Genomic DNA, 57,671 nt, shown 5'->3' on the forward strand with positions numbered 1-57,671 from the left:
CGAGAAGCTGTCGCTCAGCCACCGCAGCGATCTGGCGAAACTCGTGCAGGTGTAGGTGCGGCGTCCAGCTTCCGGGTACACAGCAACCGGAAGGTGACGGCGACGGCCGCGGCGAACACCAGCAGATAGCAGCTCGAGTAGACCGGGACGAGCAACTGCGTCGACCAGTGCTGGTAGTGGCGGGGGAACGTGAACAGGCCGATCCCGATGGGGTGGGCGGTGCCGTGCAGGGGAGCACCGTCGGAGTAGTGCCACCACCACGAGAATGCGGGCACCGCGACCACCGCCGGTGCGAGCCGTCCGATGCGGGTGTCGGACGTGGCCGCGTGGTGCAGGGCGAGCACGAGCAGCGGCACGAACCACACCCAGTGGTGTCCCCACGAGAACGGGGACACGACAGCGGAATTCATGCCGGTCAGGACGACGGCGAGCAGCACGTGCCCGCGGCGGTGGGCGAGGGCCGCCGCGGCCAGGCCGAGCGCGGCCAGGACACCGGCGACGAGGATCCACATCCACGTCGGCGGCGCGAACACGCCGGTCACCGGATCCTGGTAGTCGGTGGCGCCGTAGAAACGCAGGAGTTGGGCGAGCATCCCGTTCGCGGACTGGTTGCCCACCGCGTCGACGGGCCCGACCCGGCCGGCATGCACGACCCGGTCGGTCCAGTACGACCACGCGTCCGACGGCACGACCGCGAACCCGAGCGCGACGGTCGCGGCGAACGTGCACCCGGTGGTGACGGCGGTGCGCCACTGCCGGACCGCCGCCAGATAGGCGAGGAAGAACAGGGGGGTGAGCTTGATACCGGCGGCGATGCCGGTGCCGACGCCGCGCAGCCGGGACCCGGCCGGACGGGTGAGATCCCACACCACCAGCAGCACCAGGAACACGTTGATCTGCCCGAACCAGATGGTGGAGCGGACCGGTTCGAGGGCCGTCGTCGCGACCGCGAGCAGCGTGCTCAGCAGCCACAGGCGCGGGCCGGATCGGTAGCCGAGGCTGCGGAAGGACACCGCGACCAGCGCGATCAGCGCCGCGAACGTCGCCGACCACCACATCAGGTTCGTCACCGTCTGCGACACCAGCGCGAACGGCGCGAACACGATCGCCGCGAACGGGGTGTAGGTGAACTGCATCCCGAACAGGATCGCGTCGTCGTACAGGCCGGTGCGGTGCACGACCGCGTCGCCGCCGGCCCGGTAGATCGCCAGGTCCGCGAAATTCTCGAACAAACCGTAGAACGGGTCGCCGATCGGCAGGGCGTAGACGTGCCACACGACGACGCAGACCGCCATCACCCCCGCCGCGACGAGTGCCGACGTGGCGATCGTCCGGCCCTGTTCGACGGATGGAGAAGTCGTGTGCACGGGCAACGACGCTACGGCACCGTGCGGTCGATTTCCGTCCACGCGATGGGAACGCGAGTTGCTCCGACGGGGTGAATACGTGTTCACTCGGTGGTGAACGCCCGTTCACTCGCGGTGTTCCGGTGATGGCAGCGTGCGATCACCGACCGCGTCCCCAGGTTCGGAGATGATCGCTTGGCTTCCAGGCCGCCCGCCCGCCCCCGCCGCTCCAGTGCCCTCGTCACCGCCGTCCTGTGCCTGTGCGGCACGCTCGTCTCGCTGCAGCAGACCCTGGTGGTGCCGTTGCTGCCCGAGCTGGGGCCGATCCTCGGCGTCGGCACCGACAATGCGTTCTGGCTGGTCACCATCACACTGCTCACCGCGGCCGTCGCGACCCCGATCGTGTCCCGGCTCGCCGACATGGTCGGCAAGAAACGCATGATGATCGTGGCGATGTCGGTGATGGTCAGCGGCTCGCTGCTCGCCGCGATCGGCGGCTCGTTCCTCACGGTCCTGATCGGACGCGGCCTGCAGGGTTTCGCGTCGTCCCTCATCGCCGTCGGGATCGGCATCCTGCGCGACCAGTTGCCGCGGGAGAAGGTGCCCGCCGCCACCGCACTGATGAGCGCGACCCTCGGCCTGGGCAGCGCGACCGGGTTGCCGCTCGCCGGAGTCGTCTACGACCATCTGGGCTGGCACGCGATCTTCTGGACGTCGGCGGGTGCCGGGCTGCTCCTGCTCGTGGCACTCGTGGTGGTCGTTCCGGAATCCGACGTCCGTGCGCCGGGACGTTTCGACATCGTCGGCGCCGTCGTCCTGTCGATCGCGCTCACCGCGCTGCTGCTGGGCATCTCCAAGGGTGGCATGTGGGGGTGGGGGAGCGGCCGCACCCTCGGCTCGTTCGCGCTGGCCGCCGTCGTGATCGCGATCTGGATTCCCTACCAGTTGCGGGTCACCGACCCGATGGTGAACCTGCGGACGTCGGTGCGACGGCCGGTGCTGCTCACCAACATCGCGTCGATGATCGTCGGCTTCGCGATGTTCGCGAATCTGCTCGCCACCACCCAGCAGTTGCAGATGCCGGAGATCACCGGCTACGGACTCGGGCTCAGTGCGATGGTCGCAGGCCTGTGCATGGTGCCGTCGAGCCTGGCGATGGTGGTGTTCTCGCCGCTGTCCGCGAAGATCACCACCCGGTTCGGGGCTCGGGTCACCCTGATCACCGGTGCACTCGTGCTCGCGGCCGCATACGTCGTCCGGGTCAGCTTCAACGACGCGCTCGTGCCGATCATCCTCGGCGCGATGGCCGTCAACGTCGGCACCGCCATCACCTATTCGGCGATGCCGATCCTCATCATGCAGTCGGTGCCGGTCGCCGAGACCGCCGCCTCCAACGGCCTGAACTCACTGGTCCGCTCGATCGGCACGTCCACGTCGAGTGCCGTGGTGACCGCACTGCTCACCGCGATGACCGTCGAGATCGCCGGGCAGCACTTCCCGACACTGGACGCGTTCCGCACCGTGTTCGCGATCGCGTGCGCGATGGCACTGCTCGCGGCCGCCGTCGCCTGGTTCATTCCCCGTACCGCCCGACCGGTGTCCGAGTCGGCGGTCGTCGAGGCGGCCGCCGAGGCACGCGCGGAGACGGTGGCGTGAGCCCGCGCCGATCCACCCGGGACGCGATCGTCGACGCCGCCCGGACACTGTTCGCAGAACGTGGCTACACGGCCACGACCATCAAGGACGTCGCCGAACTCGCCGGATATTCGCCGGCGATGGTGATGAAGACGACCGGCAGCAAAGCCGAACTGTACGCGGCCGCGGCGCCCACGTTGCCGTCCGCGGCGGACGATTCGCACGTGTGCGAGGACGAAACCGTCGGCTACCGCCTGGTGCGCAACATCGTCGAACGCCGCGACTCCGGCGAATCGGAACCGTGGGTGATGATGCCGCTCCTCATCCACGAGGCGCCGGACCGGGATGCGGCCTCGGCCGACGCGCGCGAGCGATACGTGCGGGGGATCGCCGCCAAGATCGGCGACGAGACGGAGAGGAAACTGCCGACGCAGATGGTCGTCTCGGTGCTCCTCGGCCTGGCCGGCGGCCTGCGCACGGTCGGACTCCTGACACCGGACGACCTCGACGCCGACGACCTCGTCCGCCGCTACGGCGCCGTCGTGCAGTCCATCGTCGACGGAATCGGCGCGCGCTGAACAGGTTCCACTCAGTGGACATTTCCGTCGTCGTACAGACCAATCGGTGCGAACGAGTCGCCGGAACGTCCCGACGTTGCTACCGTCCGATCCGGATCGATACACCGTCGAGAAGGGTGCACGAATGGGTAACGCGAAGCTGCGGTCGAGTGTTCAGCGTGTGATCGCGAGTGCAGTAGCAGCGGCGGGCATGACCGCCGGCCTCGTGATCGGAACCGGTTCGACCGCCGCTGCGGCGCCCGCGCTGCCACCACTGCCACCGATCGGATCCGCCGAGATCGCCGGCGCACTCGACCAGGTGTCGGGGGTGCTCACCACCGTCGGCGGGGCACTGGATTCCCTGCAGAACCTGGGGGCCGGCTCGAGTTCGGGCCTGCCGTTCGGCGGCCTCGGAAGCCTGGGCAGCCTCGGCCTCGGCGGCGTCGTCCGGCCCGCGTCGGGACCGATCACCACGTACTTCGGGGGCGGCCACATGGGCATCGACATCGCGGCCCCGATGGGCGCGCCGATCCTCGCCGCCGGTAACGGCACCGTCATCAACTCCGGGCCCGCGTCCGGCTTCGGGCTGTGGATCCGCATCCGGCACGACGACGGCACCGTCACCACGTACGGCCACAACGACCGGAACCTCGTCTCGGTCGGGCAGCGGGTGACCGCCGGCCAGCGTATCGCCGACGTCGGCAGCCGCGGCAACTCGACCGGCCCGCACCTGCACTTCGAGGTGGACCTGCCCGGCGGCATCAAGACCGACCCCATCGCGTGGCTCGTGACGCACGGGGTGCTGATGTTCTGACCGGGCAGGTCCGGATGCGGGGGAGTCGGAGGCTCAGTCGGAGAGCACGGCGTCGGCCTCGATCTCGATCAGCAGGTCGGCGTCGATGAGCGCGCTCACCTCGAGAATCGTGGTGGCCGGGCGGATCTCGCCGAACACCTCACCGTGCGCGCGGGCCGCCTCCTCCCATGTGGACATGTCCCGCAGGTACATCCGGGTGCGGATGACGTCGGTCAGCGACGCCCCCGCCTCGGTGAGGGACGCGGCGATCGTGGCGAGCGCCCCGCGGGTCTGCTCCTCGAGCGTCGCGCCGGGAGAGGTGGTGCCGGACACCGCGACCTGGTTGCCGATCCGCACCGCGCGCGAATAGCCGATCTTCGGCTCCCACTCGGAGCCGGACGAGATGTTCTGTCGAGTCATGGGCGAGATTGTCTCAGGCGCACGGGGAACGGCTTCGGCGGCGGTCGGTGGTGGGACACCTGTTGACACGGATTCGCACACGTGTTCGACTGTGGGCATGAGGTGGCAGGGGCAGGCACTCGGGGTCGACGACGGCACGCTCCCGGAGCCGGCGCGGGCCGGGCTCATGCGCAGTGTCCGGATGCCGGAGTTCGTCGGCGTCACGTTCCACGAGGTGCTGTGCACGAGTGCTCTCGAGCGGGTGCCGGAGGGGTCGGCGCTGCCGTTCCGCTTCGGCGTCACCACGTTTCGCGACTGCCCGGGCGATGCCGCCGGTCAGCTCGTGGTCGCAGCGAACGTGGCCGCGGTCCTGCAGCGGGAGCTGGCCCGCCGGTCGTGGAATCGGGAGCACGTCGTGCTGGGCGCCGACACCGACCCGTACCAGCGGGCCGAGGGCCACTACCGGTTGATGCCGGCGATCATCGGCGCCCTCACCGAGTCGCGCACCCCGTTCACGATCCTGACGAAAAGCGCACTGCTGCAGCGGGATCTGCCGCTGCTCCGGCAGGCGGCCGAGACGGTCCCGGTCGGGATCGGGGCGTCTCCCAGTACGGTCCGCGCAGCAACCGCTTGCTGATCTTGCCCATCGTGCTGCGCCCCAACGACTCCCGGAACTCCACGGTCCGCGGCACCTTGTATCCGGCCAGCACGGTGCGGCAGTGCGCGATCAGCTCACCGGCGTCGGGGAGGGCCCCGGGATCGGCGGGCACGACGAGCGCGTGCACCGACTCGCCCATGTCGGTGTCCGGCACCCCGATCACCGCGACGTCCACGACGTGCGGGTGCGCGGCGAGGACGTGTTCGATCTCGGCGGGATAGATGTTGACGCCGCCCGAGATGATCAGGTCGGTCTCCCGGTCGGTGATGAACACGAACCCGTCGTCGTCGACGTAGCCGACGTCGCCGAGCGTGAACAGGCCCGGCCGGATCAACGCGTCCGACGTCTTCTGCGCCGCACCGAGATACGCGACGCAGCGGCCGTCACGCTCCTCGAACGCGAGCCGGCCCTCCGCTCCGGGCGGCAGTTCGGTGCCGGACGCGTCGACCGCGACCGCCCGCACGTACGGGGGCCGCACCCGGCCCACACTGCCCGGACGGTCCAGCCATTCCGCGCTGGTGATGCCGCACAGCGGACCGGATTCGCTGCCGCCGTACGAGTCGTACAGGATCGGACCGAACCAGTCGATCATCGCCCGCTTCACGTCCGGCGGGCAGGCGGCGCCGGTGTGCGTCACCCACTCGAGCGAGCCGACGTCGTAGCGGGAGCGGGCGGCCTCCGGCAGGGCCAGCAGCCGGCGGAAATGCGTCGGCACCATCAGGGTCGTGGAGATGCGGTGCCGCTCGATCGTCGCCAGGACGGTCTCGGCGTCGAACTTCTCGAGGACGGTGACGGGCCGCCCGCACGCGATCAGCCGCACCCCCGCGAGCGGGCCGGTGTGGTGCAGCGGGCCCACCACCAGATGCCCGCCACCGTGGGCCAGGGGCAACTCCTGCATCGAGCGCACGTACTGCTCGACGCTCGTCCCCGGCACGGGGCTGCCGGCGAGCGCGTGCACACCCTTCGGGGTGCCCGTCGTCCCGGACGTGTACGACAGGAACGGTTGCGCCGCAGCGCCACCCGGCGGATCGTCGGCCGATGCCCCGGCGAGCCACGCATCCCATCCGGTGACGTCGTCGCGCCCGCCGCGCCAGCCGACGACGAGTGACACCCCCGCCAGCCGGGCCGCCTCGGCGCCGACGGCGGCGTTCTCCGGGCCGACCAGCAGCACCCGCGCCCGCGAGTCCTCGAGGAGGTACGCCAGTTCGGGGGCGGTCAGGTGGAAGCTCGCGGGAACGGGGGAACAGCCGGCGTGGATGATCCCGGCGTGCGCGAGGACCGTCTCGGCGGCGTTGCGGGCGAACACCGCGACCCGGCGGTCCGGGCCGACGTCGGTGGCCCGCAGCGCGTTCGCGACCCGGTTCACGGCGTCGCCCACGTCGGTCCAGGACAGTGCGACGCGGCTGTCGCGCAACGCGACCTCGCCGGGTGCGTCGAGGGCACGTTCACGGTGCACGATCGCCACGGGGCCTCCGGAACTCGTCGAGCGAATCTGTTCCGGACCAGGTTAGGTGGCGCCGGTCAGCGCAGCGCAGGGGGAGCGTCGAGGGTGCGCGCCGAGTACGTGTCGCATGCGCGCACCTGCCCGGTCGTGTACCCGGCGAGGAACCACTTCTGCCGCTGCTCCGACGACCCGTGCGTCCAGCCCTCCGGGTTCACCCGGGCACCGGCGGACCGCTGGATCCGGTCGTCGCCGACCGCGGACGCCGCCGACAGCGCGTCCCGGATGTCGGTGTCGGTGAGCGGCTTCAGGATCGGGACACCACCGCCCGGGGCGGGCTGGGTCGCCGCATGGTTCGCCCAGATCCCGGCGTAGCAGTCGGCCTGCAGTTCGGTCCGCACCGCCTGCGACGTCGCCCCCTGCGGATCCCGCTGCGCCCGGCCGATGTCCCCGAGCTGGTTCTGGATGTGGTGCCCGAACTCGTGCGCGACGACGTACTCCTGCGCGAGTGCGCCGTCGTTGGCGCCGAACCGGTCGGTGAGCAACTGGAAGAAGCTGGTGTCGAAGTAGGCGGTCGAATCGGCGGGGCAGTAGAACGGGCCGACGTCGGACGTGGCGTTGCCGCAGCCGGTGTTCACCGCACCCGAGAACAGCCGCACCGACGGCGCCTCGTACGCCACCCCGGTCTGTGCGGGCAGCTCGGCGTCCCACACGTGGTCGAGGCTGCCGACGGTGTAGACGACACGGCAGTCGACGTCGGCGTTGGCGTCGGCGCCGCTGCGGCACTTCTCGGCGAGAGCACCGGCCACGGAACTGGTTCCCGCGTCGAGCGTCTGCGTCGTCGACCCGGACAGGCCGCCGAGCAGCGATCCCGGATCACCGCCGAGGAGCAGGGCCAGCACCAGCACGATCAGGCCGCCGGCGCCGCCACCGAGCGCGATCTTGCCGCCGCGGCCGCCGCCACCGCCGCTCGTGGACACCCGCCCCACATCGACGTGCGCGTTGTCGTTGAAGGTCATCTCTGTCCGCTCCCTGTCCGAAACCGCTGTGCCGGTCGTAACAGCATTCCAGTAATCCGGGCGTGCGTTTCCGATAACCCGCGGCCCCTCCGTAGGATCGCAGCAACAGAAAGTCCGTGCCCGAGGTGCGGATCGATCGCTGTGCCGAACGTTTGTGAAAGGAATCCCGTGCTGCGCACTCACCTGGCCGGCTCGCTACGACCCGAGCACGCCGAGCAGACCGTCACCCTCACCGGTTGGGTGGCCCGGCGGCGCGATCACGGCGGGGTGATCTTCATCGATCTCCGTGACGCGTCCGGCGTGTCCCAGGTCGTGTTCCGTGCGGGTGACGTGCTCGAGCAGGCGCACCGGCTGCGCGCCGAGTACTGCGTCAAGGTCACCGGCACGGTCGAGGTGCGTCCCGAGGGCAACCAGAACTTCGAGATCCCGACCGGTGCCATCGAGGTGAACGCCACCGCGCTCGAGGTCCTCAACGAGAGCGCGCCGCTGCCGTTCCAGCTCGACGACCAGCCCGGTGAGGAAGCCCGCCTCAAGCACCGCTACCTCGATCTGCGCCGCGAGGGTCCGGGCCGGGCCATCCGGCTGCGCTCGAAGGTCAACGCCGCCGCGCGGGCGGTGCTCGCGCACCACGAGTTCGTCGAGGTCGAGACCCCGACCCTGACCCGGTCCACCCCGGAAGGCGCCCGCGACTTCCTGGTGCCGGCCCGCCTGCAGCCGGGCAGCTTCTACGCGCTGCCGCAGTCGCCGCAGCTGTTCAAGCAGCTGCTCATGGTCGGCGGCATCGAACGCTACTTCCAGATCGCCCGCTGCTACCGCGACGAGGACTTCCGCGCCGACCGGCAGCCCGAGTTCACGCAGCTCGACCTCGAGATGAGCTTCGTCGAGCAGGAGGACGTGATCCTGCTGGCCGAGGAGATCCTGCACGCGGTGTGGAAGCTCATCGGCCACGAGATCGTCACCCCGATCCCGCGGATGACGTACGCCGAGGCGATGCGCCGCTTCGGCTCCGACAAGCCCGACCTGCGGTTCGGTGTCGAACTCGTCGAGTGCACCGAGTTCTTCTCCGACACCACGTTCCGCGTGTTCCAGGCCCCGTACGTCGGCGCCGTCGTCATGCCGGGCGGCGCGAGCCAGCCGCGCAAGCAGCTCGACGCGTGGCAGGAATGGGCCAAGCAGCGCGGCGCCAAGGGTCTCGCGTACGTGCTGGTCGGCGAGGACGGCACCCTCGGCGGTCCCGTCGCCAAGAACCTCACCGACACCGAGCGGGACGGCCTGGCCGCGCACGTCGGCGCACAGCCCGGCGACTGCATCTTCTTCGCGGCCGGCGGCGTCAAGTCGTCGCGGGCCCTGCTCGGTGCCGCGCGCGGCGAGATCGCCCGCAAGCAGGACCTCATCGATCCCGACGCGTGGGCGTTCGTGTGGGTCGTCGACGCGCCGCTGTTCGAGCCGGCCGACGAGGCCACCGCGGCCGGTGACGTCGCCCTCGGCTACAGCGCCTGGACCGCCGTGCACCACGCGTTCACGTCGCCCAAGCCGGAGTCGATCGACACGTTCGACACCGATCCCGGTTCGGCGCTCGCCTACGCCTACGACATCGTCTGCAACGGCAACGAGATCGGCGGCGGCTCCATCCGTATCCACCGCAAGGACGTCCAGGAACGCGTCTTCGCGGTGATGGGCATCTCCGAGGAGGAGGCGCAGGAGAAGTTCGGCTTCCTGCTCGACGCCTTCGCGTTCGGTGCCCCGCCGCACGGCGGTCTCGCGTTCGGCTGGGACCGGATCACCGCGCTGCTCGCGGGCCTCGACTCGATCCGTGAGGTCATCGCGTTCCCGAAGTCCGGTGGCGGTGTCGACCCGCTGACCGATGCGCCCGCCCCGATCACGGAGCTGCAGCGCAAGGAGTCGGGTATCGACGCGAAGCCGGAGCCGGCCGCCGCAGCCGAATAGGGCACGTCCGGACCCTGGTTCCCGATCACGGCCCCGCCCACGACACACCGTGGTGCGGGGCCGTGATCGATCTGTGACCCTGAATTCGTGCAGGTCAGGGGCGTTCGACGGGTCGGGCCGGTCGTGATTGCCGGGCCGGAAACCGTTCCGACGGGTAGGTTGAGGAGCGATGACCGCGATATTGGCGGACCCCCTCTCCGAGGTGGTAGCCGCAGCAGAGAAGTTGCTCACCCGCCGGACCGGTGCCACCGTCCGGCTCGTCGACCCGGTCGACCTCGGGGGGAGTGGACGGACGATCGTGCTCCGGGTCCGGGTCGCCGAGAACCCGTTCTCGCTGCCGCGGACGCTCGTACTCAAGCAGGTACTCGTCGACCGGACACCCGGCGCCGAGTCGGTGGACACGGCCGACTCGGTGGATGTGGCCTTCCTGCGCGAGGCCGTCTCCTACCAGTTCGCGACCGCCCTCGCGACGGAGAGCCGGCCCGGCGCCGAACTGCTCGCGTACGACTTCGACGAACGCCTCCTCGTGCTCGGCGACCTGGGGGATTCCACGCCGTTCGCGTCGCTGCTCGACAGCACCGACCCGGACACCGTCACCAACTCGCTGATGGCGATGGCGCAGGCGCTGGGCCGCATGCACGCGGCCACCGTCGGCCGCGAAGAGGACTTCACCGCGCTGCTGCGTCGCGCCGAGGTCGCGCACTGCGGTGACGTCGTCGCCGAGCAGGCTGCGGCCGCGCTCGCCACGGTCCCGGCACTGCTCACCGACGATCTCGGTGTCGCCGTGTCCGACGATGTCCTCGCGGTCGCGGACCGGGCCGCGAAACTGTTCGGGGGCGGCCGGTTCCGGGCGTTCAGCCCGTCGGACCTGTGCCCCGACAACATCATCGTCAACGACGCCGGTGTCCGGTTCCTCGACTACGAGTGGGGCGGCTTCCGGGACGCCACCCTCGACCTCGCGTATGCGCTGGTGTCGTTCCCGGCGTGCCTGTGCAGCATCGACCTGTCGTACGACCGGGCCCGGGCCATGACCGAGGCGTGGCGGGCCGAGGTGGTCGGCATGTGGCCGGCTCTCGCGGACGACGCCCTGCTCACCGAACGGGTCCTCGACGCGCAACTGGTGTGGGTGTGGCTGTCCACGTATCTGTTCCTGCCCGAGGACTATGCGCGGATCGCCGCGGTCCGGGACCATCAGTTGTCCGCGCCGCGGGCCGACGCGCTCATCGCCCGCTGGGACAGCTTCGCCGAGTTCGCCGACCGGTCCGGGCACACCGGTCTCACCGAGCACGCGACCACCGTCGCGGCGCGACTGCGCGACACCCTCGTCTGATCGCTAGTTCTCCGCGGTGGGCGCCGCACCGCGCAGCAGCAGGTCGACGGCGCGGTACAGGTTGTCGCGGGCCGCGTCGGCCAGTCCGGGGGAGTCGACGGTCGTCCGGGCAGCCGCCGCGGTCAGCGTGAACACCGCCGACGCGATCGCCGCCACGTCGCGGCGGTCGAGACCGCCCGGCAGCAGGATCGCCAGCAGGGCGTCGAGCACCGCCTGCTGATGCGGTCCGACGCCGGGCCGCCCGTGCACCAGATCGAGCATCCACGGGTGGGCGACGTAGCGGTCGAGCAGTCGGCCGGCCCACTCCGTCACCGACATCGGCGGCGGTGCCGCCAGCCCGTCGTGGGCGGCGTCGAACATGACCGCGAGCAGGTCGTCCTTGCCTGTGACGTACGTGTACAGCGCCATCGCGGTGCAGCCGAGTCGGTCCCCGACGGCGCGCAGTGGCACCGCAGCGGTGCCGCGCTCGTCGGCCAGTGCCGTCGCGGCATCCACGATCGCGTCCAGCGTCAACCGGTCCGGGGGTGCGGCCACCGTGCTCCTTACGTTGTAAGGAAATGTACTTTACGGCGTAAACGGCGCTGGTGGGAGGGGAATGTCGACTGACGCATATACCCCGTGGGGTATAGTCGTCGCTGTTCTCGTACCCCGCACCCCGAGGAGACCCTGTGTGCCGCGCCGTCACCTGCACCACCTGTTCCAAGACCACGTGGAGCGGCTGCGGCCGGCACGTCGACGACGTGATGCGGTCGGTGCCGAAGGCGCGGCAGTGCACGTGCGAGCGGCCCGCCAGGCGAGGCTTCCTCGCGGCGCTGTTCGGTCGGTGAGAACTAGTAGCGTCGGGGCGTGACTGATTTCTTCGGCGCCCCCGACGCCGACGGCGACGCCGGACTGTTCGAGACCCCGGACCCCGCGCCGGACCCGGAGCCCGAACCGCTGCCGCCGCGCGCGTCGCGGCCGCTGCCGGCTGCCGCACCCGGAGCACCGCTCGCCGTCCGGATGCGTCCGGCGACGCTGTCCGAGGTGGTCGGCCAGCAGCATCTGCTCGGTCCGGGGACGCCGCTGCGCCGGCTCGTCGAGGGGTCGGGGGCGTCGTCGGTGCTGCTGTACGGGCCGCCCGGTACCGGCAAGACGACGCTCGCGTCCCTGATCTCCGGGGCCACCGGCCGCACGTTCGAGGCGCTGTCGGCGCTGTCGGCCGGGGTGAAGGAGGTGCGCGGCGTCATCGAACTGGCGCGCCGACGACTGCTGCAGGGCGAGCAGACGGTGCTGTTCATCGACGAGGTGCACCGCTTCTCCAAGACCCAGCAGGACGCGCTGCTCGCCGCGGTCGAGAACCGGATCGTGCTCCTCGTCGCGGCCACCACCGAGAACCCGTCGTTCTCGGTGGTCTCGCCGCTGCTGTCCCGGTCGCTGGTACTGAACCTGCAGTCCCTCACCGCCGACGACATCCGCACCGTCATCGAACGCGCCCGCACCGACGAGCGCGGCCTCGGCGGCACCGTCGAGATCGCCGACGACGCCCTCGAACACCTGGTGCGGCTCGCCGCCGGGGACGCGCGACGCGCCCTGACCGCGCTCGAGGCGGCCGCCGGTACCGCCCTCGACCGCACCGACACCCGGCCCGCTCTGCTCGACCTCGACACCGTCGAGGCCAGCGTCGACAAGACCGCCGTCCGCTACGACCGGGACGGCGACCAGCACTACGACGTCATCAGCGCGTTCATCAAATCCATCCGCGGCTCCGACGTCGACGCCGCCCTGCACTACCTGGCCCGGATGATCACGGCGGGGGAGGATCCGCGGTTCATCGCCCGCCGCCTCGTCGTGCACGCCAGCGAGGACATCGGCATGGCCGACCCGACGGCACTGCAGACCGCGACCGCCGCCGCGCAGGCCGTGCAACTGATCGGGATGCCGGAGGCGCGGCTCGCGCTCGCGCAGGCCACCATCCACCTGGCGACCGCACCCAAGTCGGGGGCCGTCATCGCCGCGCTCGGGGCGGCGATGGCCGACGTCGCCGCCGGCAAGTCCGGGCTCGTACCCCCGCACCTGCGGGACGGCCACTATGCGGGGGCCGCCGGTCTCGGCAACGGCATCGGCTACAAGTACCCGCACGACCACCCCGACGGGGTGCTGCGGCAGCAGTATCCGCCCGACGCGATCGTCGGCGTCGACTACTACGTCCCCACCGCGCACGGCGCCGAACGGGAGATCGCCGCCCGCGTCGGGAAGCTGCGCCGGATCGTGCGCGGACGCTGACCCTCCCCGCGGGTCACAGACGGGAAACAATTGCCTCGCGGGTGAGCGTTAAGCTTGCCGAAGGCCGATTCGCGCTGCCCGGGTGACCGGGCGGCGGCATCGGCGGACGAACACCGAGCTATTTCAGAGTCATCCGATGGAACACAGGTAAGGACGAACCCAGGTGCAGACCCACGAGATCCGTAGGCGCTTCCTCGACCATTTCGTCAAGGCGGGCCACACCGAGGTGCCCAGCGCCTCGCTGATCTTCGACGATCCCAACCTGCTGTTCGTCAACGCCGGCATGGTGCAGTTCAAGCCGTTCTTCCTCGGTCAGCAGACCCCGCCGTACGACACCGCGACCAGCGTGCAGAAGTGTGTGCGCACCGGCGACATCGAGAACGTCGGCGTCACCACCCGGCACAACACGTTCTTCCAGATGGCCGGCAACTTCAGCTTCGGCGACTACTTCAAGCGTGAGGCGATCCGGCACGCGTGGGCGCTGCTGACGAACAGCGTCGACGACGGCGGCTACGGCTTCGACCCCGAGCGGCTGTGGGTCACCGTCTACCTCGACGACGACGAGGCCCGCGACATCTGGAAGGACGAGGCCGGGATCCCCGACGAGCGCATCCAGCGCCGCGGCATGGCCGACAACTACTGGTCGATGGGTGTCCCCGGCCCGTGCGGTCCGTGCTCGGAGATCTACTACGACCGCGGCCCCGAGTTCGGCGTCGACGGCGGCCCGGAGGCCGACGAGGACCGCTACCTCGAGATCTGGAACCTCGTGTTCATGCAGAACGAGCGCGGCGACGGCACCGGCAAGGACAACTTCGAGATCCTCGGCCCGCTGCCGAAGCAGAACATCGACACCGGCATGGGCGTCGAGCGGGTCGCGTTCCTGCTGCAGGGCGTCGACAACGTGTACGAGACCGACCTGGTGCGCCCGGTGATCACCAAGGCCGAGGAACTGTCCGGCCGCACATACGGCGCCGACGGACCGGACGCGTCCGCCGCCGACACCCGGTTCCGGGTCATCGCCGACCACGCCCGCACCGCCGTCATGCTCATCGCCGACGGCGTCACTCCCGGCAACGAGGGCCGCGGCTACGTGCTGCGCCGTCTGCTGCGCCGCATCATCCGCTCCGCGAAGCTGCTCGGTGCCGAGAAGCCGGCCATGGCCGAGTTCGTCACCGTCGTCCGCGACACCATGTCGGAGTCGTACCCGGTGCTGACCACCGACTTCGACCGGATCCTCGGGGTCGCCGTCGGTGAGGAGACCGCGTTCCTGCGCACCCTCGACTCCGGCTCCAAGCGGTTCGAGGCCGAGGCCGACGAGGTCAGGTCCGCCGGTAGGAAGGTGTTCGGCGGCAACGAGGCGTTCGTGCTGCACGACACCTACGGCTTCCCGATCGACCTCACCCTCGAGATGGCCGCGGAGGCCGGCCTGTCCGTCGACGAGGCCGGGTTCCGCACCCTCATGGCCGAGCAGCGCACCCGCGCGAAGCAGGACGCGCAGTCCCGCAAGCACGCGCACGCCGACCTGACCGTCTACAAGGAGTTCGTCGACCGCGGCGCCACCGAGTTCACCGGCTTCGACGAGCTGGTGTCCGAGGCGCACGTCCTCGCACTCGTCTCGAACGGGGTCCGGGTGCCCACCGCCACCGCCGGCCAGGAGATCGAGATCATTCTCGACCGCAGCCCGCTGTACGCGGAGGCCGGCGGCCAGATCGCCGACATCGGTGCCATCACCGCCGCCGGACTGCGCGTCAAGGTCGGCGACGTCCAGAAGATCGCCAAGAAGGTGTGGGTGCACAAGGCCACCGTCGAGGAGGGCCAGATCACCGAGGGCGACGTCGTCCTCGTGCAGGTCGACGCCGACTGGCGCAAGGGCGCCACGCAGGGCCACTCCGGCACCCACATGGTGCACGCGGCGCTGCGTCAGCTCCTCGGCCCGAACGCCACCCAGAAGGGCTCGCTGAACAAGCCCGGCTACCTGCGGTTCGACTTCGCGTGGCAGAACCAGCTGTCGGCGCAGCAACTCGCCGAGATCGAGGCCGTCGCCAACGAGGCCGTCGCCGCCGACCACAGCGTCAACACCTTCGTCACCGACCTGGACAAGGCCAAGCAGATGGGTGCGATGGCCCTGTTCGGCGAGAACTACGGCGACGAGGTGCGGGTCGTCGAGATCGGTGGACCGTTCTCGATGGAACTGTGCGGTGGCACCCACGTACAGACGTCCGCGCAGATCGGTCAGATCACGCTGCTCGGTGAGTCGTCCGTCGGCTCCGGCGCCCGCCGCGTCGAGGCGTACGTCGGCCTCGACTCCTACCGCTACCTGGCGAAGGAGCGGGCGCTGCTCGCCGGTGTCGCGTCGTCGCTGAAGGTGCCGTCGGAGGAGGTTCCGGCCCGTATCGAGGCGCTCGTCGAACGCCTCAAGGTCGCCGAGAAGGAACTCGAGGCCACCAAGGCCGCCGCGGTCCTCGCGTCCGCGGGCACGTTCGTCGACAAGGCGCACCGCATCGGTGACGTGCTGCTCGTCGCCGAACAGGCGCCCGACGGCGTCTCCGGCAACGACCTGCGCGGCCTCGTCACCGACATCCGCGGTCGTCTCGGCAGCCGGCCGGCGGTCGTGGTGCTGCTCGGCGACGCCGACGGCAAGGTCCCGTTCGTGGTCGCGACCACCAAGGCCGCCCAGGAACTCGGTATCGAGGCCGGAAAGCTGGTGTCGAGCTTCGGCCCGCAGATCGGTGGCCGTGGCGGCGGCAAGGCCGACATGGCGCAGGGCTCCGGCTCCGACACCGCCGGGATCCCCGCCGCCCTCGAGGGTGTGCGGGCCCGGGTCGCCGAACTGGCCGGGAACTCCTAGCAGTGCCGCCGGAAGCGCCGGGCCCCGACCGTATCGACCGGTCGGGCCCCGGCTGTCCCGGCCCGGATCATCCCGGTGTCGACGACCCGGGCCGGGGACGCCGCATCGGCGTCGACGTCGGCAGTGTGCGGATCGGGGTCGCCTCGTGTGACCCCGACTGCATCCTCGCGACCCCGGTGGAGACCGTCGCCCGGTCCAAGGACCGCGGACCCGACGCGCCGGACATCCGGCGGATTGTCGCGATCGTCGAGGAATACGAGGCCGTCGAGGTTATCGTCGGACTGCCGCAGACGTTGCGCGGTGAGCCGGGCAAGGCCGCGGACATCGCATCCGCGTTCGCCCGGCGGCTCCGGCGCGCCGTCGACCCGATCCCGGTACGGATGGCCGACGAGCGGTTCTCGACGGTCACCGCGTCCCGCGCACTGCGCGAGAGCGGCGTCCGGGCCAAGGGGCAGCGGTCGATGATCGACCAGGCCGCCGCCGTGGCGATCTTGCAGGGATGGTTGGACGAGCGGAGTGCGACGGTGAACGTGACGGATCCGGACGGTAGCGGCCGACCCACGGAGGGCGGCCTGTGACCGATCACCGGCAGCCGACGGGGTACCCCGACTACGAGACGCCCCCCGACTACCGGTCGGAGTACGGGTACGAACCGGAGTACGACGACTACCGGTACCCGGACAGCGACCGTCGCGCCCTGCCGACCGAGGTCGGCGCGGTCACCCGCGCCGAGGCCCGGCGCATGCAGGCGGCGGCCCGTCGCAGACGACGTGGCCGTGTCATCGGCGTCCTCGCCGGTGCCGTCCTCCTCGGCGGTGTGGGTGCCGCCGGGTTCGCCGCCTACGACAAGCTCACCGGCGGCGACATCGCCGACTACGCCGGGCCGGGCGGCCCGGAGGTCGTCGTCCAGGTGCACGCCGGTGACACCGCGAACCAGATCGCGACCGCGATGGCCGACAAGGACGTGGTCAAGAGTTCGGCCGCGTTCTATCGGGCCGCGCTGCGCAACGACGCGATCAGCTCGGTGCAGCCCGGTTTCTACTCCGTGTCGACGCAGATCTCCGGTGCCGATGCGGTGTCGGCGCTCGTCGCCCCGACGTCGCGGGTCGGTGCGCTGGTGATCGCCGAGGGCCGTCAGCTCCACGACACCCGGGACGTGCAGACCGGCGCGGTGAAGAAGGGCATCTACACGCTCGTCGCCGAGGCCAGCTGCGTCGGCCCGGACGCCGCGCCGGTGTGCGTCGGCTACGACGATCTCGAACGGGCCGGTGCCGGAACGGATCTGGTGGCGTTGGGGGTACCGGAGTGGGCGCGTGACCGGGTGGCGCACGTGCCGGACCGGAACCGGCAGCTCGAGGGTCTGATCGCGGCCGGTAGCTGGAACTTCGATCCCACGCAGTCCGCCACGGAGATCCTGCGGCAGTTGGTGAGCGCGAGTGCCGACAGCTACGAGGCGACGGGTCTCGAGTCGGCGGGCGTGAACGTCGGACTGGACCCGTACCAGATGCTCGTCGTCGCGTCGCTCGTCGAACGTGAAGCGCTGCCCTCGGATTTCGACAAGGTGTCGAGGGTGGTGCTGAACCGGCTCGCGGTCGACCAGCCGCTGCAGTTCGACTCGACCGTCAACTACGCGCTCGACGAGACCGAGGTCGCCACCACCGACGCGGACCGGGCCCGGGTCACTCCGTGGAACACGTACGCGATGCCGGGCCTGCCCGCGACGCCGATCGCGTCACCGAGCATCACGGCGCTGCGCGCAGTGGAGAATCCGGCCCCCGGCGACTTCCTGTACTTCGTGACGATCGACAAGAAGGGCACCACGCTCTTCACCCGCAGCTACGACGAACACCTCGCGAACATCGAGTTGGCGCAGCACAGTGGCATCCTCGACAGTGGACGGTGATCGACGTGTCAGCCCGTAAGGCGGCCGTGCTGGGTAGCCCCATCGCGCATTCGAAGTCCCCCCTGCTGCACCTGGCCGCGTACCGCGCGCTGGGGCTGGGGGATTGGACGTACGAGCGCATCGAATGCACCGGCGAGCAGCTGCCGGGTCTCGTCGCCGGTCTCGGCCCGGAGTGGGTGGGCCTGTCGGTGACGATGCCCGGCAAGGTCGCGGCCCTCGCCTTCGCGGACGAGCGCACCGCGCGGGCCGTCACCATCGGCTCCGCGAACACCCTCGTGCGCACCGAGACCGGTTGGCGGGCCGACTGCACCGACGTCGACGGGGTGCGCGGCGCCCTCACCGGCGGCGGACTCGGGAACGTGGCCGGGGCGTCGGCCGTCGTGGTCGGCGCCGGTGGCACCGCCCGTCCCGCACTGGTCGCCCTCGCTGATCTGGGCATCACGTCGGTGACGGTCGTGGCCCGCGACGCCGGACGGGCCCGCGCCACCCTGGACTGCGCGGAGGCGGTGGGACTGACGGTGCGGCACAGTACCTTCGACGACGACCGCCTCGGCAATACGTGTGCGGACGCCGCCGTTCTGGTCAGCACGGTGCCCGCGTCCGGGGCGGCCCCGTACGCGGATGTGATCGGCCGCGCCCCGTTCGTCCTCGACGCCATCTACGACCCGTGGCCCACACCCCTGGCCGCTGCCGTCGAGTGCGCCGGCGGCACCGTCGTCGGCGGCCTGGCGATGCTCCTCAACCAGGCGTACGGACAGGTCGAACAGTTCACCGGCATGCCCGCCCCCCGTGACGCGATGGCCGCCGCGATCCGGTAGCCGGGGTCGTGCCGCGGGCGGTTGCTGCGCGAGCCTCCCGGCCGATGCCGCAGCAACCGCCCGCGGCGGCGCGGAAACCGTTCATCCACAGCACCGCGTTCATCCACAGACTTTCCGTCGGCCCAGGTCGGCGGCCGGGCCGTGGGTGTCCGACCGTACACGCTCGGCCCATGACAGGGATCGTGGTGGCCGCAGCATTCGGTGCGGTGGTGGGGTTCGGGACGCGTCGGCTGGCGGCCCGCTGGACGGCCGGCGCGCCGATCCCGACGTGGTGGTGCGAAACGGCCTGCGCGGCAGGGTTCGCGGCCGCCGCCTACCGGACCGGCGTCGCGCTCCTGCTGGTGCCGGCATGTGCACTGGTGTGGTGGATGATCGCGGTGAGTGTCGTCGATCTGCGGGTGCGACGCCTGCCGAACACCCTCACCCTGCCCGGCGCGGCCTGCGCGGTCGCCGTGGCCACGGTGGCCGGTCACGGCCGGGCCGCGGTCGTGGGCGCCCTCCTGCTCGCCGGCACCTATCTGGTCCTGCACCTGATCGCGCCCGGCTCGATGGGTGCCGGGGACGTCAAACTCGCGCTCGGGCTCGGTGCGGTGACCGGGGTGGCGGGGGCGTCCACCTGGCTGACGGCGGCGGCACTCGCCCCCGTGGTCACCGCCGTCGTCGGACTCGCGTGGCGCAACCGTGGGGCCGTGATCGCGCACGGGCCGTCGATGTGCGCGGCCACCGCGGTATCCCTGTGGTGGGTGTGACACGAGACGTGGAAAGATGCTGATCGTGTTGCGCTGGATAACTGCTGGAGAGTCCCATGGTCCCGCCCTCGTCGCCATGCTCGAGGGGATGGTCGCCGGTGTCGACGTGACGTCCGACGACATCGCGGCGCAGCTCGCGCGCCGCCGTCTCGGCTACGGCCGCGGCGCCCGCATGAAGTTCGAGGCCGACAAGGTCACGATCATCGGCGGCGTCCGGCACGGCCGCACGCTCGGCGGCCCCATCGCCGTCGAGGTCGGCAACACCGAATGGCCCAAGTGGGAGACCATCATGTCGCCCGACCCGGTGGATGCCGAGGAGCTCGCCGGTCAGGCCCGCAACGCTCCGCTGACCCGTCCGCGTCCCGGCCACGCCGACTACTCGGGCATGCTCAAGTACGGCTTCGACGACGCCCGCCCCGTCCTCGAGCGCGCCAGCGCCCGTGAGACCGCGGCCCGGGTCGCCGCCGGTACCGTTGCCCGCCAGTTCCTGCAGCAGTTGTTCGGTGTCGAGGTGCTCTCGCACGTCGTCTCGATCGGCGCGTCCGAGCCGTACACCGGCCCGGTGCCGCAGCCCGGGGACCTCGACGCGATCGACGCCAGCCCGGTCCGCGCGTTCGACGAGGCCGCCGAGGCCTCGATGATCGCGGAGATCGAGGCCGCCAAGAAGGACGGCGACACCCTCGGCGGCATCGTCGAGGTCGTCGTCCACGGTCTGCCCGTCGGACTCGGCTCGTTCATCAGCGGCGCCGACCGCCTCGACGCCAAGCTCGCAGCCGCCCTCATGGGCATCCAGGCCATCAAGGGTGTCGAGGTCGGTGACGGCTTCGAGACCGCCCGCCGCCGTGGCAGCGCCGCCCACGACGAGATGCATCCCGGCCCGGACGGTGTCCAGCGGTCGACCAACCGTGCCGGTGGCCTCGAGGGCGGCATGACCAACGGTGAGGCGCTGCGGGTGCGGGCGGCGATGAAGCCGATCTCCACCGTGCCGCGTGCCCTGTCCACGATCGACATGTCCACCGGCGAGGAAGCCGTCGCCATCCATCAGCGCTCCGACGTGTGTGCGGTCCCGGCCGCCGGTGTCGTCGCCGAGGCGATGGTGGCGCTGGTCGTCGCGCAGGCCGCGCTCGAGAAGTTCGGGGGCGACTCGATCGCCGAGACCCGCTCGAACTTCCAGCGGTACGTCGGCGGCATCGCGGCCCGTCCGCCGCGGTGATCGGATGACGCCGCGCGCGGTGCTGATCGGGCCGCCGGGGGCGGGCAAGTCGACCATCGGCCGACGGCTCGCCCAGGCGTTCGACCTGGACTTGCTCGACACCGACGTCGAGATCGAACGCCGCGAGGCCCGCACCATCCCGGAGATCTTCGCGGCCGACGGGGAACCGTACTTCCGGCAGGTCGAGGAACAGGTGGTTGCCGACGCCCTCGAGTCCCAGGATGGGATCGTGTCCCTCGGCGGCGGCGCGATCCTGTCGCCGGCCACCCGGGAACGACTGTCCGGGCATACCGTGGTGTATCTGGAGATCAGCGTCGCCGAGGGTCTGAAGCGGACCGGTGCCACGACGGGCCGACCGCTGCTGGCCGGGGACGACCCGGCGGGCAAGTACCACGCGTTGATGCGTCGACGTCGGCCGCTGTACCGGCAGGTGGCGACCATCCGGATACGCACCGACAGCCGGAGCCCGAGCCGGGTCGTCCAGCAGTTGGTGACGAAGTTGACCGGCGAGCCCGACCCGGGCGTCCCGGAAGAGCACACAGAAGCGGAGCAGTAGAGCAGTGACCGAACCGGTACGCGTCCAGGTGGACACCGCCGATCCCTACCCGGTGATCATCGGGCGGGGTCTGCTCGGCGAACTCGTCGAGGAACTCGAGGGCACCCGCACGGTGGCGATCTTCCATCAGCCGCCGCTCGCGGAGACCGCGGAAGCGGTGCGGGCCGCGTTGGCGGAGAAGGGGATCGACGCGCACCGCATCGAGATTCCGGACGCCGAGGACGGCAAGGACCTCGCGGTCGCCGGTTTCTGCTGGGAGGTGCTCGGCCGGATCGGCCTGACCCGCAGCGACGCGATCGTCAGCCTCGGTGGCGGCGCCGCCACCGACCTGGCCGGGTTCGTCGCCGCCACGTGGATGCGCGGCGTGCGGATCGTGCACGTGCCGACGACGCTGCTGGCGATGGTCGACGCCGCGGTCGGCGGCAAGACCGGCATCAACACCGAGGCCGGCAAGAACCTCGTCGGCGCGTTCCACGAGCCGTCCGCGGTCCTCGTCGACCTGGCGACCCTCGAGACGGTGCCGCGCAACGAGATCGTCGCCGGCATGGCCGAGGTCATCAAGACCGGTTTCATCGCCGACCCGGTGATCCTCGACCTGATCGAGGCCGACCCGGAGGCGGCACTCGACCCGACCGGCACCGTCCTGCCCGAGTTGATCCGCCGCTCCGTCGAGGTCAAGGCGTCCGTCGTGGCCGCCGACCTCAAGGAGTCGAGCCTGCGGGAGATCCTCAACTACGGCCACACCCTCGGCCATGCCGTCGAGCGCCGCGAACGCTACCGCTGGCGTCACGGCGCCGCGGTGTCCGTGGGCCTGGTGTTCGCAGCCGAACTGGGCCGGCTCGCCGGACGCCTCGACGACGCCACCGCCGACCGGCACAAGGCGATCCTCGAGTCGGTCGGCCTGCCCACCAGCTACGACGGGGACGCGTTCGCGGATCTGTTGAAGGGCATGCAGACCGACAAGAAGAACCGCAACGGGATGCTCCGGTTCGTGGTGCTCGACGGTCTCGCGAAGCCGGGCCGGCTCGAGGGCCCGGATCCGACGCTGCTCGCGGCCGCCTACTCGGCGATCGCCCGCGACGAGCGCCCGAGCGGCGGGGCGATCCTGCTGTGAGGGTCCAGGTGATCAACGGCCCGAACCTGGGGCGGCTCGGCAGACGCCAGCCCGAGGTGTACGGGTCGACCACCCACGACGACCTGGTCGCGCTGTGCGAGCGGGCCGCGGCCGACCTGGGTATCGAGGTCGTCGTCCGGCAGTCCGACAGCGAGGCCGATCTGCTCGGCTGGATCCACGACGCCGCCGACGCGGGGGAGCCGGTGATCCTCAACGCGGGCGGGCTCACCCACACGTCGGTGGTGCTGCGTGACGCGTGCGCCGAGCTGACCGCCGGACTCGTGGAGTTGCACATCTCGAACGTGCACGCGCGGGAGGAGTTCCGGCACCACTCGTACCTGAGCCCGATCGCGACGGGCTGCATCGTCGGCCTCGGGGTCGCCGGCTACCCCCTCGCACTGAGGTTCCTGGCCGAACGCGGCTGATACCTTTCGCGGACGACGAAGGGGCCGAGGCGGATTCACCGCCTCGGCCCCTTTTCTGTACCGACTACCGGTCGGCGCGGTGCGATCCGCCCGTCGTGCCGTTCGGGTCGACCGGCGCGAACACCTCGGTGTCGGTGTCGTCGGCGTCGTGCTCGTAGGACCATTCGCTGTCCGCGTAGTTCGCGGCGGTCGTGTCCTCGAGATCCGCATCCGCGGCGACCGGCACACCGGTACCCGTCTTGCCGGTGTCGCGGCCGGCGACGAGCCGGCCGAGTGCGACACCGATCATGGCGGGCACGAACACCAGCAGCACCGTGAACGCGGCGCCCGAGGTCACCTCGAACAGCAGGCCGTTGCTGGTGACCGCGATGTCGAACAGCATCCCGACGAGCCATGCCGCCACGCCGCCGAGGATGCCGGCCACGAAGGCCGCCTTCAGCCACGGCATCGTCAGGTCCGCGCCGTGGTCGGGATCGGGGTCGGCGCGCCGGTCCCGGATGCCGTCGAACGCACCCCACAGGAATGCCGCGAGGATCACCAGGACCAGCGAGAACCACCGCATGACGGAACCCTGTTCGGGCCACTGCGTCACCGCTGCTCCCAGGAACGTGCGCACCACGACGTATACCACTGCGAGACCGAGGCCTCGTACGACCCACCCATTCATGTGACACAGCGTAACCAGCACGATTCGGTATCTGTGTCCTAACCCACACAAACGCCTCCGGGAGGTGTGGGACACGTCGAGTGCCGTGCGGTGCCGAGCGCCGGTCAGCGGTAGTTTCGGGGCATGTCGATCGATCCGGTGACCCGTCCGACCGCCCCGACCGCCACCCGCCGCGAGCGCCTCCGGGTGCTCCTCCGAGAACGCGGCCTCGACGCCCTGCTGGTGACCGACCTCCTCAACGTCCGCTACCTGACCGGGTTCACCGGTTCGAACGCGGCGCTGCTGGTGTCCGCGGCCGACACGCCCGGCACCGAGGACCGCACCGTGATCGCCACAGACGGCCGGTATCTCGTGCAGGTCGCCGAGCAGGTGCCGGATCTGCGGGCGGAGATCACCCGCGCGTGCGCGCCGGTGCTGCTCGAACAGTCGGGTGCGGGTGCGATCGGGTTCGAGAGCCACGCCGTGACCGTCGACCAGCATGCGACGTGGACGGGTGTGGCACCCGCTCTGGTGCGGGCGCCGCGGCTGGTGGAGGGATTGCGGGAGGTCAAGGACGAGAGCGAGATCGACCTGCTGCGGCGTGCGTGCGCGGTCGCCGACGCCGCGCTGGCCGATCTGATCGCCCGGGGCGGGCTGCGGCCCGGGCGCACCGAGACGGAGGTGGGCCGCGACCTCGAGTGGCTCATGTTCGAACGTGGCGCCGACGGCATCTCGTTCGAGACGATCGTGGCCGCCGGTCCGAACTCGGCGGTCCCGCATCATCGTCCGACGGCCGCCGTGCTGCGCTCCGGGGATTTCGTCAAAATCGATTTCGGGGCGCAGGTCGGCGGCTACCACTCGGACATGACCCGCACCTACGTGCTCGGGACGGCCGCGGACTGGCAGCGTGACGTGTACGACCTTGTCGCGCGGGCGCAGGCCGCCGGGCGGGCCGCACTCACTCCCGGTGCGGAGGTCGCGTCGGTGGACGCCGCGGCGCGGACGGTGATCGACGACGCCGGTCACGGTGAACTGTTCCTGCACGGACTCGGGCACGGTGTCGGCCTCGAGATCCACGAAGCACCGGGGATCGGTGCGCTCGGCACCGGTACACTGCTAGCCGGTGCGGTGGTGACCGTCGAGCCGGGCGTGTACTTCTCCGGACGCGGTGGCGTCCGGATCGAGGACACGCTCGTCGTCCGCGATCAGGGGCCCGAACTCCTCACCCTCACCGGCAAGGACCTCACGATCGTCTGAAGGAGACGCGAACCCAAGTGGCAGATACCAGTGATTTCAAGAACGGACTTGTGCTGAAGATCGAGGGCCAGCTGTGGCAGATCCTCGAATTCCAGCACGTCAAGCCCGGTAAGGGTCCGGCCTTCGTTCGCACGAAGATCAAGAACGTGCTCTCCGGCAAGACCGTCGACAAGACCTGGAACGCCGGCGTCAAGGTCGAGACCGCCACGGTCGACCGTCGTGACATGACCTACCTGTACCACGACGGTAGCGACTACATCTTCATGGACGGCGAGACCTACGACCAGCTCTCGATCCCGGAGGACACCGTCGGTGACGGCGCCCGTTTCCTGCTCGAGAACATGCAGGTCCAGGTCGCCACCCACGAGGAAGCCCCGCTGTTCGTCGAGCTGCCCGTCACCGTCGAGCTGCTGGTCCAGCACACCGATCCGGGTCTGCAGGGCGACCGCTCCACCGGCGGCACCAAGCCGGCGACGCTCGAGACCGGCGCCGAGATCCAGGTCCCGCTGTTCATCAACACCGGCGACAAGCTCAAGGTCGACTCGCGGGACGGCAACTACCTCGGGCGTGTGAATTCCTGAGTGTCGGGCACGCATAAGAAACTCGGAGCACGTCACAAGGCGCGCAAGCGCGCCGTCGACTTCCTGTTCGAGGCGGAGGCGCGGGACGTCGATCCTGTCGAACTCGCCGAGGACCGGGTGCGTCTGGCTGCGCGCGACGAATCCGTCGCGCCGGTCGCCCCGTACACGATCACGATCGTCGAGGGGGTGGCCGAGAACCTGGACCGTCTGGATCAGGTGATCGCGTCGCACCTGCAGGACTGGACCCTCGAACGGCTGCCCGCGGTGGATCGCGCGATCCTGCGGATCGCGGCGTGGGAACTGTTCCACGCCACCGACGTGCCGCCGGTCGTCGCCGTCGACGAGGCCGTCGAACTCGCGAAGGAACTGTCCACCGACGATTCCCCCGGATTCGTCAACGGCATCCTCGGCCAGATCGTCCTGGTCGCCCCGCAGGTGCGGGCCGCCGCCGCCGCGACCTCGCAGCGGGCCCAGGCGACCGACGCCGACAGCACCGACAGTGCCGGATCTGCCGGCACCGCCGACAGTGCCGGATCTGCCGGCACCGCCGACAGTGCCGGATCTGCCGGCACCGCCGACGCCGAGTCCTGACATGACGCCACTGCCGCCCATCCCGCACCGGGGTGGGCGGCAGTGTGCTCTCTCGCGTCCGGCTCCATCCACCCGGAGTCCGGCGCGGACCGGCCCGCTGCTAGGCTGATCCGCGTCAGGCATCCTTTAACGATCCGTCCAGAGAGGCGGAGAAGGAGGTCGCTGTATGCGTATGCCCGAAGGACCGTCGTCCGGTCTTCCCGCGAACGCTCGCGAACTGTTGTCCCCGGCCGACGTCGGCCGGACCGTCGCACGTATCGCCCATCAGATCATCGAGAAGACCGCTCTCGACGAGTCGACGCGTGTCGTCCTCCTCGGCATCCCGACCCGCGGCACCACGCTCGCCGTCCGGCTCGCCGACAAGATCGAAGAGTTCACGGGTGTGCGCCCGCCGGTCGGGTCGCTCGACATCACGCTGTACCGCGACGATCTGCGGACCAAGCCGCACCGTCCGCTCGAGCGGACGTCCGTCCCCGAGGGCGGTGTCGACAACGCCCTCGTGGTGCTCGTCGACGACGTCCTCTTCTCCGGCCGTACGGTCCGCTCGGCGCTCGACGCGCTGCGCGACCTGGGCCGCCCTCGCGCCGTCCAGCTCGCGGTCCTCGTCGACCGGGGTCATCGGGAGTTGCCGTTGCGTGCCGACTACGTAGGAAAGAACGTGCCCACCGCCCGCACCGAGGACGTGGACGTGCTGCTCGCCGAGCACGACGGCCGCGACGGTGTCGTGCTCTCGAGTGGTCACGCGGAGGAGAACGACAAGTGAAGCACCTGCTCTCGATCGCGGATCTGAACCGGGATTCGGCCACCGCGCTGCTCGACGACGCGGAACGTTTCGAGCAGGCACTGCTCGGACGCGAGGTCAAGAAGCTCCCGACACTGCGGGGGCGCACCGTGATGACGGTGTTCTACGAGAACTCCACCCGCACCCGCGTCTCGTTCGAGGTGGCCGGCAAGTGGATGAGCGCGGACGTCATCAACGTCAGCGCCTCGAGTTCGTCGGCGAAGAAGGGCGAGTCGTTGCGGGACACCGCGATGACGCTGCGGGCGGCCGGTGCGGACGCGCTGATCGTGCGGCATCCGGCGTCCGGTGCGGCGCACCAGATCGCCGCCTGGACCGGGGACTCGAGCGGCACAGGCGACGGTCCCTCCGTCATCAACGCCGGTGACGGCACCCACGAGCATCCGACGCAGGCCCTGCTCGACGCGTTGACGCTGCGCCAGCGCCTCGGTGGCCTCGAGGGCCGGCGCATCGTGCTGGTCGGCGACATCCTGCACAGCCGGGTGGCGCGCTCGAATGCGTTGCTGCTGTCGCTGCTCGGCGCCGAGGTGGTCTTCGTCGCGCCGCGCACGTTGCTGCCGACCGGGGTCGAGACGTGGCCGGTGCGGGTGTCGCACTCGCTGGACGCGGAACTGCCCGGCGCGGACGCGGTGATGATGCTGCGCGTGCAGGCGGAGCGGATGAACGGCGGGTTCTTCCCGTCGCCGCGCGAGTACTCCATCACCTACGGGCTGTCCGAGAAGCGCCTGGGGCTGCTGTCCGAGCACGCCGTCGTCCTGCACCCGGGTCCGATGCTGCGCGGCATGGAGATCGCGTCGGCGGTCGCGGATTCACCGAAGGCTGCTGTCCTGCAGCAGGTCACGAACGGCGTCCACGTGCGGATGGCGGTCCTGTTCCGGTTGCTGGTGGGGACGGACGAGGTCGCGTGAGCGACCCGAATACGACTACGAATACGACTACGACGAGTAACGAGAAGGTGGCGCCGCACATGTCCGCGAGCGGGAACGTGTTGATCGAGAACGTTCTGGTGTACGGGGAGGGGGAGCCGACCGATCTGCTGCTCGGGGACGGGCAGATCCTCGCGATCGGTGCCGGACTCGAGGCCCCCGACGGCGCCGAGGTCGTCGACGGCGGCGGCAAGATCCTGCTGCCCGGGTTCGTCGACATGCACACGCATCTGCGCGAGCCCGGCCGCGAGGACACCGAGACCATCGACTCCGGGTCGGCGGCGGCCGCGCTCGGCGGTTACACCGCGGTGTTCGCGATGGCCAACACCAGCCCGGTCGCCGACACCGCGGTGATCACCGACCATGTGTGGCGCCGCGGCCAGGAGGTCGGCCTCGTCGACGTGCACCCGGTCGGTGCCGTCACCGTCGGGCTCGCGGGCAAGCAGCTCGCCGAGATGGCGACGATGGCCGCCGGTGTCGGGCGGGTCAAGATGTTCTCCGACGACGGCCACTGCGTGGACGATCCGCTCATCATGCGCCGCGCGCTGGAGTACTCGGCGTCGCTCGGTGTGCTCGTCGCGCAGCACGCGGAGGAGCCGCGGCTCACGGTCGGCGCGGTCGCACACGAGGGTCCGACCGCGGCCCGGCTCGGCCTGGCCGGCTGGCCGCGCGCCGCGGAGGAGTCGATCGTCGCGCGTGACGCGCTGCTCGCGCGGGACGCCGGTGCCCGCGTCCACATCTGCCACGCGTCGACGGCCGGATCCGTCGAACTGGTGAAGTGGGCACGCGGCCAGGGCATTTCGATCACCGCCGAGGTCACCCCGCACCATCTGCTGCTCGACGACTCCCGGCTCGAGACGTACGACGCGGTCAACAAGGTCAACCCGCCGCTGCGGGAGGCGTCGGATGTCGCGGCTCTGCGCGCGGGTCTGGCCGAGGGCGTCATCGACTGCGTCGCCACCGATCACGCGCCGCACGCCGAGCAGGACAAGTGCTGCGAGTTCGCGCAGGCCCGCCCGGGCATGCTCGGCCTCGAGACGGCACTGTCGATCGTGGTGGAGACCATGGTGCGGCCGGGTCTGCTGGACTGGCGCGGCGTCGCCCGCGTCATGAGCGAGCGGCCCGCCGAGATCACCGGTCTCGACGACCAGGGCCGCCCGATCGCGGTGGGGGAGCCGGCGAACCTGGTGCTGATCGACCCGGACGCCGAGTGGACGGTGCACGGCCCGGCGCTGGCGTCGGTCGCGAACAACACCCCGTACGAGGCGATGACCCTGCCGGCGACCGTGACGGCGACGATCCTGCGGGGCCGGGTCACCGCCCTCGACGGCCGGGTGTACCCGAAGGGAGCACAGCAGTGAGTACGGAACGGATCCTGTGGGTCGTCGGCTGCATCCTGGTCTGGCTGCTGATGGTGCTGCTGATGTACCGCGGCTGGAAGAACCGGGCCAGGCGCCAGGCCGAGACGGTCGGCACGCTGCCACAGGTTCCGGCGGATCTCGGTGAGCAGCTGATCGCCCCGAGCACCGGCCTGTACGTGGGCAGCACGCTCGCCCCGAGCTGGCAGGACCGGATCGCGGTCGGCGACATCGGCCACCGGGCGACCGGTGAGCTGAGCCGCTGGACGCGCGGTGTCCTGCTCGAGCGGGACGGCGCGTCGGCCATCTGGATCCCGAACGAGTCGATCCGGGCGATCCGGACCGAGCGGGGTCTCGCCGGCAAGGTGATGACGAAGGACGGGGTCCTGGTGATCCGGTGGGAGTTGCCCACCGGCACCGAGGTCGACACGGGATTCCGTGGCGACGACAAGACGGTGTACCCGGTATGGGTACGTGAGACAAGTAGTGATGACACAGCGAATGCGGCGGGCTCTGGTGAGGTCGAGCAGAACGGAGAAGACGCATGAGCGCCTTTGACAGCAATACGGCGGTCCTGGTTCTCGAGGACGGCCGGGTCTTCCGCGGCACCAGCTTCGGTGCCGTCGGGCAGACCCTCGGAGAAGCGGTCTTCAGCACCGGCATGACCGGCTACCAGGAGACCCTCACCGATCCCAGCTACCACCGGCAGATCGTGGTGTCGACGGCACCGCAGATCGGCAACACCGGCTGGAACGCCGAGGACAACGAGTCGGTCGGCCCGACCGGCAAGTCGGCCGAGTCGAAGATCTGGGTCGCCGGCTACGTCGTGCGCGACCCGTCGCGCCGCACCTCGAGCTGGCGGGCGACCGGGTCGCTGACCGACGAGCTCGAGCGCCAGGGGATCGTCGGCATCGCCGGCATCGACACCCGCGCCCTCGTCCGGCACCTGCGCACCCGCGGCTCGATGCGTGCCGGCATCTTCTCCGGCGAGGCGCTCGCCGACACGGACGTCCTGATCGAGCGGGTGAAGAACCAGCCGTCGATGCTCGGCGCCGACCTGGCCGGCGAGGTGTCCACCCCGAACGGCTACGTCGTCGAGCCTGCCGGCGGTGAGGCCCGCTTCACCGTCGCCGCCATCGACCTCGGCATCAAGACCAACACCCCGCGCATGTTCGCCGAGCGCGGCATCCGGGTGCACGTGCTGCCGTCGACCGCGACGCTGCACGACATCCTCGACCTGAAGGCCGACGGCGTGTTCCTGTCCAACGGCCCGGGCGATCCGGCCACCGCGGACGGGGCCGTCCACCTCACCAAGGAGGTGCTCGGCCAGGGTCTGCCGCTGTTCGGTATCTGCTTCGGCAACCAGATCCTGGGCCGCGCGCTGGGCATGAACACCTACAAGATGAAGTTCGGCCACCGCGGCATCAACATCCCGGTCATCGAGCACGAGACCGGCCGCGTCGCGATCACCGCGCAGAACCACGGCTTCGCGCTCGAGGGTGAGGCCGGTCAGGAATTCGACACCGCGTTCGGTCGCGCCGTCGTCAGCCACACGTGCGCCAACGACGGCGCCGTCGAGGGCGTCCGCCTGCTCGACGGCTCGGCGTTCTCGGTGCAGTACCACCCCGAGGCCGCGGCCGGCCCGCACGACGCCGCCTACCTGTTCGATCGTTTCACCACCATGCTCGAGGGAGTCAAGAAGTAATGCCACGTCGTACAGATCTCGAGCACATCCTCGTCATCGGCTCCGGCCCGATCGTCATCGGCCAGGCATGCGAGTTCGACTACTCGGGTACCCAGGCGTGCCGCGTCCTCCAGGAGGAGGGCCTGCGGGTTTCGCTGGTCAACTCGAACCCGGCGACGATCATGACCGACCCGGAGTTCGCGGACGCCACGTACGTCGAGCCGATCACGGCCGAGTACGTCGAGAAGGTCATCATCGCGGAGGCCGCGAAGGGCCACAAGATCGATGCGGTTCTGGCGACCCTCGGCGGTCAGACCGCGCTGAACACGGCGGTCGCGCTGCACGAGCAGGGCATGCTCGAGAAGCACGGCGTCGAGCTGATCGGCGCCGACTTCGACGCCATCCAGCGCGGTGAGGACCGGCAGAAGTTCAAGGACATCGTCACCAAGTGCGGCGGCGAGTCCGCCCGCTCGCGGGTGTGTTTCACGATGGACGAGTGCAAGGACACCGTCGCCGAACTCGGCTACCCGGTGGTCGTGCGGCCGTCGTTCACGATGGGCGGACTCGGCTCCGGCATGGCCTACGACGAGACGGACCTCGAGCGGATCGCCGGCGGCGGACTGGCCGCGTCGCCGACGGCGAACGTCCTGATCGAGGAGTCGATCCTCGGCTGGAAGGAGTACGAGCTCGAGCTGATGCGCGACGGCAACGACAACGTCGTCATCATCTGTTCGATCGAGAACGTCGACCCGGTCGGTGTGCACACCGGCGACTCGGTGACCGTCGCCCCCGCGATGACCCTCACCGACCGCGAGTACCAGGAGATGCGCGACCTGTCGATCGAGATCCTGCGCGAGGTCGGCGTCGACACCGGCGGCTGCAACATCCAGTTCGCGATGGACCCGAAGGACGGCCGCCTGGTCGTCATCGAGATGAACCCGCGCGTGTCGCGGTCGTCGGCGCTGGCGTCGAAGGCGACGGGCTACCCGATCGCGAAGATGGCCGCGAAGCTGGCCATCGGCTACACGCTCGACGAGATCATCAACGACATCACCAAGGAGACGCCGGCCTGCTTCGAGCCGACGCTCGACTACGTCGTCGTCAAGGCCCCGCGGTTCGCGTTCGAGAAGTTCCCGGGCGCCGACGGCACCCTGACCACCACGATGAAGTCCGTCGGTGAGGCCATGTCCATCGGCCGCAACTTCACCGAGGCGTTCGGTAAGGTGCTGCGCTCGCTCGAGACGAAGCGGGCCGGCTACTGGACGGGCCCGGAGGTCGAGGGTTCGCTGGACGAACTGCTCGAGGCGATCAAGGTTCCGACCGACGGCCGCATGTACCAGATCGCACAGGCCTTCGAGCTGGGTGCGACGCTCGAGCAGCTGTTCGACGCCACCGCGATCGATCCGTGGTTCCTCGACCAGATGCAGCAGATCGTCGAGCTGGGCCGTGAGGTCCGTTCCGCCGACAGCTTCGGGGAGCGGGAGCTGCGCTTCGCCAAGCACCACGGCTTCTCCGACCGGCAGATCGCGGCCCTGCGCCCGCAGCAGTTCGGCGGTGCAGGACAGGCAGCCGAGGACGCGGTGCGGGCCCTGCGCACCGAACTGGACGTGCACCCGGTCTACAAGACCGTCGACACGTGCGCCGCCGAGTTCGAGGCCAAGACCCCGTACCACTACTCGACGTACGAGCTGGACCCGGAGGCGGAGACCGAGGTCGCGCCGCAGACCGAGCGTCCCAAGGTCCTCATCCTCGGCTCGGGTCCGAACCGGATCGGTCAGGGCATCGAGTTCGACTACTCGTGTGTGCACGCCGCGCAGACGCTGTCGGAGGCGGGCTACGAGACCGTCATGGTCAACTGCAACCCCGAGACCGTCTCCACCGACTACGACACCGCCGACCGCCTGTACTTCGAGCCGCTGACGTTCGAGGACGTGCTCGAGGTGTACCGCGCCGAGACGATCTCCGGCACCGTCGCCGGCGTCATCGTCCAGCTCGGCGGCCAGACGCCGCTGGGTCTGGCCAAGCGCCTGAAGGCGGCCGGGGTGCCGATCGTCGGCACCAGCCCGGAGGCCATCGACCTGGCCGAGGATCGTGGCGAGTTCGGCCGCGTCCTCACCGAGGCCGGGCTGCCCGCCCCGAAGTTCGGCACCGCCACCACGTTCGAGGGTGCCCGCGACATCGCGTCGGGCATCGGCTACCCGGTGCTGGTGCGTCCGTCGTACGTCCTCGGCGGCCGCGGCATGGAGATCGTGTACGACGAGAAGTCGCTGGAGAACTACATCTCCCGGGCCACCGAGATCTCCGACGACCGTCCGGTCCTGGTCGACCGTTTCCTCGAGGACGCGGTCGAGATCGACGTCGACGCCCTGTGCGACGGCACCGAGGTGTACCTCGGCGGCATCATGGAGCACATCGAGGAGGCCGGTATCCACTCCGGTGACTCGGCGTGCGCGCTGCCCCCGATCACCCTGGGACGCGCCGACATCGAGAACGTGCGCCGTTCCACCGAGGCGCTCGCGAAGGGTATCGGCGTCAAGGGTCTGCTCAACGTGCAGTACGCGCTCAAGGACGACATCCTCTACGTCCTCGAGGCCAACCCGCGCGCGTCGCGGACGGTGCCGTTCGTCTCGAAGGCCACGGCCGTGCAGCTCGCGAAGGCGTGTGCCCGTGTGATGCTGGGCGAGTCGATCGCCGACCTGCGCACGCAGGGCATCCTGCCGGCGGAGGGCGACGGCGGCACCACGCCGGTCGACGCCCCCGTCGCCGTCAAGGAGGCGGTGCTGCCGTTCAACCGGTTCCGTCGCGCCGACGGCACCCGCGTCGACACGCTGCTCAGCCCCGAGATGAAGTCCACCGGCGAGGTCATGGGCATCGACGCGGACTTCGGTACCGCGTTCGCCAAGAGCCAGACCGCGTCGTACGGGTCGCTCCCGACCTCCGGCACGGTGTTCGTCTCGGTCGCGAACAGCGACAAGCGATCGCTGATCTTCCCGGTCAAGCGACTCGCCGACCTGGGCTTCACGATCCTGGCCACCGAGGGCACCGCGGACGTGTTGCGCCGCAACGGCATCGCGGTGGAGCGGGTGCACAAGCAGTCCGGGGAGGTCCTGCCCGAGGGTGCGCGCACCATCGTCGACCGGATCGAGGCCGGCGAGGTCGACATGGTGATCAACACCCCGTTCGGCAACTCCGGCCCGCGTGTCGACGGCTACGAGATCCGTGCCGCGGCGGTCGGCAAGTCCGTCCCGTGCATCACCACCGTGCAGGGCGCGTCGGCGGCCGTGCAGGGCATCGAGGCGGCGCTGCGCGGCGGTATCGGCGTCCAGTCGCTGCAGGAACTGCACGCGCGGCTGCGTGAGTCCGGGGCAGCGGGAGAAGCGCAGCAGTGACGGTCGAGAAGGCTGGTTTCGGGGCGCGGCTCACCGCGGCGATGGGGCAGTACGGCCCGCTGTGCGTCGGTGTGGACCCGCACCCGGAGCTGTTGCAGGCGTGGGGACTCGGTGACGACGTCGACGGACTCGAGAAGTTCAGCGAGATCTGCGTCGAGGCGTACGTCGGCCGGGTCGCGCTGGTCAAGCCGCAGGTCGCGTTCTTCGAGGCGTACGGGTCGGCCGGCCTGGCGGTCCTCGAACGGACCGTCACGGTGCTGCGGGAGGCCGGCACGCTCGTCCTGGCGGACGCCAAGCGCGGCGACATCGGCTCCACGATGAACGCGTACGCCCGCGCGTGGCTCGGTGCCGGGTCGCCGCTGGAGTCCGATGCGGTGACGGTGTCGCCGTATCTCGGGTTCGGTTCGCTGAACCCGGTGCTGGAGCTGGCGCAGCGCAATCACGGCGGTGTGTTCGCGCTCGCCGCGACGTCCAACCCGGAGGGTGCGCAGGTGCAGCGCTCGACGGTCGCCGACGGTCGGTCCGTCGCCCAGGTGATGGTCGACGAGGCCGCGGCCCGCAACGCCGGCGCCGACGTGCTCGGCTCGGTCGGTGTCGTGGTCGGGGCGACCCTCACCGACGCCCCGGATCTGGGCGGGCTGCACGGCCCGATCCTCATGCCGGGAGTCGGGGCCCAGGGCGGTACCGCCGACGACGTGCGCCGGCTGGCAGGGGACTGCCTGCGGTCGGTCGTGCCCGCCGTCTCGCGCGAGGTGCTGCGGGCGGGACCGTCGGTTACGGCACTGCAGGAGGCCGTGTCGCGGTCTGTGGAGTCGTTCGCGTTCCTGCAGGCCTAGACGCGATGTGAGGCCGTCTCGTGCGGCCCGAGGCCGGATCCGGGTGCCCCCGGATCCGGCCTTCGTCGTCCCTGCGTGCGGCACGGGAATGCGGGATCGCCCGGATTCCGTGAGATTTTTTCGTATCGGGCCGGTGCGGCGGCGTCGACTGTGGGCTATGCCACGTGCCGCCCGTTCGCCGAATCGGTCACAGGCTCGGAAAATGATGCTCTACCTGCGGCGATACGGTTGCGATGCGGGCCGGTCCACCCCTGCCGGGATGCCGGTGGGCGACGCGGTGACCGGATTCGAACGCACCTGCGAACGTCCGCATAACCCACCCGAATCCGGCGTCTGCGTCGGGGGGTGGGTTAGCAATCGTCGCCCCGCGTGAGTACGGTCGCTATCGCCCCTGGTTATCCGGGGGATGTGACACCCCGGGGTGACCCCGGTGGTGTTGGAATTGCACACGACGAGACGGAGGAACCGTGGCCCTTCCCCAGTTGACCGACGAGCAGCGCGCTGCTGCTCTGGAGAAGGCGGCTGCCGCCCGCAAGGCCCGGGCTGAGCTCAAGGAACGCCTCAAGCGCGGCGGCACCGACCTCAAGCAGGTCCTCAAGGACGCCGAAGAGAACGAGATCCTCGGCAAGATGAAGGTGTCGGCTCTGCTCGAGGCCCTGCCGAAGGTCGGCAAGGTCAAGGCGCAGGAGATCATGACCGAGCTGGAGATCGCTCCGACCCGTCGCCTGCGTGGCCTCGGCGATCGGCAGCGCAAGGCTCTGCTCGCCCGCTTCGATTTCGAGGCCTGAGCAGTACGTGACTGCTGACGCACAACAGGTGTCAGGCGGTGCGGCCGCTCCGGGAACGACCGTGAGTGGCGACGCAGTGCGGAGGGGTCGGCTGGTAGTCCTGGCCGGCCCCTCGGCCGTCGGCAAGTCCAGCGTCGTCCGGTTGCTGCGCGAGCGCATGCCCGAGGTCGTCTTCAGCGTCTCGGCCACCACCCGCGACCCGCGACCGGGCGAGGTGGACGGCCAGGACTACCACTTCGTGACGCGCCCCGAGTTCGACCGCATGATCGACGCCGGTGACCTGCTCGAGTGGGCGGACATCCACGGCGGACTGCAGCGGTCCGGCACGCCGGCCGAGCCGGTGCGCCGCGCCCTCGCCGAGGGCCGGCCGGTCCTGCTCGAGGTCGACCTCGTCGGCGCCCGGTCCGTGCGGGCCGCGATGCCCGAGGCGGTGCTGACGTTCATGGCGCCCCCCAGCTGGGAGGTGCTGGTGTCCCGGTTGACCGGCCGGGGAACCGAGCCGGCCGACGTGGTCGAGCGGCGGTTGCAGACCGCGAAGGTGGAACTCGCGGCGCAGGACGAGTTCGACACCGTCATCGTGAACGAGGATGTCGGCCGGGCCTGCGACGAGTTGGTATCCTTGTTGGTCGGACGGCAGCCCTGAGCGGCGTCGTCTCCTATTTCGGCATTCAATGTGGCGCTTTCGAGCCCAGTTCAGGAGTAACCGAGTGAGCAGCACCGAAACAGTTGCATCCGACGTCCGTGGCGCCCTGCCCGCCTACGACACCCCGCTCGGCATCACCAACCCGCCGATCGACGAGCTGCTCGAGCGGGCCTCGTCGAAGTACGCGCTGGTGATCTACTCGGCCAAGCGTGCCCGGCAGATCAACGACTACTACAACCAGCTCGGTGACGGCATCCTCGAGTACGTGGGCCCGCTCGTCGAGCCGGGTCTGCAGGAGAAGCCGCTGTCGATCGCGCTGCGTGAGATCCACGCCGATCTGCTCGAGCACACCGAAGGCGAGTGAGCGGAGGAACGCCCGTGTCCGATCGGGTGCCCAAGCGGATCGTCGTCGGGGTGGGTGGCGGAATCGCCGCCTACAAGAGTTGCGCACTGATCCGTAGCTTCACCGAGGGTGGCCACCGGGTACGGGTGATTCCCACCGAGTCGGCACTGCAGTTCGTCGGCCGCGCCACGTTCGAGGCGCTGTCCGGCAACCCGGTGCAGACCGGGGTATTCGCGGACGTGCCGGAGGTCGCCCACGTGCGCCTCGGACAGGAGGCGGACCTCGTCGTCATCGCCCCCGCCACCGCCGACCTCATGGCGCGTGCGGTGGCCGGGCGGGCCGACGATCTGCTCACCGCGACGCTGCTCACGGCCCGCTGTCCGGTCGTCTTCGCGCCCGCGATGCACACCGAGATGTGGGAGCATCCCGCGACGGTGTCGAACGTCGCGACGCTGCGCGCCCGCGGCAACATCGTGATCGAACCCGCGTCCGGCCGGCTGACCGGCAAGGACACCGGTGCGGGTCGGCTGCCCGAACCGGACGAGATCTTCGGTCTGGCGGCCCTGCTGCTCGAACGTGCATCGGCACTGCCGCGCGACCTCGTCGGGCAGCGTGTCGTCGTGTCGGCGGGCGGCACCCGCGAGCCCCTCGACCCGGTCCGTTACCTCGGTAACCGCAGCTCCGGCAAACAGGGCTATGCGATCGCCCGGCTGGCCGCGCAGCGCGGCGCCGATGTCACCCTGATCGCCGGTGCCACCGCCGAGTTGGCTGATCCGGCGGCCGTGGACGTCGTACACGTGCGTACCGCGCAGCAGATGCACGAGGCCGTCATGAAGCACGCCGGCGACGCCGACGCGGTGATCATGTCGGCTGCCGTCGCCGATTTCCGGCCCGCGACGGTCGCCGCCGACAAGATCAAGAAGGGGTCCGGCGAACCGGACTCGATTCCGTTGATCAAAAACGATGACATTCTGGCCGATCTCGTGCAGTCTCGTCGGGACGGCACTCTCGCACCCGGAACCACGATCGTCGGATTCGCGGCCGAGACGGGGGACGCGTCGGGCAGTGTCCTCGACCATGCCCGCACGAAACTGGCACGCAAGGGCTGCGATCTGCTCGTGGTCAACGCGGTCGGGGACGGCAAGGCGTTCGAGGTGGACCACAACGACGGCTGGCTGCTCGCCGCGGACGGCAGCGAGACGGCGATCGAGCACGGCTCGAAGTCGTTGATGGCCAGCCGGGTCCTCGACGCGGTCGCGGAACTGCGTGCGACGTCGTCACCGGTGTAGTACCCGCGCAGCGATGTCACGTCGTGGGATGTGTTCCTGGCACGAGCGTCGACTGCGGTATTGAATAGAAGTAGAAACGAAATGGCGTCAGTGTCGAGAGGGAGATCTGTGAGCACGTCCGGCAAGCGGCTATTCACCAGTGAGTCCGTGACCGAGGGGCACCCGGACAAGATCTGTGATGCCATCAGCGACTCCATCCTCGACGCGATGCTCGAGGCGGATCCGCACAGCCGCGTGGCGGTCGAGACGCTCGTGACCACCGGTCAGGTGCACGTCGCCGGTGAGGTGACGACGTCCGCGTACGTCGACATCCCGAAGATCGTCCGCGACAAGGTCCTCGAGATCGGCTACGACTCGTCGGCCAAGGGTTTCGACGGCAACTCGTGCGGCGTCAACATCGCGATCGGTGCGCAGTCGCCGGAGATCGCGCAGGGTGTCGACCACTCGCACGAGGCGCGGGTCGACGGTGTCACCGACGACGAGCTCGACCGTCAGGGTGCCGGCGACCAGGGCCTGATGTTCGGGTACGCGTGCACCGACACCCCCGAGCTGATGCCGCTGCCGATCGCGCTCGCGCACCGGCTGTCGCGCCGGCTCACCGAGGTCCGCAAGACCGGGGTGCTGCCGTACCTGCGTCCGGACGGCAAGACCCAGGTCACCATCGAGTACGACGGTGACCGCCCGGTCCGCCTCGACACGGTCGTCATCTCCACGCAGCACGCCGCGGACATCGATCTCGACAACCTGCTGACCCCGGATCTGCGGGAGAAGGTGCTCGGGCACGTGCTCGCCGGGCTCGACATCGAACTCGACACCTCCGACGTGCGCCTGCTGGTCAACCCGACCGGAAAGTTCGTCCTCGGTGGTCCGATGGGCGACGCCGGCCTGACCGGCCGCAAGATCATCGTCGACACGTACGGCGGTATGGCCCGCCACGGTGGCGGCGCGTTCTCCGGCAAGGATCCGTCGAAGGTGGACCGCAGCGCGGCCTACGCGATGCGCTGGGTCGCCAAGAACGCCGTCGCGGCCGGTCTGGCGGACCGCATCGAGGTGCAGGTCGCGTACGCGATCGGTAAGGCGGCACCGGTCGGGTTGTTCGTCGAGGCGTTCGGTACCGAGAAGGTCGACGTCGCCACGATCCAGCGCGCGATCAGCGAGGTCTTCGACCTGCGTCCGGGCGCGATCATCCGCGACCTGGACCTGCTGCACCCGATCTACGCGGCCACCGCCGCATACGGCCACTTCGGTCGCACCGACGTGGACCTGCCCTGGGAGCGCACCGACCGCGCGGAGAAGCTCCGCGCGGCTGCAGGTCTCTGACCGCCGGCGAGAAGGCAGCGGCAGCACATGCGCCCGTGGCGCGCGTGCTGCCGCTGCTTCCGGTTGCGCACCTCGACCGCGAATTCGACTATCTGATCCCGGCGGACCTGGACGAGCAGGCCCGACCGGGGGTGCGGGTGCGGGTGCGGTTCTCCGGTCGGCTCGTCGACGGGTTCCTCCTCGAGCGTCGCGACACCAGCGACCACGGGGGACGGCTGGCGTGGCTCGACCGGGTCGTCTCGGCCGAACCGGTCCTCACCGGTGAGGTGCACCGACTGGTCGACGCCGTCGCCGCCCGGTACGCGGGCACCCGCGCGGACGTGCTGCGGCTGGCGATCCCGCCGCGGCACGCCAAGACCGAGGCGCAGGCCTCCGAACCGGTTCCACCGCCCGCCACCCCGACGGTGGACGCGGCCGCGTGGGCGTCGTACGTGCACGGCACCAACTTCGTCGAGGCGCTGGGCGGCGGCCGCGGTCCGCGCGCGATGTGGCAGGCGCTGCCCGGCGAGGACTGGTGTGCGCGGCTCGCGGAACTCGCCGGGACGGTGGCGTCCGCGGGTCGCGGTGTCGTGCTGGTCGTCCCCGACCAGCGGGACCTGGACCGGCTGGTTGCCGCCTGCGAGAACCTGCTCGGTGCAGCGCACGTCGTGGGACTGGCCGCCGGGCTGGGACCGTCCGCCCGGTACCGGCGCTGGCTCGCCGCGCTGCGCGGCACCGCCCGCGTCGTCGTCGGCACCCGCGCGTCGGTGTTCGCGCCGACCCCCGACCTCGGGCTGATCGTGGTGTGGGACGACGGCGACTCCAGCCTGTCCGAACCGCGCTCGCCGTACCCGCACGCCCGCGAGGTGGCGCTGCTGCGCGCCCACTCCACCGGGTGCGCCGTCGTCGTCGCCGGGCACGCACGGACCGCGGAGGCGCAGGCCCTCGTCGAATCCGGGTGGGCGCACGACCTGGTCGCGGCCCGCGACGTCGTCCGCGCCCACGCCCCGAAGATCACCGCGCTCGCCGACAGCGACCACGCCCTCGCCCGCGATCCCGGGGCCCGCGCGGCCCGGCTGCCCGCGATTGCGTTCGCCGCTGCCCGGCAGGCCCTCGCCGCGGGAACCGGTGTGCTGGTGCAGGTTCCGCGTCGCGGCTACGTGCCGTCGCTGGCGTGCGCGAAATGCCGGACCCCGGCCCGCTGCCGCCGCTGCAACGGCCCGCTCGCGCTGCCGTCCGCGGCCGGACCGGACGGCGCCGGGTCCCCGACCTGCAAATGGTGCGGTGTCGCCGACACGAACCACCGCTGCCAGGCGTGCGGGGCGCGGGCACTGCGGGCCGTCGTCGTCGGCGCCGGGCGCACCGCCGAGGAGTTGGGGCGCGCATTCACCGGTGTCGCCGTGCACACCTCCGGCGGCTCCGACGTGAAGGCCGAGATCGCGGCCGGCCCGAAACTGGTGGTGGCCACGGTCGGCGCCGAACCGGTGATGCCCGGCGGCTACGGGGCGGCGTTGCTGCTCGACGGGTGGGCGCTGCTCGGGCGCGCCGACCTGCGGGCCGCGGAGGAGACCCTGCGACGGTGGATGACGGCGTCGACGCTGGTGCGGGCGCACACCGACGGCGGTCAGGTGGTGGTGGTCGCCGACTCCGGGATCCCCACGGTGCAGGCGCTGGTGCGCTGGGATCCGGTGTGGCACGCCCGCGCGCAACTCGCCGACCGGGCCGAGGTCGGTTTCCCGCCCGCCGTGCACCTGGCTGCCGTCGACGGCACTACCGCCGCGATCACCGACCTGCTGGGTGCCACCGTGCTGCCCGACGGTGCGGAGGTGCTCGGCCCGGTGCCGTTGCCGCCGGGGGAGCGGCTGCCGTTCGCGAGCGACGAACCGGAACCGGACGAGGTGCAGCGCATGCTCATCCGCGTCCCGCGCGGCGCCGGTCGCGTGCTGGCGACGGCTCTCGTGGATGCGCAGACCGTGCGGAGCGCGAAGCGGACGCCGGGCCCTGTGCGGGTGCAGATCGACCCGTTGCGGATCGGCTGACCCGCGGTGGGCCGGCCACCGGCATCTCCGGGACGGGGAGACGCAGCATCCGGGAGATGCGTCCGCCCCCGGACTTCCGGGAGGCCGCGATCGCGAGAGGGTCGTGCCGGGCGGCGTTCGCGAGGAGACCGAACACGAACAGCATCAGTGCGGTCGACGTGCCGCCGTACGAGATCAGCGGCAGCTGCAGCCCGGTCACCGGCAGCAGACCGACGACATAGCCGATGTTGATGGAGGCCTGCGCACCGATCCAGGTGGTGGCGACCGCCGCGACGAGTCCGAGGAACGGGTCCGCGCAGCGGCGGGCGATCCGCAGACCGAGCAGGACGACGGCCGCGAACAGGGCGATCACGGTGACCGCGCCGACGATGCCGAGCTCGTCGCCGACGACGGCGAAGATGAAATCGTTGTACGCGTTGGGCAGATAACTCCACTTGGCGGTGGACTGCCCGATGCCCTCCCCGAACCAGCCGCCACTCGCGAGCGCGTACTTCGCCTGCCGGGACTGGTAGCCCAGGCCCTGCGGGTCGTCGCCCGGATCGAACAGCACCCGCACCCGGTTCATCCGGTAGCCGGCGGTGAACGTGAGCACCACCGCTGCCGCGATTCCGGCGGCGACGAACCCGCCGAGGATCCGCAGGTCGAAACCGACGTACCACAGCAGCGCCATGAGGATGATCGCCAGCGTGATCGCGGTGCTCAGGTTGGGTTGCAGCACCACCAGCGCGCACATGAGCAGGCCGCCGGGAGCCAACGGCAGCAGCAGATTCCGGGTGGACCGGGCGGAGACGGGCCGCAACGTGAGAATGTGCGCACCCCACAGGACGAGCGCGACCTTCGCGAACTCCGACGGCTGGAACGAGATCCCGGCGATGTCGATCCACCGGCGGGACCCCTGGATGGACGTGCCGACCCCCGGGATCAGGACCAGCACCAGCAGGACCACGGCCACCAGATACGCCGGGAACGCCAGCATCCGCAACGCCCGCACCGGTAGACGCACCGCCAGATAGAACGCGACCAGACCGAGTGCGACCCCGGTCAACTGCTGGACGAAGAACGTGTACGCGGACCCGCCGCCGACATAGGATTCGACGGCCGACGCCGACAGCACCATCGCCAGGCCGAACATGGTGAGCAGGGTGGTGAACCCGAGCACGAGGTGCAGGGACCACAGGGGGCGGCCGGCCCACGTGGACACACGGGAACGGATGTCGGACATCCGTCGAGGTTGCCAGCGGCCCCCGGCACTGTCAATCGGGCCGGGTGGGGCGACCCGTCACAGCCAGTGCTGGCGTTTGAAGACGATGTACAGGGTCACCGACGTGACGATCATGAGCCCGATCGCGACCGGATATCCGAACTGCCACGCCAACTCCGGCATGGCGTCGAAGTTCATGCCGTAGATGCCGCCGACGAGGGTGGGCGCGAACAGGATCGCCGCCCACGACGAGATCTTCTTGACCTCCTCGCTCTGGTCGAGGCTGGTGAGGGTGAGTCGGCGCATCTCCTCGTTCTGCCGCTGCGCGACCAGCGTCGCGTGCACCGACAGTGCCGTCTGCAGATGGTCCCGCGACGAGTCGACGCGTTCGATGATCCGCAGCGTGTGATCGAGGGCGTCGCGCAGGTGGCGTTGCAGTTCGAGATCGACGTGGTACTTGTCGGATCCCCGTTCGAGGGCCTCGATCATCGCGACCAGCGGATGCGTCGCCCGCTGGAAGTCGATGACCTCCCCGGACAGGTCGTAGATGCGTTTGGCGACCGCCGGATCGCCGGTGAACATCTGGTTCTCGATCTCGTCGATGTCGTTCTCGAGGCCCGCCGTGACCGGGAAGTATTCGTCGACGACCTGATCGAGGATCGCGTACAGCACCGATTCGGGACCCCGCCGCAGCAGGTCCGGGTTGCCCTCGAGCCGGCGACGCACCTGCGCGAGATCGGGGGATTCCGCATGCCGGACGGTGACGACGAAATCCGGGCCCACGAACACGTGCACCTCACCGAACTCGACCTTCTCGACGGCGTCGAGGTAGCGGGCGGGCCGCAGCACCACGAACAGGATGTCGTCGTACCGTTCGAGTTTCGGACGCTGATGCGCGACGATCGTGTCCTCGACCGCCAGATGGTGCAGCCCGAATTCCTCTGCCAGCGACTCGATCTCGACCGTATCGGGACGGTACAACCCGATCCAGGCCATGCCGTCGCGCCGGTTCATCGTCGCGAACGTGCCCTCGGGAGTGGCCGGGGTGTCGACCCGCACCCCGTCCACGTACACGGCGCTGTCCACGATGCTCACCCGCCCACCCCCTCGTCGAAGGCGCTCCGCGCCCTGTGCGCCTTTTTGGTAGTGGCTACTACCAAAAAGGCGCACAGGGGTTATTGGATCACGATCCGGCGGGTGGTGCGGTCCGCATCAGTCGGGCCAGGACGTCGGCGAGGGTGATCAGCCCGGTCAGTTGCCCGCCGTCGTCGCGGACGACGGCGATGTGGCTGCGGGTGCCGCGCATCGTGGCGAGGGCTTCGTAGACGGGGGTGGCGGCGTCGACGGTGAGCACGTCCCGCATCAGGTCGCGGGCCCGCGTCCCGGCGGGGGCACCGAGGCTGTCCCGGACGTGTACGACGCCGTCGACCCGGTCGCCGCTGCGCACCAGCAGCCGCAGGTGCCCGGCCCGGTCGGAGGCCGCCCGGATCGTGTCGGGGCCGGCGTCGGCGTCGACGCTGCTCGGGTTCCCGTCGGTGCGGGCGATGTCGCCGACGGTGAGCGCCTCGAGTTCGAGGGCGCTGGTGAGATGCCCGTGGTACCGCTGGTCGAGGGTGCCGGCGGTCGCGGAGTGCTCGACGAGGTGCCGCAGCGCCTGCGGGTCCTGCCCGGACGCGACCTGGTCGACCGGCTGTACCCCGACCGCGGCCAGGCAGCGGTTCGCGAGCCGGTTCAGGGTGACGATGAGCGGGCGGGTGAGCCACATGAATCCGCGCATCGGGATCGCGAGGAGGGTCGCGGACTTCTCCGGGTGCGCGATGGCCCACGACTTGGGTGCCATCTCACCGACCACGAGGTGCAGGAACGTCACGATGATCAGGGCGAGCACGAAACCGGCGACGTCGGCCAGCCACAGCGGTGCACCCCAGTCCGCGAAGGCGGGGGTGAGCCAGTGGTGCACGGCCGGTTTCGTCACCGCGCCGAGCGCGAGGGTGCACACGGTGATGCCGAGCTGGGAGCCGGCGAGCAGGACCGACAGTTCGGACGCGCTGCGCAGCGCGGCCCGGGCGGACCGGCTGGTCGCGGCGGCGTCCTCGAGCCGGTGCCGGCGGGCGGCGATGAGCGCGAACTCGATCGCCACGAAGAAGGCGCTCGCCGCGATGAGCAGGGCGGTGACGGCGAGGACGATCCACGGGTTACTCATCGACGGCATCCTCTCGGTGGGCGTGGACGGTGACGAACAGCAGCGCCGGCACATGCTTGGCGACGGCCCGCACCTCCACGTGCAGTTCCCGGGCGGGCACCGGTTCGTCGGCGACCAGGTCGGCCGGGTCGACGGGCAGCGGGACGGTGACCGTGTCCCCGACCTGGGGGAGCCCACCGAACTCGGTGATCACCAGACCGGCGAACGTCTCGTAGTCGTCGTCCTCGGGGAGGTCCTCGTCGAGGACCCGGGAGACCTCGTCGATGTGCATGCTGCCGGGGATCAGCCAGCCGCCGTCGACGGCGACCGTGGCGGTGGCGTCGTGGTCGGGATCGTGTTCGTCGGCGATCTCACCGACGAGTTCCTCGGCCATGTCCTCGACGGTGACGACGCCGGCGAACCCGCCGTACTCGTCGATGACCAGCGCCATCTCGTCCTTTGCCGCGGTGATCCGGTCGAGCACGTCCGGCAGCGGGAGCGTGGTGGGCACGATCACCGGCGGCCGGGCGTGGTCGGCGGCGGTGCCGGTGGGGTCGCTGCCGAGGAGGTCGTGCAGGTGGACGACGCCGCGCAGGTCGTCGCTGGTGGCGCCGACGACGGGGTAGCGGGTGTGGCCGGAGCCCATCCGGGACAGCACGTCGCGGATCGGGTCGTCGCCGCGGACCACGTCGACGTGGGCGCGCGGGATCATCGCGTGCTCCGCGGTGCGGGTGGGGAAGTCGAGGATCCGGTCGAGGAGTGTCGACAACTCCCGCGGAAGCTCACCCGCATCCCGCGATTCGGCGACGATGTGCTCGAGGTCGCGGGGGGTCGCCGAGTGTTCGACGTCGTGGACGGGTTCGATCTTCAGGGCGCGCAGCAGCAGGTTCGACGAGTGGTCGAACAGCCGGATCAGCCAGCCGAACAGTGTCAGGTACAGCGTCGTGGACAGTGCGAGCCGGCGGGCGACGGGCTCGGGGCGGGCGATGGCGAGGTTCTTCGGGAACAGTTCGCCGAACACCATCTGCACGACGGTGGAGAACAGGATGGCGAGGATCGCGCCGACGGCGAGTCCGATGCCGCTGGGCACACCGACCCCGCCGAGCAGTTCGCTCAGCCCGCGGCCGATGAGTGGTTCGGCGACGTAGCCGACGAGCAGGCCGGTGACGGTGATACCCAGTTGAGCGCCGGAGAGCATGAACGACGTCCGGCGGGTGACGGCCAGGGCGCGGGCAGCGGCGCTGTCACCGGACTGGGCGCGGGCCTCGAGCCGGGACCGGCTCACCGCCATGTAGGCGAACTCCTGGGCGACGAAGTAGCCGGTCAGCGCGGTGATCGCCAGCACGACGGCGATACCGGCGACGATGCCGAGGACGGTCAGCACGAGGTCACCTCCGGAGTGGGAGCAGCGGTGGTGATGTTACGAGCAGGGACGGGTCTTCGAGGTGGGCGCGGCGCGCGTCTCATGGCCCTCTTTCTGTGTCGACGATGGAACTGGTCTCGAAAATACGACGAATACGGCATCGATGGAGTTCCCGGGCGTCGACACGCCGGAAATACGTGGAGCGGACTACCGTGACCGGAACGGGTGCGGGAGGTGCGAGGGTGACGGGCACGGCACGGACGGCAGTGATCGGGACCGTTGCCGCCCTGCTGTGCGGATTCGGGGTCGTCGGTGGGGCGGCGAGTGCAGTGCCCGCAGCCGGGACGTACGTCGTCCCGTCGGTTCCGGGACCCGTCCAGGCCGGCCACGCCGACGCGCTGCGCTATGCGACGGCCCATCCGGATGCGGCGCCGGCCGGGGTCAACGACTTCGGGTGCCGGCCGGCACCGGAGCATCCGAACCCGGTGGTCCTCGTGCACGGCAGCGATTCGGACGCCTACACCGACTGGGCGGCGCTGGCCCCGAGGCTCACCGCCCGCGGCTTCTGTGTGTTCGCCCCGAACTACGGCGCCGACGGCACCCCCGGCACGTACGCGCGCGGCGACATGATCCGTAGCGCCCACGAGATCGCCGACATGGTGCGGGCGGTCCGTGAGTCGACGGGGGCCGCGGCCGTGGATCTGGTCGGGTACTCGCAGGGCGCGACGGTGGCCCGGTACTTCGTCAACCGACTCGGCGGCGCCGACGTCGTCGACCGGTGGGTGGGCATCGCGTCACCCACCTACGGGGGCACCATGTACGGGTTGGTGCCGCTGCTGCGATTGCTGCCGGGGTCCGAGCGGATCGCGGCGTGGCTGACGTCGGAGGCGATCGCCCAGCAGATGCAGGGCTCGCGGTTGCTCGCGGACCTCAACGCGGGCGGCGACACAGTGCCCGGCGTCGACTACACCACCATCGGATCCCGCGTCGACGAGATGATCCAGCCGGCGTCGAACATCGCGCTGCGTGACGCCGGTGCGACGAATCTGGTGGTGCAGGATCTGTGCCCGCAGAACCTGGGCGGGCACTTCGCGATGGTGTACGACCCGTTCACGCTCGCCTTGACGACGGCGGTACTGGATCCGTCGGCGCCGCCACCCGAGTGCATGCCGGTGCCGCTCGGTGCGGGAATTCCGGAGATGGTTGCGGCGAGTCATTCCTGAGATCGTCCGGTTCGCCGTTTATCGTTCCGGTTCATGAACGCTTTCGCGCGAGCGACCGCCCCCGTGCGCCGATACTGTCGCCGCCTGCACCCGGTGGGGTTGACGTTCGCGCTCGTCTTCTTCACGTGGTCGATCAGCCCGTCGCTGCTGCCCCGCGCCTGGTACCTGCAGGGTGTCGCGACCGGCCTGTCGGTGGCGTTCGGCTACGGCATCGGCTGTCTGGTGGCGTGGATCGTGCGCGGGTGCGGGGTACGGCCGGACTGGTCGCCGCGGACCCGCCGCATCGGCCGGTGGCTGCTCGGTGCCGCCGCCGTCGTCCTGATCCCGGTGTACCTGGTGCTCGGGGCGGTGTGGCAGAACTACGTCCGCGACCTCGTCGGCGTCGAACGCAGCAACGAGGCGAACACGCTGCTGGTGGCACTGATCGCGCTCGCGGTGTGGTTCGTGCTGCTCGAGGGGGCCCGCGGCATCCGGGTGGGCACCCGTAAGGCATCCGATCTGGCGCGCCGGGTGGTGCCGTGGCCCGCCGCGAACGTCGCCGGACTGGTGATCGCCGCCGTCGTCGCGGTCCTGATCGTCAACGGCGCCCTGTACCGGGGTCTGATCGCGTTCGCGAACTGGAGCTTCTCCGGGGCCGACACCGCCACCGCGGAGGGCGTCGAGCAGCCCACCGTCCCCGAACGCAGCGGATCGCCCGCGTCGGCGCAGGCGTGGGACACCCTCGGGCAGGAGGGGCGCACGTTCGTCGGCCGCGGCCCCGACGCCGCCGACATCACCGCGGTCACCGGACGGCCCGCCCTCGAACCGATCCGGGTGTACGCGGGCCGCGAATCCGCCGACTCGGTGGCGTCGGTCGCGAACCTCGTCGTCGCCGAACTCGACCGCACGAAGGCGTGGGAGCGGAAGGTGCTGGCCGTCAACACGACCACCGGCCGCGGCTGGGTGAACCAGAACGTGGCGTCGTCGCTCGAGTACATCGAGGGCGGCGACACCGCGATCGCGTCGATGCAGTATTCGTTCCTGCCGAGCCCGCTCGCGTTCATCGCCGACCGGGAGACCCCGCAGGTCGCCGGCCGGGCCCTGTTCAACGCGGTCTTCGCCCGCTGGATCGACATGGACGTCGACACCCGCCCGAAGCTGGTGGTGTTCGGGGAGAGTCTCGGCGCGTACGGCGGGCAGAACGCGTTCGCCGGCTACCAGGACATGGCGACCCGCGTCGACGGCGGACTGTGGGTCGGCACCCCGAACTTCACCCCGCAGTGGCAGGAGGTCACCGAGGACCGGGAGCCGGGCACCCCGGAGATCCTGCCGATCGTGGGCGACGGCGCCGCGGTGCGCTTCGCCTCCGACCCGGAGGACCTCGACCTCGCCGCCGAGTGGGGTCCGCGCCGGATCGTGTACTGGCAGCACGCGTCCGACCCGATCGTGTGGTGGTCGTCGTCGCTGCTGCTGAACAAGCCGGACTGGCTGAGCGAGCCGCGCGGCCGGGACGTCGACCCCAACATGACGTGGATGCCGCTGGTGACGTTCTGGCAGGTGACCCTGGACATGGTGTTCTCGGCGGACGTTCCGGCCGGGCACGGGCACGCGTACGGCGCGGACGCGGCCGGCATGTGGGCGCGGATCCTGCAGCCGCAGGGCTGGAGCGAGGCCGACACCGCCCGCGTGCAGGCGGCGCTGACCGGGGACGAGGTTCCGGGGAAGGCTCCGTAGACTCCTGGGGGTGAACCCACTTCCGGCGCCGCCGGGATTCGATGCTCCGGGAGCCGCCCTCGTGCACTCTGTGACCACCCACCAGGCGTTGCCGTCCGTTCGTGCGGGGGTGTGGCACTGATGCGGATCGTCTTCGCGGGCACACCGGAGCCGGCGGTGCCGTCGCTGCGGCGGCTCATCGAGTCCGGGCGGCACGAGGTGGTCGCCGTGGTCACCCGTCCCGACGCGGTCGCCGGGCGCGGCCGCAAGCTGGTGCGTTCACCGATCGGGCAGCTCGCCGACGAGCACGGCATCGAGGTGCTCACCCCGGCGTCGGCGTCGGATCCGGAGTTCGCGGCCCGGCTGACCGAGCTCGCGCCGGACGCGTGCCCGGTCGTCGCGTACGGCAACCTGCTGCCGCGCCCGGTCCTCGACATCCCGGTGCACGGCTGGATGAACCTGCACTTCTCGCTGCTGCCGGCGTGGCGCGGTGCCGCCCCCGTGCAGGCCGCGATCAACGCGGGCGACGAGGTGACCGGCGCGACGGTGTTCGCGCTCGACGAGGGCATGGACACCGGACCGGTGTACGGGGTGGTGACCGAGACGATCCGCACCACCGACACCGCCGGGGTGCTGCTCGGCCGGCTCGCCGACAGCGGGGCGATCCTGCTCGAGAGTGTGCTCGACGGTGTGGAAGACGGGGCGGTGCAGGCGATTCCGCAGCCGCGGGACGGTATCTCGCACGCCCCTAAGGTGTCGGTGGAGTCCGCGCACATCCGGTGGGATCAGCCGGCACTGGCGGTGCACCGGCACATCCGGTCGGTGACGCCGGCGCCGGGCGCATGGACGATGATCGGTGACCTGCGGGTCAAGGTCGGGCCGGTGGATCTGGTGGAGGAGACGCTGCCGCCGGGACGGATCGAGGTCCGCAAGGACGGCATGTACATCGGTACGACGACGACGGCGGTCCGGCTCGGGCAGGTCCAGCCGCAGGGCAAGAAGCAGATGGCAGCAGTGGACTGGGCGCGGGGCGCGCGTCTGGGTGGAGAGGTGCGGGCACAGTGAGCGAGTCCAACAGAAGCGAATCGAACCGGCCGCAGCGCCGGTCCGGCGGACAGGGCGGGCAGGGCGGACGGCCCGCCGGTCAGGGGAACTCCGGAAGCCGCGGCAGCCGGGGTAACCGGGGCGGCGGCAACAGCCGGCCGCGGCAGGCGCGGCGACCCGATCCGGCGCACGCGTCGCTCGATCAGCCGCGGCTCGCCGCCCGCGACGTGATCCGGGCCGTCCGGGAGCGGGACGCGTACGCGAATCTCGTGCTGCCCGGTCTGCTCCGGGACCGTCGCCTCGACGGCCGGGACGCGGCGCTGGCCACCGAACTGGCGTACGGCACGGCCCGCGCCCGCGGCCTGCTGGACGCGGTCATCGCGTCCTGTGCGGGACGGCCGATCGACGAGATCGACGGCCCGCTGCTGGACGTGCTGCAACTCGGCACCTACCAGCTGCTGCGTACCCGGATCGCGCCGCACGCCGCGGTCGCCACGTCCGTGGACCTGGTGCGGGCCGAGGCCGGTGCGGGCAAGGCCGGGTTCGTCAACGCGGTGCTGCGCCGGGTGTCGGAGAAGACCGAGGCCGAGTGGGTGGCCGCGCTGGCTCCCGACGCCGGCCGCGACCCCGTCGGGCATCTGGCGTTCGAGCATGCACATCCGGTGTGGATCGCGCAGGCGTTCGCCGATTCCCTCGGCACCGCCGCCGGTGAGCTCGAGGACGTGCTGATCGCCGATGACGCCCGCCCGAACGTGCACCTGGTGGCCCGCCCGGGGGAGATCTCGGCGGAGGAACTGGCGTTGATCACCGGCGGCGAGGTGGGCCCGTACTCGCCGTACGCGGTGCATCTCGACGGCGGCGATCCGGGTCTGCTCGACGCGGTCCGGCAGGGGCTGGCCGGGGTGCAGGACGAGGGCAGCCAGCTGGTGGCCCGTGCGCTCACCCTCGCCCCGCTCGACGGACCGGACGGCGGTCGCTGGCTCGACCTGTGTGCCGGTCCGGGCGGTAAGGCGGCCCTCCTGGGTGCGCTCGCCGACATCGAGGGCGGCCGGTTGGACGCCGTCGAACCGGCCGAGCATCGCGCCGACCTGGTCCGCAAGACCACCCGCGAGCTGCCCGTCGACGTGCACGTCGCGGACGGCCGCGATCCGGGCCTGACCGGCGGCTACGACCGGATCCTCGTCGACGCACCGTGCACCGGGCTGGGGGCGCTGCGGCGTCGCCCGGAGGCCCGCTGGCGGCGGCAGCCGTCGGACGTGGCCGCCCTGGTGAAGCTGCAGCGGGAGTTGTTGGCGTCGGCGCTGCAACTGGTCCGTCCGGGCGGGGTGGTGCTGTACTCGACGTGTTCGCCGCACGTCGCGGAGACCGTCGGCGTCGTCACCGACGCGGTGCGCCGGCACGGGGTGATCCCGCTGGACACGCGGGAACTGCTGCCGGGGGTGCCCGGTCTCGGGGACGGCCCGGGTGTGCAGTTGTGGCCGCACCGGCACGGTACCGATGCGATGTTCATGGCGGCGTTGCAGCGGCCCTCGGACGGGTGACGGAGGAGGGGGCGACCGTGCCACGCATGCGCGACCACGCGGACCGCTACGCCGATGCGCTCGCGGCGTTGTCGGCGGCCACGCACCGGCCGACGAGCATCGTCGAGTACGGCGATGATTTCGCGATCCGGGTCGACTTCGCGTTCAACCGGTTCCTGATCGCCACCAACACCGATGTCGGCCTGTGCGACGACCCGGATGTCGCCGACGGGTGGATCGTCCGGTTCTGTGAGGGTGGGGAGTCCGGGACCCGGGTGCTGGCCGAGTCCCGCCGGGACTGGCTCGTCGACGCGTTCGACCAGGTCTTCGAGACGGTGGACCGGGCGGGGGACTGGATCGAATCAGACGCCCAACTCGGGGAACTGACACAGCAACGCGACTCGTACGACACCGGACGCTGACCGTCGGTCACGAACGTGGTTCGGTCCGCGCCGAACCCCTGCCGTCGACCGCGGTCGGCGCGCATCCTGGAGGTGGAGACCCCGGCGCCGCTCGTCGGCGCCGGGCCATCGAACGGCACCCGAACACGAATCGCGGCCTGGCATGCGGACCGAAACCACACGACCGTCGACACCGACCACCACGATGCAGGCGTGGCGGGTGACCAGACCCGGGCCGCTCACGAGCCGGCCGCTGCGGATGAGCCGGGAGTTGCTGCCGCGGCCCACCCGCCGGGACCTGCTGGTGCGGGTACTGGCGTGCGGGGTGTGCCGGACCGACCTGCACGTGGTGTCCGGTGAACTGGCGCCGCACCGGCTGGAGGTGATCCCCGGCCACGAGATCGTCGGGGAGATCGTCGCGATGGGCGACGACGTCGCCGCGTCCCGGTTCACGATCGGGCAGCGGGTGGGGATCGCGTGGCTGCGCGGCACGTGCGGGCACTGCCGGTACTGCGTGCGCGGCGACGAGAACCTGTGCCCGTATTCGACGTACACCGGGTGGGACGCGGACGGCGGCTACGGCGAGTACGCGACGGTGCCCGCCGACTTCGCGCTCGACCTGCCCACCGGCTATCCGGTGGTGGAGCTGGCGCCGCTGCTGTGCGCCGGCATCATCGGCTATCGGGCGCTGTCGCGGGCCGAACTGCCCGACGGCGGCCGGCTCGGCATCTACGGGTTCGGCGGCAGCGCGCACCTGACCGCGCAGGTCGCCCTCGCCCGCGGCGCCCGCGTGCACGTGATGACCCGCGGCGACGAGGCCCGCCGGCTCGCGTTCAGCCTGGGGGCGTCGTCGGTGCAGGGGGCAGCCGACCCGCCACCGGAACCGTTGGACGCGGCGATCCTGTTCGCACCCGTCGGGGATCTGGTGCCGCCCGCGCTGGCAGCCCTCGACGCGGGTGGGACGCTGGCGTTGGCCGGTATCCACGTCAGCGACATCCCGGCCCTGAACTATCAGCAGCACCTGTTCCGGGAACGGCAGATCCGCAGCGTCACCGCCAACACCCGGCAGGATGCCCGCGAGTTCCTGGCCGTCGCACAGAAGCACCGGCTGCGGGTGACCGCCCACCGGTATCCCCTCGACGCGGCGGACATCGCGCTCGCCGACCTGGCCGGCGGCGCGTTCGGCGGTGCCGCCGTCCTGGTCCCGTGATCACCCATCCTGCGTTCCCGGTCGAGCCGTGGAGTCTGCGGGCGACCAGCCTGGACCTGACGGTGCTCGCACAGACCGAGTCGCTGTTCACCGTCGCGAACGGGCATCTGGGGTGGCGCGGCAACCTCGACGAGGGTGACCCGCACGGGCTGCCCGGCAGCTATCTCGCCGGCGTCCACGAGGTGCGGCCGATGCCGTACGCGGAACCCGGCTACGGCTACCCGCCGTCCGGGGAGACGATCATCAACATCACCGACGGCAAGATCGTGCGCCTGCTCGTCGACGACGAACCGTTCGACGTCCGACGTGGCCGGCTCCTGCACCACGAGCAGGAACTGGACCTGCGGGCCGGGGTGCTGCGCCGGACCGTCGACTGGCAGTCCCCGGCCGGGCGCACCGTGCGGGTCGTCACCACCCGGCTGGTGTCGTTCACGCAGCGCGCGATCGGGGCCGTCCACTACGAGGTCACCCCGCTCGACGGAGCCGCCCGGATCGTCGTCCAGTCCGAACTCGTCGCCAACGAGCCGATGCCGCAGCCGGAGGCCGACCCGCGGGCCGCCGCCGTCCTGACGTCCCCGTTGGCTGCGGAGGAGAGCCTGGTGCACGGCACCCGCGTCCAGATGATCCACCGCACCGGTGCGAGCGGCCTTCGGGTGGCCGTGGCGATGGACCACGACGTCACCGGGCCCGGCGTGCACGTCGCCGCGGAGAGCTACCCGGACCAGGGGCGGGTCACGATCACCGCCGACCTGCCGGCCGGGCAGCGGATGTCGATGGTCAAGTACGTCGCCCACGGATGGACGTCGCGGCGGTCGACACCGGCGATGCGCGACCAGGTGGTCGGCGAGCTGGCACTGGCGCGGGCGAGCGGCTGGGACGGACTGGTCGCCGAGCAGCGCGAATTCCTGGACGGGTTCTGGGAACGCGCGGACGTCGTCGTCGACGGGGACCCGCAGGTGCAGCAGGCGGTGCGGTTCGCGCTGTTCCACCTGCTGCAGGCGTCGGCGCGGGCCGAGGGGGTGGCGATCGCGTCGAAGGGGCTGACCGGACGCGGCTACGACGGGCACGCGTTCTGGGACACCGAGATGTTCGTGCTGCCGGTGCTCACGTCGGTGCTGCCGCACGCGGTGGCCGACGCGCTGCGGTGGCGGCACTCGACGTTGCCGATCGTCCGGGAACGCGCCGCCCAGTTCGGGCTGCGCGGCGCGATGTTCCCGTGGCGCACCGTCACCGGCACCGAATGCAGCGGCTACTGGCCGGCGGGGGCGGCCGCGTTCCACGTCGACGCGGCGGTCGCGCGGGCCACCATCGGCTACGTGCGCTCCGGCGGCGACACCGAATTCGCGCGCACCGTCGGACTGGATCTACTGGTGGAGACGGCCCGGCTGTGGCGCTCGCTCGGCTACGTCGCCGACGACGGCACCTTCCGGATCGACGGGGTCACCGGTCCCGACGAGTACAGCGCGCTGGTGTCGAACAACCTGTACACCAACCTCATGGCGCGGACGAATCTGCGGGCCGCGGCAGTGCTGTCGGAACGATTCCAGGACCGCGCGGCGGAACTGTCGGTGACCGGCGACGAGATCGCCGGCTGGCGCGACGCCGCCGACCGCATGCTCGTCCCGTACGACGAGGTGCGCGGCGTCCACCAGCAGGCGTCCGGGTTCACCGACCGGCAGGAATGGGACTTCGCGGGCACCCCGCCGTCGAATTATCCACTGCTGCTGCACTATCCGTACTTCCACCTGTATCGCAAGCAGGTCGTCAAACAGGCCGACGTGGTCCTGGCGATGCAGTGGATGCCCGACGCGTTCACCGCCGAACAGAAGGTGCGGAACTTCGCGTACTACGAGCGGCTGACGGTGCGCGACTCGTCACTGTCCGCGTGCAGCCAGGCCGTCGTCGCCGCCGAGGTCGGGGCACTCGACCTCGCCTACGACTACCTCGGCGAGACCGCACAGATCGACCTGGCCGACCTCGAACACAACACCAGCGACGGCCTGCACCTCGCATCGCTCGCCGGGGTGTGGATCGCCCTCGTCCAAGGCTTCGGGGGTGTCCGACGCGCCCGCGACGGTCTGCGCCTGCGCCCCGTCCTGCCCGACGGCATCGACCGCCTCTCCTTCGGCATCGCCGCCGGCGGCTGCCGCCTCCGCGTCGACGTCGACCCCGAACACACCCACTATCGACTCGTCGCCGGCACCGACCTGACCCTGACCCACGACGGCACCGACGTCACCGTCCGCGCCGGCGAAGTCCGCATCCTGCCCACCGTCCACCCGCCACCCGGCCCGGCCGTCACCCAACCGCCCGGACGGGCGCCGGCGCGGCGCTGTCCGGACCGGTAACCCCGGCCGTTCGACGCCTGTCGCAGGCCGATTCCCACTGTCGCAGGGGTTTTCCAGGCTAGGAACCCCTGCGGCAGTGCCACAACCCCTGCGACGGCGCGGCGCTCCACCTGCATCCTCCCGAACCGCGCACACCCACCCCGTCCGGCAGCCACTAAACTCGCGGCCGTGGCAACCCCGATGATCGCTCCGTCCATTCTGTCCGCCGATTTCGCGCGTCTCGCCGAGGAGGCCGATGCGGTCGCCGGCGCCGACTGGCTGCATGTGGACGTCATGGACGCCCATTTCGTGCCGAATCTGACGTTGGGGCTGCCGGTGGTGCAGTCGCTGCTCAAGGCCACCGACATTCCGTTGGACTGCCATCTGATGATCGAGGATCCGGGCCGGTGGGCGCCGCCGTACGCGGAGGCCGGTGCCCACAACGTCACGTTCCACGCGGAGGCCACCGACGACCCGGTCTCGGTGGCCCGTGACATCCGGGCGGCGGGCGCGAAGGCCGGTCTGAGTGTCAAGCCGAACACCCCCATCGAGCCGTACCTCGAGATCCTGAAGAACTTCGACACGCTGCTGGTGATGAGCGTCGAACCCGGTTTCGGTGGCCAGTCGTTCATCCCGTCGGTCCTCGACAAGGCGCGCGCGGTCCGCAGGCTCGTCGACGCCGGTGAGCTGCGGCTGCTCGTCGAGATCGACGGCGGCATCAACGTCGACACCATCGAGCAGGCCGCCGAGGCGGGCATCGACTGCTTCGTCGCCGGCTCGGCCGTCTACGGCGCGGCGGATCCCGCGGCGGCGGTGCGTGGGCTGCGCGCGCAGGCGGCGAAGGCGTCCGGGCACCTGACGCTCGCGATCTGACATGTCGGAGCGTGCGGTCAGGGACGCGATGCGGCTCGCGATCGACGCCGCGAACGGCGCGCGGGGCACCACCAGCCCCAACCCGCCGGTGGGCGCGGTGATCGTCGACGCCGCCGGTGAGGTCGTCGGTATCGGCGCGACCCGGCCGCCGGGCGGGCCGCACGCCGAGGTCGTCGCCCTCGACGAGGCGGGGGAGCGGGCCCGCGGCGCCGCCGCCGTCGTCACCCTCGAACCGTGCAACCACTGGGGCCGCACCGGACCGTGCGCGCAGGCCCTGATCGATGCCGGGATCACCGCCGTGCACTACGCGGTCGCCGACCCGAACCCGGCCGCGTCCGGCGGCGCCGACGCCCTCCGCGCCGCCGGCCTCACGGTCAGCGGGGGCCTGCTCGCCGACGACGTCGCCCGCGGCCCGCTGCGGGAGTGGCTGCACCGGCAGCGCACCGGACGACCCCACATCACCTGGAAGTTCGCGGCCACCCTCGACGGCCGTACCGCCGCCGCCGACGGCACCAGCCAGTGGATCACCGGACCCGAGGCCCGGGCCCGGGTGCACGCCGACCGGGCCCGGCTCGACGCGATCGTCGTCGGCACCGGCACCGTCCTCGCCGACGATCCGTGGCTGACCGCCCGGCTGCCCGACGGCTCCCTCGCGCCGCACCAGCCGCTGCGGGTCGTCGTCGGCACCCGCGACATCCCGGCCGGCGCGAAGGTCCTCGACGACGCCGCCCCCACCCTGGTGCTGCGCACCCACGACGTGGCCGACGTGCTCGCCGCCCTCGCCGACCGCGACGACGTGCTGATCGAGGGTGGGCCGAAGCTTGCGGGAGCCTTCCTGAAGGCGGGGTGCATCGACCGGGTCCAGGCGTACCTGGCGCCGGTCGTGCTGGGGGCGGGGTCCCACGCAGTGGAAGGGGCCGGGGTGTCCACCATCACCGAGGCGCTACGGTTTCGGCGAGAGAGCGTCGAGACCGTCGGCGACGACGTGTTGTTGACCCTGATCCCGAATGATCCGACAAGGAGTGAGTGACGAGATGTTCACCGGAATCGTCGAGGAGCTCGGCGAGATCGTCGCCAAGGAAGACCTGGCGGACGCCGCCCGCTTCACCGTCCGCGGCCCCGTCGTCACTTCCGACGCCGGTCACGGCGACTCC

The 57,671-nt window shown here is 70.8% G+C and carries 52 protein-coding genes and 2 pseudogenes (2 of these 54 cut by a window edge); 44 read left to right on the plus strand and 10 right to left on the minus strand.

Features of this window, described 5'->3' with window-relative positions; translation table 11 throughout:
• On the plus strand, positions 1 to 55 hold the end of the coding sequence (locus E0497_RS09105; RefSeq protein WP_137724469.1) for a LuxR family transcriptional regulator. It extends 2,549 nt beyond the left edge of the window; 55 of the gene's 2,604 nt are visible here — the last part of the coding sequence; its start codon lies off the left edge, out of view; the stop codon is at positions 53 to 55.
• Here the strand turns inward: E0497_RS09105 and E0497_RS09110 are convergent.
• On the minus strand, positions 15 to 1,367 hold the full coding sequence (locus E0497_RS09110; protein WP_241665809.1) for a glycosyltransferase 87 family protein: 1,353 nt from the start codon (positions 1,365 to 1,367) through the stop codon (positions 15 to 17). The genes E0497_RS09105 and E0497_RS09110 overlap by 41 nt on opposite strands.
• A 174-nt stretch (positions 1,368 to 1,541) precedes the next feature.
• Here E0497_RS09110 and E0497_RS09115 point away from each other — a divergent pair, with 174 nt between their 5' ends.
• The 3 genes from E0497_RS09115 to E0497_RS21095 all read left to right on the plus strand — a co-directional run bounded on the left by E0497_RS09115 (position 1,542) and on the right by E0497_RS21095 (position 4,352).
• Positions 1,542 to 3,002 (plus strand): MFS transporter, encoded by a 1,461-nt coding sequence (locus tag E0497_RS09115; protein ID WP_137724470.1) that lies wholly within the window; start codon positions 1,542 to 1,544, stop codon positions 3,000 to 3,002.
• On the plus strand, positions 2,999 to 3,559 hold the full coding sequence (locus tag E0497_RS09120; RefSeq protein WP_137724471.1) for a TetR/AcrR family transcriptional regulator: 561 nt from the start codon (positions 2,999 to 3,001) through the stop codon (positions 3,557 to 3,559). The genes E0497_RS09115 and E0497_RS09120 overlap by 4 nt, the downstream gene beginning before the upstream one ends.
• A gap of 124 nt (positions 3,560 to 3,683) precedes the next feature.
• Positions 3,684 to 4,352 carry a M23 family metallopeptidase gene (locus tag E0497_RS21095; RefSeq protein ID WP_137724472.1) on the plus strand — a complete coding sequence of 223 codons (669 nt, stop codon included), beginning with the start codon at positions 3,684 to 3,686 and terminating at the stop codon, positions 4,350 to 4,352.
• A gap of 33 nt (positions 4,353 to 4,385) precedes the next feature.
• Here the strand turns inward: E0497_RS21095 and E0497_RS09130 are convergent, their stop codons facing one another.
• Complete coding sequence (locus E0497_RS09130) at positions 4,386 to 4,751, minus strand: RidA family protein (protein ID WP_137724473.1); 366 nt, start codon at positions 4,749 to 4,751, stop codon at positions 4,386 to 4,388.
• Between the two features lie 97 nt (positions 4,752 to 4,848).
• On the opposite strand from E0497_RS09130, the pseudogene E0497_RS09135 reads away from it, so the two are divergent.
• Positions 4,849 to 5,334, plus strand: a pseudogene (locus E0497_RS09135) (radical SAM family protein); the annotation flags it as partial.
• Here the strand turns inward: E0497_RS09135 and E0497_RS09140 are convergent.
• Together E0497_RS09140 and ypfJ are read right to left on the minus strand one after the other, a co-directional pair.
• A complete protein-coding gene (locus tag E0497_RS09140) occupies positions 5,243 to 6,853 on the minus strand; it encodes an AMP-binding protein (protein WP_137724474.1) in 1,611 nt (536 codons plus the stop codon). The pseudogene E0497_RS09135 and the gene E0497_RS09140 sit on opposite strands and share 92 nt — an antisense overlap.
• A 56-nt stretch (positions 6,854 to 6,909) precedes the next feature.
• The gene (ypfJ, locus tag E0497_RS09145) at positions 6,910 to 7,848 is read right to left on the minus strand and encodes a KPN_02809 family neutral zinc metallopeptidase (RefSeq protein WP_137724475.1); all 939 of its coding nucleotides are present in this window, start codon (positions 7,846 to 7,848) and stop codon (positions 6,910 to 6,912) included.
• A 168-nt stretch (positions 7,849 to 8,016) separates the two neighbouring features.
• Between ypfJ and aspS the strand changes: the two genes are divergently transcribed.
• Positions 8,017 to 9,795, plus strand: coding sequence for an aspartate--tRNA ligase (aspS, locus tag E0497_RS09150; RefSeq protein WP_137724476.1), 1,779 nt, complete (start codon positions 8,017 to 8,019; stop codon positions 9,793 to 9,795).
• 169 nt (positions 9,796 to 9,964) lie between these two features.
• The gene (locus E0497_RS09155; protein WP_137724477.1) at positions 9,965 to 11,125 is read left to right on the plus strand and encodes a kinase; all 1,161 of its coding nucleotides are present in this window, start codon (positions 9,965 to 9,967) and stop codon (positions 11,123 to 11,125) included.
• Between the two features lie 3 nt (positions 11,126 to 11,128).
• Here the strand turns inward: E0497_RS09155 and E0497_RS09160 are convergent, their stop codons facing one another.
• A complete protein-coding gene (locus E0497_RS09160) occupies positions 11,129 to 11,659 on the minus strand; it encodes a TetR/AcrR family transcriptional regulator (protein ID WP_137724478.1) in 531 nt (176 codons plus the stop codon).
• A 134-nt stretch (positions 11,660 to 11,793) separates the two neighbouring features.
• Here E0497_RS09160 and E0497_RS20605 point away from each other — a divergent pair, with 134 nt between their 5' ends.
• The 11 genes from E0497_RS20605 (at position 11,794) to aroQ (ending at position 23,013) form a co-directional block, all read left to right on the plus strand.
• Entirely contained in the window at positions 11,794 to 11,952 is a 159-nt protein-coding gene (locus tag E0497_RS20605) for a hypothetical protein (RefSeq protein WP_170312924.1), read from the plus strand.
• 19 nt (positions 11,953 to 11,971) lie between these two features.
• Complete coding sequence (locus E0497_RS09165) at positions 11,972 to 13,387, plus strand: replication-associated recombination protein A (protein WP_137724479.1); 1,416 nt, start codon at positions 11,972 to 11,974, stop codon at positions 13,385 to 13,387.
• A gap of 163 nt (positions 13,388 to 13,550) precedes the next feature.
• Positions 13,551 to 16,235 (plus strand): alanine--tRNA ligase, encoded by a 2,685-nt coding sequence (gene alaS, locus E0497_RS09170; RefSeq protein ID WP_137724480.1) that lies wholly within the window; start codon positions 13,551 to 13,553, stop codon positions 16,233 to 16,235.
• Between the two features lie 32 nt (positions 16,236 to 16,267).
• Positions 16,268 to 16,813: a Holliday junction resolvase RuvX gene (gene ruvX / locus E0497_RS09175; protein ID WP_137724582.1), complete on the plus strand. Its 546-nt coding sequence runs from the start codon at positions 16,268 to 16,270 to the stop codon at positions 16,811 to 16,813.
• Entirely contained in the window at positions 16,810 to 18,138 is a 1,329-nt protein-coding gene (gene mltG, locus E0497_RS09180) for an endolytic transglycosylase MltG (protein ID WP_137724481.1), read from the plus strand. The genes ruvX and mltG overlap by 4 nt, the downstream gene beginning before the upstream one ends.
• Entirely contained in the window at positions 18,135 to 18,956 is an 822-nt protein-coding gene (locus E0497_RS09185; RefSeq protein WP_421958324.1) for a shikimate dehydrogenase, read from the plus strand. The genes mltG and E0497_RS09185 overlap by 4 nt, the downstream gene beginning before the upstream one ends.
• Before the next feature lie 170 nt (positions 18,957 to 19,126).
• On the plus strand, positions 19,127 to 19,705 hold the full coding sequence (locus tag E0497_RS09190; RefSeq protein WP_137724483.1) for a prepilin peptidase: 579 nt from the start codon (positions 19,127 to 19,129) through the stop codon (positions 19,703 to 19,705).
• A gap of 25 nt (positions 19,706 to 19,730) precedes the next feature.
• Positions 19,731 to 20,918, plus strand: a complete 1,188-nt coding sequence (aroC, locus tag E0497_RS09195; protein ID WP_137724583.1) for a chorismate synthase — start codon at positions 19,731 to 19,733, stop codon at positions 20,916 to 20,918.
• Positions 20,919 to 20,922: 4 nt separating this feature from the next.
• The gene (locus E0497_RS09200) at positions 20,923 to 21,474 is read left to right on the plus strand and encodes a shikimate kinase (protein ID WP_137724484.1); all 552 of its coding nucleotides are present in this window, start codon (positions 20,923 to 20,925) and stop codon (positions 21,472 to 21,474) included.
• 4 nt (positions 21,475 to 21,478) lie between these two features.
• Positions 21,479 to 22,588 carry a 3-dehydroquinate synthase gene (gene aroB / locus E0497_RS09205; protein WP_137724485.1) on the plus strand — a complete coding sequence of 370 codons (1,110 nt, stop codon included), beginning with the start codon at positions 21,479 to 21,481 and terminating at the stop codon, positions 22,586 to 22,588.
• Entirely contained in the window at positions 22,585 to 23,013 is a 429-nt protein-coding gene (gene aroQ, locus E0497_RS09210; protein WP_137724486.1) for a type II 3-dehydroquinate dehydratase, read from the plus strand. The genes aroB and aroQ overlap by 4 nt, the downstream gene beginning before the upstream one ends.
• Positions 23,014 to 23,077: 64 nt before the next feature.
• Here the strand turns inward: aroQ and E0497_RS09215 are convergent, their stop codons facing one another.
• Positions 23,078 to 23,680, minus strand: a complete 603-nt coding sequence (locus tag E0497_RS09215) for a B-4DMT family transporter (RefSeq protein WP_137724487.1) — start codon at positions 23,678 to 23,680, stop codon at positions 23,078 to 23,080.
• A 123-nt stretch (positions 23,681 to 23,803) separates the two neighbouring features.
• On the opposite strand from E0497_RS09215, the gene E0497_RS09220 reads away from it, so the two are divergent.
• From E0497_RS09220 to E0497_RS09295, 16 genes are all read left to right on the plus strand, one after another.
• Entirely contained in the window at positions 23,804 to 24,916 is a 1,113-nt protein-coding gene (locus tag E0497_RS09220) for a M24 family metallopeptidase (protein ID WP_137724488.1), read from the plus strand.
• Positions 24,917 to 24,933: 17 nt separating this feature from the next.
• A complete protein-coding gene (gene efp, locus E0497_RS09225) occupies positions 24,934 to 25,497 on the plus strand; it encodes an elongation factor P (RefSeq protein WP_137724489.1) in 564 nt (187 codons plus the stop codon).
• A complete protein-coding gene (gene nusB / locus E0497_RS09230; RefSeq protein WP_137724490.1) occupies positions 25,498 to 26,088 on the plus strand; it encodes a transcription antitermination factor NusB in 591 nt (196 codons plus the stop codon).
• Positions 26,089 to 26,254: 166 nt separating this feature from the next.
• On the plus strand, positions 26,255 to 26,851 hold the full coding sequence (gene pyrR / locus E0497_RS09235; protein WP_137724491.1) for a bifunctional pyr operon transcriptional regulator/uracil phosphoribosyltransferase PyrR: 597 nt from the start codon (positions 26,255 to 26,257) through the stop codon (positions 26,849 to 26,851).
• A complete protein-coding gene (locus E0497_RS09240; RefSeq protein ID WP_137724492.1) occupies positions 26,848 to 27,795 on the plus strand; it encodes an aspartate carbamoyltransferase catalytic subunit in 948 nt (315 codons plus the stop codon). Before pyrR ends, E0497_RS09240 begins: the two co-directional genes overlap by 4 nt.
• A 59-nt stretch (positions 27,796 to 27,854) precedes the next feature.
• Positions 27,855 to 29,174, plus strand: coding sequence for a dihydroorotase (locus E0497_RS09245; RefSeq protein ID WP_137724493.1), 1,320 nt, complete (start codon positions 27,855 to 27,857; stop codon positions 29,172 to 29,174).
• Between the two features lie 50 nt (positions 29,175 to 29,224).
• A complete protein-coding gene (locus E0497_RS09250) occupies positions 29,225 to 29,719 on the plus strand; it encodes a PH-like domain-containing protein (protein ID WP_137724584.1) in 495 nt (164 codons plus the stop codon).
• Positions 29,716 to 30,876 (plus strand): glutamine-hydrolyzing carbamoyl-phosphate synthase small subunit, encoded by a 1,161-nt coding sequence (carA, locus tag E0497_RS09255; RefSeq protein WP_137724494.1) that lies wholly within the window; start codon positions 29,716 to 29,718, stop codon positions 30,874 to 30,876. Before E0497_RS09250 ends, carA begins: the two co-directional genes overlap by 4 nt.
• Positions 30,876 to 34,244, plus strand: a complete 3,369-nt coding sequence (gene carB / locus E0497_RS09260) for a carbamoyl-phosphate synthase large subunit (protein WP_137724495.1) — start codon at positions 30,876 to 30,878, stop codon at positions 34,242 to 34,244. Before carA ends, carB begins: the two co-directional genes overlap by 1 nt.
• A complete protein-coding gene (gene pyrF, locus E0497_RS09265; RefSeq protein ID WP_277751675.1) occupies positions 34,241 to 35,080 on the plus strand; it encodes an orotidine-5'-phosphate decarboxylase in 840 nt (279 codons plus the stop codon). Before carB ends, pyrF begins: the two co-directional genes overlap by 4 nt.
• 467 nt (positions 35,081 to 35,547) lie before the next feature.
• Positions 35,548 to 35,868 carry an integration host factor, actinobacterial type gene (gene mihF, locus E0497_RS09270; protein ID WP_137724496.1) on the plus strand — a complete coding sequence of 107 codons (321 nt, stop codon included), beginning with the start codon at positions 35,548 to 35,550 and terminating at the stop codon, positions 35,866 to 35,868.
• A gap of 61 nt (positions 35,869 to 35,929) precedes the next feature.
• On the plus strand, positions 35,930 to 36,511 hold the full coding sequence (gene gmk, locus E0497_RS09275) for a guanylate kinase (protein WP_137724497.1): 582 nt from the start codon (positions 35,930 to 35,932) through the stop codon (positions 36,509 to 36,511).
• A gap of 28 nt (positions 36,512 to 36,539) precedes the next feature.
• Positions 36,540 to 36,875: a DNA-directed RNA polymerase subunit omega gene (rpoZ, locus tag E0497_RS09280; RefSeq protein ID WP_421958325.1), complete on the plus strand. Its 336-nt coding sequence runs from the start codon at positions 36,540 to 36,542 to the stop codon at positions 36,873 to 36,875.
• Between the two features lie 14 nt (positions 36,876 to 36,889).
• Positions 36,890 to 38,143, plus strand: coding sequence for a bifunctional phosphopantothenoylcysteine decarboxylase/phosphopantothenate--cysteine ligase CoaBC (gene coaBC, locus E0497_RS09285; protein ID WP_241665812.1), 1,254 nt, complete (start codon positions 36,890 to 36,892; stop codon positions 38,141 to 38,143).
• Between the two features lie 108 nt (positions 38,144 to 38,251).
• Positions 38,252 to 39,463, plus strand: coding sequence for a methionine adenosyltransferase (gene metK / locus E0497_RS09290; RefSeq protein WP_137724500.1), 1,212 nt, complete (start codon positions 38,252 to 38,254; stop codon positions 39,461 to 39,463).
• Positions 39,460 to 41,481, plus strand: a complete 2,022-nt coding sequence (locus E0497_RS09295) for a primosomal protein N' (RefSeq protein ID WP_194150310.1) — start codon at positions 39,460 to 39,462, stop codon at positions 41,479 to 41,481. Before metK ends, E0497_RS09295 begins: the two co-directional genes overlap by 4 nt.
• Positions 41,482 to 41,644: 163 nt before the next feature.
• Here the strand turns inward: E0497_RS09295 and ftsW are convergent.
• From ftsW to E0497_RS09315, 4 genes and pseudogenes are all read right to left on the minus strand, one after another.
• Positions 41,645 to 42,703: pseudogene (ftsW, locus tag E0497_RS09300) on the minus strand (putative lipid II flippase FtsW); the annotation flags it as partial.
• Positions 42,704 to 42,760: 57 nt separating this feature from the next.
• On the minus strand, positions 42,761 to 43,777 hold the full coding sequence (corA, locus tag E0497_RS09305; protein WP_137724503.1) for a magnesium/cobalt transporter CorA: 1,017 nt from the start codon (positions 43,775 to 43,777) through the stop codon (positions 42,761 to 42,763).
• Between the two features lie 88 nt (positions 43,778 to 43,865).
• Positions 43,866 to 44,885, minus strand: a complete 1,020-nt coding sequence (locus tag E0497_RS09310; protein ID WP_137724504.1) for a hemolysin family protein — start codon at positions 44,883 to 44,885, stop codon at positions 43,866 to 43,868.
• Positions 44,878 to 46,248, minus strand: coding sequence for a hemolysin family protein (locus tag E0497_RS09315; RefSeq protein ID WP_137724505.1), 1,371 nt, complete (start codon positions 46,246 to 46,248; stop codon positions 44,878 to 44,880). Before E0497_RS09315 ends, E0497_RS09310 begins: the two co-directional genes overlap by 8 nt.
• 221 nt (positions 46,249 to 46,469) lie before the next feature.
• On the opposite strand from E0497_RS09315, the gene E0497_RS09320 reads away from it, so the two are divergent.
• The 10 genes from E0497_RS09320 to E0497_RS09365 form a co-directional block, all read left to right on the plus strand.
• Positions 46,470 to 47,450, plus strand: a complete 981-nt coding sequence (locus tag E0497_RS09320) for an esterase/lipase family protein (protein ID WP_421958326.1) — start codon at positions 46,470 to 46,472, stop codon at positions 47,448 to 47,450.
• A gap of 33 nt (positions 47,451 to 47,483) precedes the next feature.
• Positions 47,484 to 49,163: an alpha/beta hydrolase gene (locus tag E0497_RS09325; RefSeq protein WP_137724507.1), complete on the plus strand. Its 1,680-nt coding sequence runs from the start codon at positions 47,484 to 47,486 to the stop codon at positions 49,161 to 49,163.
• Positions 49,164 to 49,283: 120 nt separating this feature from the next.
• Positions 49,284 to 50,207: a methionyl-tRNA formyltransferase gene (gene fmt / locus E0497_RS09330; protein WP_137724508.1), complete on the plus strand. Its 924-nt coding sequence runs from the start codon at positions 49,284 to 49,286 to the stop codon at positions 50,205 to 50,207.
• Positions 50,204 to 51,727 carry an RsmB/NOP family class I SAM-dependent RNA methyltransferase gene (locus E0497_RS09335; protein ID WP_137724509.1) on the plus strand — a complete coding sequence of 508 codons (1,524 nt, stop codon included), beginning with the start codon at positions 50,204 to 50,206 and terminating at the stop codon, positions 51,725 to 51,727. The genes fmt and E0497_RS09335 overlap by 4 nt, the downstream gene beginning before the upstream one ends.
• 26 nt (positions 51,728 to 51,753) lie before the next feature.
• Positions 51,754 to 52,128, plus strand: a complete 375-nt coding sequence (locus tag E0497_RS09340) for a hypothetical protein (protein ID WP_241665813.1) — start codon at positions 51,754 to 51,756, stop codon at positions 52,126 to 52,128.
• A gap of 184 nt (positions 52,129 to 52,312) precedes the next feature.
• A complete protein-coding gene (locus E0497_RS09345) occupies positions 52,313 to 53,317 on the plus strand; it encodes a zinc-binding alcohol dehydrogenase family protein (RefSeq protein ID WP_137724586.1) in 1,005 nt (334 codons plus the stop codon).
• Entirely contained in the window at positions 53,314 to 55,665 is a 2,352-nt protein-coding gene (locus tag E0497_RS09350; RefSeq protein ID WP_137724511.1) for a glycoside hydrolase family 65 protein, read from the plus strand. Before E0497_RS09345 ends, E0497_RS09350 begins: the two co-directional genes overlap by 4 nt.
• A gap of 168 nt (positions 55,666 to 55,833) precedes the next feature.
• Positions 55,834 to 56,517 carry a ribulose-phosphate 3-epimerase gene (gene rpe, locus E0497_RS09355; RefSeq protein ID WP_137724512.1) on the plus strand — a complete coding sequence of 228 codons (684 nt, stop codon included), beginning with the start codon at positions 55,834 to 55,836 and terminating at the stop codon, positions 56,515 to 56,517.
• Between the two features lies 1 nt (position 56,518).
• Entirely contained in the window at positions 56,519 to 57,547 is a 1,029-nt protein-coding gene (gene ribD / locus E0497_RS09360) for a bifunctional diaminohydroxyphosphoribosylaminopyrimidine deaminase/5-amino-6-(5-phosphoribosylamino)uracil reductase RibD (RefSeq protein WP_137724513.1), read from the plus strand.
• 4 nt (positions 57,548 to 57,551) lie between these two features.
• Positions 57,552 to 57,671: the beginning of a riboflavin synthase gene (locus E0497_RS09365; RefSeq protein ID WP_137724587.1), read on the plus strand. Its footprint extends 498 nt past the window's final position; only the first 120 of its 618 coding nucleotides appear in the window; its start codon is at positions 57,552 to 57,554; the stop codon falls past the right edge of the window.

Source organism: Prescottella subtropica (assembly GCF_005434945.1).
Classification (GTDB): Bacteria; Actinomycetota; Actinomycetes; order Mycobacteriales; family Mycobacteriaceae; genus Prescottella; species Prescottella subtropica.

Coding starts and splice junctions, on each gene's coding strand:
- ypfJ (WP_137724475.1), bottom strand. CDS start 7,848: ATGACCTTCAACGACAACGCGCACGTCGATGTGGGGCGGGTGTCCACG.
- fmt (WP_137724508.1), top strand. CDS start 49,284: ATGCGGATCGTCTTCGCGGGCACACCGGAGCCGGCGGTGCCGTCGCTG.
- E0497_RS09200 (WP_137724484.1), top strand. CDS start 20,923: ATGACGCCGCGCGCGGTGCTGATCGGGCCGCCGGGGGCGGGCAAGTCG.
- E0497_RS09155 (WP_137724477.1), top strand. CDS start 9,965: ATGACCGCGATATTGGCGGACCCCCTCTCCGAGGTGGTAGCCGCAGCA.
- carA (WP_137724494.1), top strand. CDS start 29,716: ATGAGCGCCTTTGACAGCAATACGGCGGTCCTGGTTCTCGAGGACGGC.
- E0497_RS09250 (WP_137724584.1), top strand. CDS start 29,225: ATGGTGCTGCTGATGTACCGCGGCTGGAAGAACCGGGCCAGGCGCCAG.
- E0497_RS09345 (WP_137724586.1), top strand. CDS start 52,313: ATGCAGGCGTGGCGGGTGACCAGACCCGGGCCGCTCACGAGCCGGCCG.
- rpoZ (WP_421958325.1), top strand. CDS start 36,540: ATGTGGCGCTTTCGAGCCCAGTTCAGGAGTAACCGAGTGAGCAGCACC.
- E0497_RS09215 (WP_137724487.1), bottom strand. CDS start 23,680: ATGAATGGGTGGGTCGTACGAGGCCTCGGTCTCGCAGTGGTATACGTC.
- E0497_RS09220 (WP_137724488.1), top strand. CDS start 23,804: ATGTCGATCGATCCGGTGACCCGTCCGACCGCCCCGACCGCCACCCGC.
- ribD (WP_137724513.1), top strand. CDS start 56,519: ATGTCGGAGCGTGCGGTCAGGGACGCGATGCGGCTCGCGATCGACGCC.
- E0497_RS09130 (WP_137724473.1), bottom strand. CDS start 4,751: ATGACTCGACAGAACATCTCGTCCGGCTCCGAGTGGGAGCCGAAGATC.
- E0497_RS09340 (WP_241665813.1), top strand. CDS start 51,754: ATGCGCGACCACGCGGACCGCTACGCCGATGCGCTCGCGGCGTTGTCG.
- E0497_RS09245 (WP_137724493.1), top strand. CDS start 27,855: ATGTCCGCGAGCGGGAACGTGTTGATCGAGAACGTTCTGGTGTACGGG.
- pyrR (WP_137724491.1), top strand. CDS start 26,255: ATGCGTATGCCCGAAGGACCGTCGTCCGGTCTTCCCGCGAACGCTCGC.
- carB (WP_137724495.1), top strand. CDS start 30,876: ATGCCACGTCGTACAGATCTCGAGCACATCCTCGTCATCGGCTCCGGC.
- E0497_RS09190 (WP_137724483.1), top strand. CDS start 19,127: ATGACAGGGATCGTGGTGGCCGCAGCATTCGGTGCGGTGGTGGGGTTC.
- E0497_RS21095 (WP_137724472.1), top strand. CDS start 3,684: ATGGGTAACGCGAAGCTGCGGTCGAGTGTTCAGCGTGTGATCGCGAGT.
- E0497_RS09310 (WP_137724504.1), bottom strand. CDS start 44,885: ATGAGTAACCCGTGGATCGTCCTCGCCGTCACCGCCCTGCTCATCGCG.
- E0497_RS09325 (WP_137724507.1), top strand. CDS start 47,484: ATGAACGCTTTCGCGCGAGCGACCGCCCCCGTGCGCCGATACTGTCGC.